Here is a 57,671-nt window from a genome sequence, read left to right on the forward strand (position 1 = left end):
TGGAAGCCATCCCCTACCGTCACCCCGCACAATTGTATGAATCGTTTTGCTATATTTTTGTGTTTTTAATTCTGTGGTTTGTTTACTTAAAAACCAAAAAAAGTGATCAAAGCGGATTTCTTTTTGGATTGTTTTTAATCTTGCTTTGGACGGTACGTTTTTTTGTTGAATTTGTTAAAGAGCCTCAAGGCGATGAATATATCAACTGGTTTGGTTTACAAACCGGCCAATGGCTAAGTATTCCTTTTATATTAATAGGTCTCTATTTTATGTTTGTCTATAAACCCAAAACTGCAAGCAAATAAAGCATGTCCATAAAACGATTTCTACTATATGTATGCTACCTTTTAATAGTTATATCTTGTAAGGATAACAAAAAAGTAATTAAGCAAACAGAAGTTACTTTTAAAAAGGAAGGAGAGTTGACCATTATCAAATCCGATTCAACCACAGTACACCTTAATATTGAAATTGCAGATACTGATTACGACACCCAAACAGGGTTAATGTACCGTAACAGTATGGCCGATACACAAGCGATGCTATTTGTTTTTGAAAATGAGCAACCACGCTCCTTTTACATGAAAAATACGCGTATTCCTCTAGATATTATTTTTATAGGCGAAAACAAAAAGATTGTTAGTTTTCAAAAAAACGCCCAACCTTTTGACGAAACTTCCCTTCCTTCGAATACCCCCGCTAAATACGTTTTAGAAGTCAATGCTGGTCTTGCAGACAAATGGCAATTAGAAGTTGGTGATACCATAATTTACACTAAATAAAACACTCATATGAAATGCCCACATAAGCAAATTTTCAGTGCATACCCCCAAGCATATAAGAGTAATTCTTCTGACCTTTGAAACACAATAAATATAAAAAGATGAAACAATTTTTTGTCTATTGCATTATTTTATCTTTAATAGTTAGTTGCTCACAAGAGAAAAAGCCTAATGTGTTATTCATCATTTCAGACGATTTAACTGCCACTACTGTTTCATCCTATGAAAATAAAGCTTGTTATACACCAAACATAGATCAATTAGCTTCAGAAGGGATTCGTTATACAAAAGCTTATACACAATACCCTGTTTGTGGGCCTTCAAGAGCTTCATTGATGTCTGGTTATTACCCTAATGCTACCAAAACCTATGGGTATGTGAGTGGACGCAAAAACATTGGTCCAAATCGAAAAACATGGCCACAGTTATTCAAGGACAACGGTTATTACACGGCTCGGGTTAGTAAAATTTTCCACATGGGCGTACCCATAGACATTGAAACCGGATCTAACGGAACAGATGATGAAGCGTCTTGGACAGAACGTTTTAACAGTCAAGGTCCGGAGTGGAAAGCAATTGGAGATGCCGAATTAGTTCAAAATAACCCCGATGGGACCATTGAACGCAAAGGGGGTAATGTCATGACTATTGTAAAAGCTGATGGTGATGATTTGGTACACTCTGATGGTAAGACAGCTGAAAAAGCGATTGAACTTATTAAAAAACACAAAAACGAACCATTTTTTTTGGCTGTAGGTTTTGTAAGGCCCCATGTACCTTTTGTTGCTCCAAAATCGTATTTTGAACCTTATCCATTTGAAGATATAACGATGCCAAAAAAAGTAGAAAACGATTGGGACGATATTCCAAAACGGGGCATTAATTATGTAACTAGTTTAAACGGTGAAATGTCTCTCGAACAAGAAAAGAAAGCTGTAGCAGCTTATTATGCTTCGGTATCATATATGGATGCACAAGTTGGGAAAGTATTGCAAACACTAAAAGATGAAAAGCTGGAAGATAATACTATTGTTATTTTCACTTCAGACCATGGGTTTCATTTAGGAGAACATGATTTTTGGATGAAAGTGAGCCTGCATGAAGAATCCGTTCGAGTTCCTTTAATTATAAAAGTTCCAGGAAAAATACCACAAGTCTGTCACTCATTTGTTGAATTATTGGACTTATATCCAACTGTTGCTGAACTGGCTGGATTAAAATACTCAAAACATATACAAGGCAAAAGCTTGGTCAAAACAATAGACCAGCCTAAACATAGTGTGAGGGATATGGCTTTTAGTGTTAGCCAAGGTGGTAAGTCTTTTTTATTGAGAAATCATAAATGGGCCTATATTCAATACAATGAAGATGCTTCAGAAGGTATAGAATTATTTGATATGGAGGATGACCCGAAACAATACACCAATCTAGCCAATAACCCAGAATATACTGAAACTGTGGCTTATTTTAAAGAACAACTCAAAAAGAAATTAAAACAATTACGAAGGAATGATTTGGGATTTGAATACCCTTAGTCATTGGAGTTTGCTTGTTCTTTAAAGAACTAAAAGCTGTTTTTTTTAATTGTTTGTCATGTCACAAGAGAACAAGGAGGAATCTTATAATGGTGATATTTCCTATTGTTCGTTTTTCAGGCTGTTGATCACAGTTTTTAGATGCCTTTTTAATAACTTTCAGAAAAATAACAGCCTTAAAATCTAAACTTACTTTTATAAAACGCACCAATAAAAAAGCCTATCAAACAAATGATAGGCTTATTGCAAAGAAAAAATGAGTTAGTTTTTTTTCTTCTTTTTATCTTCAAGTTTTTGTACCGTGTCGTACATGATAGGTGTCGCAATAAACAATGACGAGTAAGTACCCACAATTACACCCACAATTAATGCAAACATAAATCCTCTAATGGAATCGCCACCAAAAATAAATATGGATAATAATACGACTAGAGTTGTAAGTGAGGTGTTCAACGTTCTACTTAATGTGCTGCTCAAAGAAGTATCTACTACACGGTCGAACTTCCAGCTGGTATGCTCATTAAAAAACTCCCGTATCCTGTCGAATACCACCACCGTATCGTTAAGTGAGTAACCAATTACCGTTAGAATAGCCGCAATAAAAGCCTGGTCTATTTCCATACTAAATGGCATAAACCTATAGGTTAGTGAAAAAATCCCCAATACAATCAATACATCATGGAATACAGCCGCAACTGCACCCAAAGAGTATTGCCAACGCTTAAAACGCATTAAGATATAAAGGAACACCACAATAAGCGATCCTAAGATTGCCCAAAAAGAGGCCTGCTTAATATCGTCGGCTATGGTTGGACTCACTTTAAAAGACTCCAACAATCCTACCTGTTTGTTTACATCGTTCAAATCGATGAACTCTTCATAGGTCTGACCCGATAAATGGGGCTGTAATGTGTTATACAATAGTTGTCTTATTTCCTCATCAACTTCAGAACTTGCTTCATTGACCTTATATTTGGTGGTAATTTTTAACTGGTTGGCACTACCAAAAGTTTTTGCATCTGCACTACCAAAAGTATTGGCTAAAGTTGCAGAAATCTCAGTTGCATTAACATCGTTCTCAAAACGTACTTGATAGGTTCTACCTCCAACAAAATCGACGCCTTGGTTTAAACCTACAGTCACTAAAGAGCCTAAACTTAATACGATAAAAGCTCCAGAAATTATAAAAGCGACTTTACGTTTCTTTAGGAATTCAATATTTATATTCCTAAATAAGTTCTTAGTAATCGCTGTTGAGAAATCTAATTTACCTCCTTTGTTAATGTACCAGTCAACCAATAATCTGGTAATAAAAATGGCAGTAAACAAGGATGTAAAAATACCTATCAATAAGGTCGTTGCAAATCCTTTAATAGGCCCAGTACCAAAAACGAATAGTATTAAAGCCGTTAATCCAGTTGTGATATTGGCATCTAAAATCGAGGATAAAGCATTGCTAAACCCATCTTGAATGGATTCCTTTTGTCCTTTTCCCTTAGCTATCTCCTCACGGATGCGTTCAAAAATAAGTACGTTGGCATCAACCGACATACCAATGGTTAATACGATACCCGCAATACCAGGCAAAGTCAATACAGCCCCTAAACCAGATAATATACCAAATATTAATAAGATGTTTAAAACCATGGCGATGTCTGCAAAACCACCAGCCTTTCCATAATAAAGAATCATCCATACCAATACCAATACCAAAGCAATCATGAAGGACATGGTACCGCTATCAATAGCTTCCTGACCTAAGGATGGTCCTACTACCTCACTTGATATAATATCGGCCGATGCTGGCAATTTACCTGCCCGTAAAACGTTAGCTAAATCTTCTGCCTCATTTAATGTAAAACTTCCTGAAATTGAAGAATTACCTCCTGCTATTGGACCAGATGTCACACCAGGAGCTGAATATACCACATCGTCTAAAACAATGGCTATTTGACTTCCTTGAGAAAACGCCTTACCAGTCATTTCTTCCCATATCTTAGCACCTTTAGAGTTCATTTGCATGGAAACTTCTGGTTTATTTGCCACACTAAAATTCACACGGGCATCTGTAACTACCGCTCCACTTAATTGAGGTGTATTGTCTCTGTTTCCAACAAGAGCATATAGATCTACTAGTTCACTATTTTTTTCCGGTTTTCCAAAAACAAACTTCGCATAACGCTGCTCTACAGGCAATAAGGCTCTTACTTCTGGCTTGTTTAAATACTCTAGTACAGTCACTTTGTCCTTAACTTCGAATCTTGCTATTATTGGGCCGCCTTGATAACCAGGTCCTCTAATTAAATCCAATAATGGATTAACGGTTGCAACCGCAGTAGAATCTGTTTCAGCTTCACCCAACAAATCATCGATAGCTGCATCTTGTGCGTCTTCCTCATCCTGAGGTTCAGCTTCTGCAACTTCGGGTGTATCAACGGCAACCAAATCTTTTAAAGTCTCATTGGCTTGAGCTAAAAACCCAAAAAACTGTTCGCCTTTATAGGCATCCCAAAATTCCAATTGAGCGGTACTCTGTAATAAACTTGTAGCGCGTTCTACATCCTTAACACCTGGTAATTCTACCAAAATACGCCCTGAAGTTCCTAAACGTTGAATGTTTGGAGAAGTTACTCCAAACTCATCGATACGCTTACGTAATACTTCAAATGCAGAAACAATGGATTCGTCAATTTTAGTGCTGATAATCTTTTTAACTTCGTCATCGGTCATATTGCCTTCTATCTCACCATCTAAAGCCTTTGTATAGAATATATCTGGTGATGCCAACTTGGTATCGCCTTTAATAGCATCAAAAGCCACAAAGAAATCTTCTAAATAAGTATTTTGGCTATTCTTTTGAAGTTCTGTAGCGTCTTCCAAAGCTTTATTAAATACAGGATCTTTTGTATTATTTGCTAATCCTTTTAAGATATCTTTTACAGACACTTGAAGGATAACATTAATTCCTCCTTTTAAATCCAAGCCAAGATTCATGGCCTTTTGCTTCACTTCGTTATAAGTGAATTTTGCAATACCAATGTTAAACACGGTATCGGTAGCAATTGACTCTAAATAATTGGCTTCTTCCTGACTTCGCTTGGCACGGTAGTCCTCTTCAGTGTCTGCAATTTTACTAATTGCCAATTCCTGTGCTTCGTCTTCAATTTGGTTTGCCTTAAATGTAAACGACAATTGGTAAACACTTACCAATCCGAATAACAGTGCAAACAATTTAACTAATCCTTTATTTTGCATGTTTATATATTTTATAATCGCTATTTTAAAAAACGGACAAATATATTATTTACCGTTTATTCTGTAATATGTTTTTGTTTTTTTATTGATGAAAGTTGACTAAACCTTCAAGTCTCAGACTTTGGGTTTACTTAATCTAAGAATGTTATTTTAGCAGAAAGGTCCAGCTCTAACCTCTGGAGTAATGTGAAATGGTTCTTCTATCGACAAGACGATAGTATAATGTACTTTATAAGTAACTTTAATAGTGTTGGTTATATTATCATCTAGATAATTATTGAAACGATAAACATCTAAGACATTTAATCTTTCACTTTTATGATTTATGGTTAGAACGGGTATAGCTCCAAAACCTGACGATGACCCATTATTCTTTTGAATCTCATAAATATCTAGATTGCAACTAACCCTATTATCTTCTAAGGGAAATCTTGAACCTGTTTTTCCTTGACCATCAATAGGGTAATTAAAGACTAAAGTATTATCTTCAGAAAGTGCATTTTTTATATGATTAACGTCAACATCACTATGATAAGTAATTCTTAACCTACTATTAGCTTCTTCTGTAACTCGAATATTCTCTGCGCCTAAATCCTGTAATCGGTCTTTAACAACACTGACGGTACTTTGTGTTTCGGAAAGCGTTATTTTACTACCTGTAAACTCTAATACAAGAACTTGGTTAGGTACAGTGTCCTGTTGTTGGTTAACAACAGCAACAAAGGAAAGTATAAAAAGTAATGTACCTATGTACCATCTCATATTCATGCCCCAAATATAAAAAAATAAAGACTGTATTGCTACAGTCTTTACATAAATTGCCTCAGTGGCTTAAATTATTCTATAACTCCAATAAACCATTGGTTTTGGTAACACCTTCGGCACTGGATTTCAAATGATTTTTTTCAGCGTCGCTTAATGGCACGTCCACAATTTTTTCAATACCATCTTTACCCAAAATCACAGGAACTCCAATACAAATATCATTCAAACCATATTCGCCTTCTAAAAATGTTGAACAAGGAAACATTTTCTTTTGATCACATGCTATAGCTTGTACCAAGCCACTAACAGCAGCTCCTGGAGCATACCAAGCTGAGGTTCCCAATAGTTTGGTAAGTGTAGCACCTCCTACTTTAGTATCTTCTTTAACTTGATTTAAACGCTCTTCGCTTAAAAATTCAGAGACCCTAACACTGTTCCTTGTCGCGTGACTGGTTAACGGTACCATTCCTGTGTCACTATGTCCACCTATTACCATACCATCTATATCACTAATAGGCGCATTTAATGCCTCAGCTAATCTGTATTTAAAGCGTGCTGAATCTAAAGCGCCTCCCATACCAATAATTCTATTTTTGGGTAGGTTGGTAGATTTGTGCACCAAATAGGTCATGGTATCCATTGGGTTACTCACCACAATCATGATGGTATTTGGAGAATGCTCTATTAAATTATTGGCAACCGTTTTAACAATACCAGCATTAATACCAATTAATTCCTCACGGGTCATCCCTGGCTTGCGGGGTATTCCAGAGGTAATCACACAAATGTTGCTATTAGCTGTTTTACTATAATCGTTTGTAACCCCTGTAATTTTAGTATCGAACCCATTTAGAGAAGCACATTGCATCAAATCCATAGCCTTACCTTCGGCATAACCTTCTTTAATATCCAGCAACACTACTTCGGATGCAAAATTTTTAATCGCAATATATTCAGCACAACTGGCTCCAACGGCCCCTGCTCCAACTATGGTAACTTTCATATCTTTAATTTTAAATTATATATTAACAGTTTTTATTTTGGACAAATTTGAAAAATTATACTGGCCAAAAAAATGATTTTTGTTTGTTTTGGCCTGTATTTTTTTGCTTAACAAATGTATGAATAAAATATACTTAAATAAAAAAGCACAAGGATTAATTCTTGTGCTTTTACATTTCGAAAGGATTCATTTTTTTATCTAAACCCAAAGTTTAGACCTAATGAAAAGGCGTTAAATTCAGATAGATGATATTCTGCATTAAATCTAAAAAAACCGAGCTTTAATTTTGCACCTATGGTACCCCTTACGCTGGACACTTCACTCGATACCGAAAAAGGGTCTGTATATGTATTGGCAATGAAAGGTCCTCCTGTAACTGTATATGTTCCTAAAATATCAGATTTTGATTCTCCTTTAATGTATCCCAAACCACCATAAAAATTAATTACGGGTAATTTTGTTGAAGCTACCAACTGTAATAACCAAGTATTTGTGTTACTTTCAATACGCTGATTTTCACCGTCTATTTGAAATGTGTCTGTTAAGTTATAGGTTGCATCTAAATTAGTATAGGCGAGCAAACCAGATATGGCTACAGGCAATATCTTGTCTGCAGGCAACCATTTAGTAAATTCAATTTGCAAACCCGCACCATACATACTTATATCAACTTCGTCGGTTTTTACCTTTGGCACAAATCGTGCTTTAAGCTCAAATCCCTTACTCAACCCTATGGCTCCTTGTATAAACGCTGTAGGTAATAAATTAGCTGTAGCATCTCCAATTCCAGAAGGCAATGTAATACGTTCAGTTAAAAGAGGATTATTATTATCAGATATGTCTATTTGAATATTTGGATCATTTTCACCAAGCGCAGTGGCAACCATTCTAGTTCTTTCACTTGGATTATCAACAAATTCGACTGAGAAATCTTCAGTTTCGTATAAATCTAAATCCATTAAAAAAATCTTATGTTCATTATTAGATATAGAAGCATTTGCTACAATCGATATTTCAAATCCTCCTAAAGGTTTGACGTCAGCAGTGTTAAACCAGTTAGCATTCATACTATACATTAAACCATTGGTTCCTGGCATTAAATAATCATTAGCAAAACGTTCTGCATTCTCTACACCAGCAGCAAATAAGCCATCAATATCTTGGGCTTTTGAAATTGTAGTTACTATACCAAGTAACATAAGTAGGATGAATCTTTTCATAACATAAATAAATTTGAGTGTTACAAAAATATAAAATATTTCACACAAAAAGTATTTTAATCGTATATATTAATCGTTTAATCGATTATTTATTTAAATTTGGTGGAATATTAAACTAATACTTGTTTTAATATATAGTTAAAATAGACTTAATATTTGTGTAACTTTATTTTAAATTTATTGGCAATACCTAGAAATAATAATAAAATGCATAGCCCCATTTCTAAATTAAAACTATTATCCATTTTTTTTGTGTTCCTATTTGTTGGATCATGTACAAAAGATGACCCTTCAGACCCTAACGACACAAACAACATTAATGTTTTTAACAATAGGCAAGGCACGGGGAGTTCAGCAAACGATATATTATCTGATGACACATTTAAGAGTATGGTTATTGAACTTGTTTATGTAGAAGGCTATGAACCCACTCAAACAGCTATAAATAATTTTGTTTCGTTTCTAACAAATCGCATTTATAAACCATCAGGTATTACAGTTTTAAAACGTGCTATTGCTAAGCTTGGACAGGAAACCTATTCTATTGAAGATATTGCCGAAATAGAAAGAGAAGAACGTGAGATCTATAACACAAATAGTAAAATTGCAATATGGGCCTATTTTACAGATGGTAAATCCGATAAAGACACTGCTGAAAATGTAGTTCTTGGTACGGCTTACTGGAATACTTCCTTTGTGATTTATGAAGAAACCATTAGAGACCTAAGCAACAGTTCATTGGAACCTAGCCGAAGTCTTTTAGAATCAACTGTCATCAATCATGAATTTGGACATATTTTAGGATTGACCAATCTGGGAACGCCCATGCAAACCGAACATGAAGATACTGAACATGAACATCATTGTAACGTAGAAAGTTGTCTTATGTATTGGGCTACCGAATCTAAAGTAAGTTTAGGTAATATGAATACCGTACCTCAACTTGATGCCCAATGTTTAGCAGATTTGCAAGCGAATGGTGGTAAATAATTAAAAAATCTTTTACTTATTTTTTTTATAAAAAAACCGTGACAAAATATCACGGTTTTTAAAAAATTTATTTTGTATTTACCTAAGCATCAATATTAGCATAAACCGCATTTTTCTCGATAAATTCGCGACGTGGAGGCACTTCATCTCCCATGAGCATTGAGAAAATCCTATCGGCTTCGGTACCATTATCTATTTGCACCAATCGTAGCGTTCTAAACTCTGGGTTCATGGTGGTATCCCACAATTGTTCTGCATTCATTTCACCTAAACCTTTGTAACGTTGTATACTGGCACTGCCACCAAAACCTTCAACAATAGCATCACGTTCCTTATCGGTCCAAGCGTATTGTTTTTTATTTCCTTTTTTAACCAAGTATAATGGTGGTGTAGCTATATAAACATGCCCTTCTTCAATTAATTCTTTCATATAACGGAAAAAGAACGTTAGTATTAAAGTAGCGATATGGCTGCCATCAATATCGGCATCACACATAATAACAATTTTATGATAACGTAATTTTGAAAGGTTAAGTGCCTTGCTATCGTCTTCCGTACCAATAGTAACCCCTAATGCCGTAAATATGTTCTTAATCTCTTCGTTTTCAAAAACCTTATGCGTCATGGCTTTTTCAACGTTCAGGATTTTACCACGTAATGGAAGAATAGCTTGAAATGCCCTATCACGACCCTGTTTGGCCGTTCCACCTGCCGAGTCTCCCTCTACCAAGAACACTTCACATTTTGCAGGATCCTGTTCAGAACAATCGCTTAATTTACCAGGTAACCCACCAATACTCATTACCGTTTTACGCTGTACCATTTCACGAGCTTTTTGGGCCGCATGGCGAGCTTGAGCTGCCAAGATAACTTTCTGTACAATGGTTTTGGCATCATCTGGGTGTTCCTCTAAATAATCGGTAAGCATTTCTGAAACCGCCTGGCTCACAGAAGCAGAAACTTCCCTATTCCCTAACTTTGTTTTGGTTTGTCCTTCAAACTGAGGTTCAGCCACTTTAACCGAAACAATGGCGGTTAGCCCTTCACGAAAATCATCACCCGATATTTCGAATTTCAGTTTATCCAACATACCCGATTCGTCAGCATACTTTTTTAAGGTATGGGTCAACCCACGACGGAACCCGGTAAGGTGCGTTCCTCCCTCATGGGTATTTATATTGTTTACATAGGAATGCAAGTTTTCTGCATAGGATGTATTATAAACCATAGCTACTTCTACAGGGACGCCATTTTTTTCGCCTTCAAAAGCAATAACATCACGCATTAAAGGTTCTCTTGTGGCATCCAAATATTTAACAAACTCTGTTAAACCTTCTTCAGAGTAAAACGTTTCTCCTTCAAATTCACCGTCATCGGTTTTACTACGTCTATCTGTTAAAATAATGGTTATACCCTTGTTAAGATAAGCCAACTCCCTCATACGGCTTGCCAAAGTATCATAATTATACTCCAAGGTTTGGGCAAATATAACTGGATCTGGCCTAAAAGTTACAATAGTTCCCCTTTGATCAGTTTCTCCAACTTGTTTAACAGGATACAAGGTTTTCCCTCGTTCGTATTCTTGCTCCCATATTTTACCATCGCGGTGTACAGTAGCTTTTAAATGCTCTGAAAGGGCATTAACACAACTCACACCAACACCGTGCAAGCCTCCAGATACCTTATAGGAGTCTTTATCGAATTTACCTCCAGCACCTATTTTGGTCATCACCACTTCTAAGGCCGAAACACCTTCTTTTTTATGTAAATCTACCGGAATACCACGACCATTATCTTCGGTAGTAATGGAGTTATCTTCATTTATAGTAACCTTTATGGTATCACAATGTCCAGCCAATGCCTCATCTATTGAGTTATCAACCACCTCATACACCAAATGGTGCAGGCCCCTAACACCTACATCACCAATATACATTGAAGGGCGCATACGCACATGCTCCATCCCTTCCAATGCCTGAATACTATCTGCCGAATAATTATGTTTTTTAGCTTCTTCGCTCATATACTTTTGTTTAATTTTATTCTTTACTTTTTTATAAATCCGCTTCCACCCGAATTAATTTAATTAATTATTTTTCCTGAACTTTGTTTTGAAAAACAGCCTTTCATCAATATAAAAAAATGACGCAAAAGCATCATTCTCAACACTAACAAATATACGAAATATCAAAACCGCTAAAAAGCATTTCAGCGAGTTTATTCAATAATTATCAACAATTGTTAATTACTTAAAAGTTCTTTAAATCGCTTAAAAAGCACCTTAAAATAGATTTTAGCTATTTTTTTAGACTTCAAAATATCTGTTTGGAAATAAAATGGCTTAAAACCTATTTTTTCCATCCCATTCATCTTATTTTTTAAATGTAAAACACTATTTAACAACTAAAACCTTTATCTTTTCATCAAAAAAAGCACAATACATCACAAAATTTAAAAACACTATAAATATTTATTCCCTTTTTTAACAATTTAATAATACAGCTTAGTATATATAAAAAAATAGTGCTTGGTACAGGAATTCTGTATATATTTGATGCTGAAAAGCAATTTATGATATTTAATAATAACAATAATAATTTCAATAATCCTAAGTATTAGGATAGGAAGGTTATTGTTTAAAAATATGTAAAGCCTTCCAAGTTGGAAGGCTTTTTTTATACAAAACCATTTAAGACATGAGTAAAATAATGACAGTCGACATTCTGTCGAGTATTAAAGGAGCACAACCCAGTGAAGCTGTAAACAAGTTATTTGAGGTAATCAAGAATGCTAATCCAGCAAACACTAATACTTTTAAAAACAACCGTAATAATGGCGTGTCATTAAATGATTTAAGGGATGATGTAGTAATAGAAAGTTCTGAAATGGAAAAACAAATTATTTTAGAGAACTTCCCAAAACAAAAGAACGGTTATTTAGTTGTCTCTAAAGTCATTGAAGAATAGATATGGATTCCCAAATACATAAAATACACCAGCAATTGGTAAGTAAGGACATATCCTGTACAGCATTGATACAGGAAAAACTCGATTTATTAAAACCCAATACCCACCATACAGTAAACAGTTTATTAGATACATTAGCCCTAGACCTAGCATCTAAAGTGGATGCAAAAATTGCCAACGGTGAGTCCATAGGCCTATTGGAAGGCATTCCCTTTGGTATTAAGGACGTTTACATGGTACAGGGCACCTATACTACTGCAAGCTCCAATTTATTAAAGCATTACAAATCGGCCTATACCGCTACAGCTATCCAAAAATTACTGGATGCTGGTGCTATTCCTATTGTAAAGGAAAACTGTGATAGTTTTGGTCATGGCTCCTCTAGTGAGAATACAATTTTTGGAGCTGTTAAAAATGCCATTGATCCCAATCTAGTAGGTGGAGGTTCCAGTGGTGGCTCGGCCGTAAATGTAGCTAAAGACTACACTGTATTTTCTATTGGTGGCGACACCGGAGGATCTGTACGTCAGCCAGCTGGTTACAATAAGGTTTATGGATTAAAACCTACCTACGGACGTATTTCCAGATATGGCTTAATGGCCTATGCCTCGTCTACCGATTGTGTTGGCCCTATTGCCAAATCACTTGAGGACATCCGCATTGTATTAAATGTGATGAGTGGTAAGGACATTAAAGATCAAACTACCTATGACTCAAAACCCATTTTTGAATCCAATATTTCAAATATTGAAAACATTAAAACCATAGGGTATTTTAAAAACTTTATTGAAAGCAATGCTATTGATGGTCAAGTGAAAGCTGATTTTTTAACTGTTATCGAAAAAGTAAAGGCCAAAGGTATTCAAGTCAAAGTACTCGATTTTTTTGAATCGGAAACCTTGGTTTCAACATACTATACTTTGGCCATGGCTGAAACGGCCTCTAACCTGTCACGGTTGGATGGCTCCAACTACGGCAATCGTATTGAATCCGAAAACCTTAAGGAAACTTATGCAGTAACGCGTTCTGAAAATTTTTCAGAAGAAACCAAACGCAGAATTGTTGGTGGCAACCAAGTACTATCGCAAGGTTTTGCTGATGAGATTTATTTAAAGGCATTGGCGATTCGCGATCAAATTTCAGCAAATTTTGAAAATGATTTTAAAGAGGTTGATATTATTCTTTCTCCAGTAACTCCAAACACACCTCCTAAAATTGGGGATAGCTTAAAAGATCCGCTAGCCATGTACTTGTCCGATGCCTATACCGTAGGGTTTAGCTTAGGGCAACTGCCTACTTTAACCGTTCCGCAGGGTACGGTAACTGGCTTACAAATTACGGCTGCAAAAGATAGAGACGAACGCGTTTTACAATTTGCTAACTTTTTAAAAGACACGATATAATGGAGCTAGGAAAATTAAATGATCTATTAAAAGCTCACGAAATAGAGTTAGTTATCGGTTTAGAAACCCATATTCGATTAAATACCAAAACCAAATTGTTCTGTTCTTGTCCTAATGAAGAAACAGAACAACCCAATACCCACATCTGTTCGGTCTGTACGGGGCAAATGGGTGTGCTTCCAGCCGTAAACAAGGAAGCGATTAAGAAGGCCATTTACTTTGGTAAAGCAGTGAAATCAACTTTTGAAAACGATGTGATTTCATGGGACAGAAAGCATTACGAATACCCCGACAACCCTAAGAATATTCAAATCACACAATTTCACAATCCCATAATTCCAGATGGACAGGTGTCTTGTTTTAGGAATGATGGTTCAGAATTTACGGTTAATTTAACCCAAGTGCATATTGAGGAGGATGCCGCCAAATTAATGCATGAAAAAAATGTGTCTTTGGTGGATTTTAACAAGGCAGGGGTTCCTTTAATTGAAATTGTTACCGAACCCTGTATCCATCACATTGAAGACGCTTCAACATATGCACAGTACTTACAGCGTATTGTTCAGAACTTAAAAATTTCGGAAGCCAACTTAGAAAAAGGAGAATTTAAAAGTGATGTTTCAGTTTCCCTACGTAAAAAACGCAGTTATGTACTAAATCCACGTACCGAGATTAAAAACCTGAACTCCTTTAAGTTTATGACCGAAGCCTTAAAGGAAGAAGTTGAAAAACAACTGAACTATTACATAGAGCACAAGGCCTTTAGACCAGACCAAACTACCGTTCTTTTTGATGCCGATTTAAAACAAACCAAGACCATGCGCAAAAAGGAGTACGAAGCCGATTATCGCTTTATCTCCGAACCAGATCTTCCATTTGTCAATATTAAGGATGCCGTTGAGTCGATTGATGTCAATACCAGTTCCCTGCCCTATGCCGTAGAACGCATTTTAATAAAAGGCGGCGTGTTACCCCAAGATGCTAAGTTTTTTACAGGGGATTCCTTACGGTCTGAAACTTTTGTAGCTATTAACAATGTGATTAAGGAACCCTCTTTTGTTGCCAAAACCTTAACTAACAACATTAAGCCAGAAGACTATTCAAAAATTGAAAACGTTTCAGATTTCACAGCCATATTTTCATTGTTTAAGGATGAAAAAGTAACGCCCGTATTGGCCCAAAATGCGATAGCTTCCTTATTGGCCGATGCTACATTCGACTATCAATCCTATTTCGAGGCCAACACCATTTCCGAAGAAAAAATACAGGATGCCATTCAGCAGGTGATTACTGAAAATGAAGCTATTGCCAATGATATAAAAACTGGAAACCAAGGCAAATCCGGTATTTTGGTTGGAAAAGTTATCGCTATTATTGGGAAAGGAGCTTCAGGAAAATTTATTCGAGAAGGTATTTTAAAAGCCTGTGCTGCTGCAGATATTGTAGGCACGGAGACTGAATACCGAAGTGTGAGCACTCCTAAACAACAAACAACAAGCAACAAGCAACAAACCGTAAAAGTACAAGAAGAAGAAAAGCTACCTGAAATTCCCATTGTGATAAAGGATACCTACCGTACCCATAAGGCATCACAATTATCTGAAGGTTCCATTTCCCAAAAAGTGACTTTAGCAGGTTGGGTATCGAGTGTACGTGACCACGGCGAGCTTATCTTTATCGACTTGCGCGATTCCAGTCATGAAATTTTCCAAGTGCGTTTAAGCAGGGAATCGTTCCCTAACCTTGATGAATTGGTAAAATTAAAGCCAGAATCTGTAATTACCGTAACCGGTGTTGTGGTACAGCGCGATGCAGATGACTATAATCCTACGCTTAGAACGGGAACCATTGAACTGGAGACCTCGGAACTGGATATCCTAAACCTATCCAGAACCCTGCCCTTTGAAATAAAACGTGCCCATAAATCGAACGAAACAGTACGTTTTCAACATAAATATCTCGACCACAGAAACGATGATGTGCGTCGCGCTATAGTTAACCGACATAAGGTCATTAAACTGATGCGTGACATATTGGATAAACAGGAATTCTTGGAAGTAGAAACTCCTATCCTTACTGCAGGAACCGATGAAGGCGCTAGGGAATTTATAGTACCTACTCGTAAAAAAGCAGGGTCTTTCTATACCTTACCACAAGCACCGCAACAGTTTAAACAAATTTTAATGGTTAGTGGTTATGAAAAATATTTCCAGATAGCTCGTTGTTTTAGGGACGAAGATTCCCGTGGTGATCGGCAACCAGAGTTTACACAGTTGGATATTGAAATGGCCTACGCCAGTATGCAGGATATTATTGATTTAAACACCAATATGTTTAATGACATCGTAACCAAAATCTATGGAAATAAATGGATCTTACACCCATTTGAAGTCATTAGCTATAAGGACGCCATGGATAAATACGGTTGCGACCGGCCAGATTTACGTTTTGGATTACAACTTAAGGACATTACCGATATTGTTAAGGAAACAACATTTCAAGTGTTCAGTAAACCCATTGATGAAGGTGGTATTGTAAAATGCATTAAAGTTTCTGCGAAAGAACAAGGTAAAAAGCGCTTATCTAAAGGACAGATTGAGAAACTAACAGCCATTGCCCAAGACCATGGCTTGGGTGGACTGGCCTATATTATTGTAAACGAAAACGATTTGCAGTCGCCGATAATTAAATTTTTGGGTGAAGCTATTGCCGAAAACATCATCAAAACAACCAAAGCAGAGGTTGGTGACATTGTGTTCTTTTCGGCTGCCGATTACGAAACAGCCAATAAAGCCTTGGATGCCGTGAGACAAGAGTTAGGGAAGATGTTAAAGCTAATCAATCCTAAAGAATTACGACCAGCCTGGGTGGTCGACTTCCCTATGTTTGAAAAAACCGAAGATGGTCACTGGACCTTTACCCACAACCCCTTCTCCATGCCCTCCGTTAAGGATATTGAGAAGCACATTAATGGTAAGGAAGCAGAAATAGGAAGTATTATTGCCCAACAATACGATTTAATATTGAACGGCTATGAGATTGGGGGCGGCTCCATTAGGGCGCACAAACCAGAAATCTTGGAAGCCACTTATAGAAATATGGGATATAATAAAGACGAGATGCTAAAGAGTGTAGGAACCATGTATAAAGCCTTCCATTATGGCGCACCACCACACGGTGGTATTGCATGGGGTGTAGACCGGTTAATGATGATTTTAGAGAAAAAAGCGTCGATAAGGGAAGTCATGGCCTTCCCTAAAACAGGAACCAGCGAGGACTTATTATTTGGCTCACCCTCACCACTATCGGATAAAAAGGTTGAGGAAATGAACGTAAAAGTAATTAGGAAATAAATGGAAAAGACCGCTTGGGGTTTTACTTACCAAGGTGCTGTAAAAGCAAAATACGATAGGCTTTCCAAACTTTAACATTTTGAAGTAACTTTTACCAAAATGTTAACAGCTTTTCCATTAACTTTAACTTTTCAAACATTTAAAAATGGAATTATGAAAAAATCGACATTTCTTTCAACACTTGCTTTTGCCTTTATCATGTTGTTATCCAACCATGTGAATGCTCAAAAATTCGCTGGTTTAGACAAAAGCCCAATGGATGCAGCCCTATACAAAACCTCTAGAAGCGCACCAGCAATTGCCAAAGTTATTTACAGCAGGCCACAACTTAAAGGACGCTCTTTAGGTAGCTTGGCTCCTAATGGAAAAGTTTGGCGTACCGGAGCTAACGAAGCGGCTAACCTTACCGTTTATCAAGATGTTAAAATTGGAGGTAAGACTGTAAGTGCAGGTGAATACTCATTGTTTACCATTCCAGGAGAAAACGAATGGACAATCATTTTAAATAAAGACATTAATGTTTGGGGGGCTTACTCCTACAATGAAGCTAATGATGTTATAAGGGTTGATGTTCCTGTAACTACGGGTGATGAGCTTGAGGCGTTTTCAATTGCCTTTAGTGACGGCACCATGCATTTAGGTTGGGGAACCGTTAGGGTTAACGTGCCTTTTAGTATCTAAATTTACCTGAGCAATCTTTAAAAATCCCAACAATTTCTTGTCGGGATTTTTTTATGGAAAACATTGATTATATTTACATAATACAGCCAACCATGTTTAACATATCCCGATGTAATGATGGGATAAACGCTACAAAAGCAGCTATATAATTAAGTTGCCTACAATTTAAACCAAAATTGAGTGAATATTAAAAAAGAATCAAAATCTACCTTATTCTTACTAATTATCATCGTAATTTCTTTGATAATAATGTTCTTCTTATCGATGGGAATGGAACATTTAAACAACTCAAAAAATTATAGTTGGATATTTTACTTTTTAGGCTACGTTGTATCACTAATTCTGTTCAGCTGGTTACATAAAAAGTTTCCGAATAAGATACTTGAGTATTTGAATATCGGAATTTCTTTTCCTTTAGCATTAGCTTTGTTTTTATTCCAGTTTGCGATACCGACAATGGGATTGATATTACATATTTTTCTATTTGGACTTTTTACCATTGCATTACCTTTATTACTAATCAGAACAAATGAATATTTTGATTATGTAAACTTAACAGAACAAACAAACCTCTTTATAATATTGACTTTTGCGACTTGTGTTTCAGTAGCTTTTTACAAACAGATTTTAAATTTCATATATCAGTTCGGACCATTTAGAGTAAAAAACTCTGAAAAAATGAAAAAATTCAAATTGGACGAATTAACAGAATATGTGCTTAATAAAGAAAATATTCGATTTATAATTTATTCTTCTTTCTTCATTTATCTAATTGTTTTTTCTTTCCAATTTCTTCAAAATTCGAGTGTTTTTGAAATTGCAGAAAAAGATAGAGCTGTTTATCAATCGTTTCTTTGTTTCCTTGCATTTGACCGATTATTATTAAATTCTAAAAGATTCATATTAATGCCATCGGAACTTTTGAAAAGAATGATTAATTCAATAACGCAAAATGAAAAGGAATAAAAAAACTGTAGACAACACGGTGTATAAAACATAGCTAATAAGTGCTTAACCGAAAGGTGTGTATATTTAGAAAGTCCGCCAAATTTTTAAATTTGGCTGTTAAAATTGATAAGTTAAAAACAAAATATAAAAATTCGGCTCTGTGCTAATCTGAAAAAATAGTGTCTTTTTGCACGCTACGTTTCATACACAAGTCCGTTAGAGCCAATATGAACCAACATATGAAAACAAAAATTATAATATTAATTTCAGCACTCAATTTTATTTGGTCTTGTAAGCCATCAATTGAAGAAAGTGTTGATTTAACTACTCAAAATTGGATTCATGGTTCTGAAAACTGTGAAGATAATACTGATCCACCAATTCAGATAGTTAAGTACAATAGTGATACATGGATTTTACGTCAAAACAAATGCACAAATTACGAAGCGCCTTTCATGTTTCTATTTTTTGGTAAGAACAAGGCTTTGTTAATGGATACTGGAGCAACAGAAGAATCTAATATTTTCCCTCTTTATGAAACTGTAAAAAAAATAATTAGCGATTGGTCTGAAAAGAATGGAGACGTCGAATTAATCGTTGCTCATACTCATAAACATGGAGACCACTATGCTGGTGACGGACAATTTAAAGGAAAACCGAAAACTACTGTAATCGGACTTGAAGTTGAAGATGTCCAAGAATCCTTTAAGATAAAGAACTGGCCTGAAGAAATTGTAGATTATGATTTAGGAAATCGTATGATGAAAATAATACCAATACCTGGCCATGAGACTTCTTCAATTGCAGTTTATGATACTTCTACCAAAATTCTCTTGACTGGAGACACCTTTTATCCTGGTAGACTATATGTGAAAGATTGGAGTGCTTTTAAAACGAGTATTGAACGACTTGTAAAATTTACTGATAATAATGAAGTTTCAACTATTCTTGGCAACCATATTGAAATGACTCAAACACCTGGAATTGATTACCCAGTGAGAACAATTTATCAACCAAATGAAAGTGAACTTCCTCTAAATGTAATTGAATTAAAAGAACTTTCAAACGCCCTAAAAAAATTAGGAGATATACCAACAAGGGAAGTTCATGACAAGTTTATAATTTACCCTGTTGATTAAAAATTACTGCATCTAACACCGCGTATAGCTCATTGCAGCCGAATTCCTAATCGGAATTCATTGCAATTTGCTATCTTTCGGTTATGGCGGAAAATCATAGCGGATTTTCACGCAACGAAACCATAGCCAAACCGTTGCCAATAATTATGACCAACTTAGCGAATGAAAGAAATCTACGAACCTAAATTTGTTGAACAACTATTTGACAAAATGAGCAGTTCGTATTCGAAAATGAATTACATAACCTCATTTGGATTTAGTGAAAGATGGAGACGACAATGCGTTGAGGAAATCGGAATTGAAAAAGGAAAAACCGTTGTTGACTTAATGACAGGAATGGGAGAATGTTGGAAACATATCCTTAAAAAATCGGACAAAAACTCAATACTAATCGGACTTGACTTTTCAACTGAAATGGCTAATCGTGCGGAAAAGAATAAACTGAATTTTAAAGATTCAAAAATAGAAATCCTTAAAGAAAATGTCTTTGAGAATTCTATTGACAAACAAAGTGCAGACTTTGTTATTTCTGGTTTCGGATTAAAAACTTTTAATGAGCAACAACTTGGAGAGTTAGCAACTGAAATTAACCGTATTTTAAAACCAAACGGAAAATTTTCATTGATTGATGTTTCTGTTCCGAAAAGTAAATTTTTAAAACCTTTTTATATGTTTTACCTAAAAAAAATTATCCCTATTTTAGGAAAACTATTTTTAGGTAGTCCGGAAACTTATAAAATGTTAGGAGTTTATACAGAAGAGTTTGGGAACTCAAGAAATGTATATCAAATTTTTAATCGACCTGAATTTAAAGTGGAATATGTGGAATATTTTTATGGTTGTGCAACTGGAATTAAAGGAATAAAAATAAAATAACTATTGGCAACAAAGAACTGAGTTAAAAAACGATAGTATCCAAAAAATAGTACTTTAAGGAATATTTAAATACTTATGGGTTTGTAAGGACACTTTCCACTTAGGGTGTTTCATAACGTAATCCACAATTTCCGGAATCACCTTATCACGCTTACTCCATTCGGGTTGTAAATACAGGATACAGTTGTCATTAACCTTGGCCGCTTGTTCTTCAGCAAAGCGAAAATCATCCTTGTTATAAACAATAACCTTAAGTTCATTGGCTTTTTCATAAACTTCCTGGGTTGGTGGTTTTAGCTTTTTTGGCGATAAACATATCCAATCCCAAGTCCCCGTCAATTTATAAGCGCCAGAAGTTTCTATATGGACCTGCAATCCTGCAGTTTTAAGCTGGGACGTTAAAGGTTCCATATCCCACATTAAGGGTTCCCCTCCAGTAACAACAATAGTATCGCTATAGGTTTTCGCATTTTCAACAATCCTTACGGTTTCTGTTGGCGGATGCAAATCGGCATTCCAGCTTTCTTTTACATCGCACCAATGACAGCCCACATCACAGCCTCCAACACGTATAAAGTATGCAGCCGTACCTTTATGGTAACCTTCCCCTTGAATGGTGTAAAACGCCTCCATTAAAGGCAGCATTTTACCTTGATCTACCAATTGCTGTATTTCTTTTTCCATAAGGCTGCAAAGATAGCAGTTTGCGGTTTAATTGTTCATAGTTTTGCATATCTTGTTAACAGCATTTAACTCAGAATAGTTATTTTTATCAAAATTTAGTACTTATGGACAAGAAGGAAGCCTTTTACAATCACATTACAAGCGGTAATGCAACTAAAGGTGATTTTATTCCCATAGGAGCCGCCATGCTAGATAGCGAAACCATTACAGGTGCCCATGTAAAAATTCCTTTAAAAACCATGAATCGCCATGGCTTAATTGCCGGTGCAACAGGAACAGGAAAAACAAAATCGCTACAGGTTTTGGCAGAGAATTTAAGCGATAAGGGAATTCCTGTCTTGCTAATGGATATTAAAGGGGACTTGAGTGGCTTAGCGCAACCCAGTCCGGGCCACCCTAAAATTGACGAACGTCATGAAAAAATAGGTTTACCTTTTGAAGCTAAAAGCTTTCCTGTTGAAATTTTAACCCTTTCGGAACAAGATGGTGTACGGTTAAGGGCTACCGTTAGTGAATTTGGCCCTGTATTGCTTTCAAGGATTCTGGATTTATCGGATACACAATCTGGTGTTGTTGCCGTGCTGTTTCAATATTGTGACGACAACAAATTGCCCGTATTGGATTTAAAGGATTTTAAAAAAATATTGCATTATGCCACCAACGAAGGCAAGGAAGAATTCACTAAGGCCTATGGTAGAATTTCCCCAGCTTCTACGGGTGCTATTCTAAGAAAAATTATAGAATTGGAGCAACAAGGTGCCGATTTGTTTTTTGGTGAAACGTCGTTTGAAGTTGACGACCTATTACGGATTGATGAAGACGGCAGAGGCTACATCAATATCATTAGGCTTACTGATATTCAGGACCGCCCCAAACTATTTTCAACCTTCATGTTAAGTTTATTGGCAGAAATCTATTCCACGTTCCCAGAACAAGGTGATAGTGACAGGCCGGAGCTTATTATGTTTATTGATGAAGCGCATTTAATATTCGATGAGGCCTCGAAACCTTTGTTAAATCAAATTGAAAGTATTGTAAAATTAATACGCAGTAAAGGCGTTGGACTTTATTTTGTGACCCAAAACCCAACCGATGTTCCCGAAGCTGTTTTGGGACAGTTGGGATTGAAAATTCAGCATGCACTTCGTGCCTTTACGGCCAATGATAGAAAAGCCATAAAGCTTACGGCACAAAACTATCCTGATTCTGAATACTACGATACCACCGAAGTACTAACCTCACTTGGTATTGGCGAGGCTTTAGTATCTGCCTTAAATGAAAAAGGGCGCCCCACACCCCTTGCAGCTACCATGATGCGTGCGCCTATGAGTAGAATGGATGTGTTGACCAAAACTGAGTTAAGTAGCTTGCTTTCTAAATCTAAACTGGCTAAAAAATATAATGAAACCATAGACCGGGAAAGTGCTTACGAACTTTTAAATGCAAAAATAGAACATGCGGAAGCAGAACAGGCCAAAGAAAAAGCAAAACAAGAGCGTGAAGCCCTTAAAAAAGCAGAAACCAAAAAACGCACATCAGCTACAAGACCTCGAAGTACTAAAATGAACCCAATAGTTAAAGTACTTACCAGTGCTACTTTTATAAGAAGCGTGTTTGGTATTTTAACCAAATTGATAAAAAATTAATTATCATAAACCTGTTTATAACACTAAAATTAATGAACAAACTATTTTTTTTAAGCCTTGCTGTTCTAGCTATTTGCCTTAGCAGTTGCAAACAAGAACAAAATCCATTTGAAATTGGCAAACAACATGTAGGCCTATTAAACGATTCCACACAAGTAAAAGATTTAAAAGTTATTTTTTCTAACGACTCGATATCAAAATTTGAAAGCGGCAAAGCCTTTTCAGGAAACATCAATACCATTGATGTGCATGATAAAACTGGTAAAAAGCTTCTCGTACTTTCACCAAGAAAACTTAGGGATTCTACCTCGGTGATTAGTAGTGTTCAAATTATGGATGCCCGTTATAAGACCAATAAGAACATATCTATTTTAAGCACCTTTAAGGATATTAATAACGCCTACAAAATAAGCCGAATCAATAACCTAATAAATTCTGTTGTAGTAGCTGTAAATGAAATTAACGCATCATTTACCATTGATAAAAAAGAACTTCCTGCAAACCTTCGTTTTGACAGGGACTTAACCATTGAAGCCATACATATTCCGGACGGGGCAAAAATTAAATACTTTTTTATTAACTGGAACAACAACTAAAACCTAATGAACCCTCTTCTTTCCAAATTACTAATAGACATTGCTAGAAAAAAACTAGAGCACAAACACCCTAACCAACCTGTTAGAAAAAGGGAAATTGTACCATTGGTAAGAAATCTACAGGTAGAATTATCGCATACCATAAAAAAATATATATTTATAGCAATTGGTGTCTTTTCTGCAGGCTTTGGCCTTAAAGGATTTTTACTACCAAACCGCTTTATAGATGGTGGAGCAACAGGTATTTCTTTATTACTAGAAAATATTACTACTCTTAATTTAGAAACCTTACTTGTACTCATTAACCTGCCTTTTATATTCCTAGCCTCTAAAACCATCAACCTAAAATTTGCTGTTCGCAGTATCGTTGCTATCATTCTTTTGGCCTTGGTAGTTCATTATATTGATTATCCAACAGTTACAGAAGACAAACTACTTATAGCAGTTTTTGGAGGCTTTTTTTTGGGTCTAGGTATAGGTATGTCAATGCGGGGTGGAAGCGTTATTGATGGCACTGAGGTTTTAGCCATTTACTTAAGTAGAAAGCTGTCCCTTACCGTTGGCGATGTGCTTTTGCTTATTAATATCATTATTTTTTCCTTTGGCGCTTATATTTTGTCAATTGAAGTTGCATTGTATGCCATTCTTACCTATTTAGCTGCTGCAAAAACCGTGGATTTTGTAGTAGATGGTGTTGAAGAGTATGTTGGTATTACCATTATTTCTGAAAAACATGAACAACTTAGAATGATGGTTACCGAAAAATTGCAAAGGGCTTGTACTATTTATTCAGGTAAAGGTGGTTTTGGAAAAAATGGAGCATCAAAAGAAAAAAACATAATATACACTGTTGTTACACGCCTTGAAATACCTAAACTAAAAACCGAAATCGACAAAATAGATAAACATGCTTTTTTAGTGATGGGTATTGTAAAAGATATTAAAGGGGGTATGATAAAGCGTAAACCTTTAAAAGATTAAAATGAAAAGATATAAAATTCAAGATAGCCCCTTTATTGTGCCCACAAATGACGGCAAGACCATAAAGGAGCATTTCGGCCTGGCTAGTGACAGTAATACGCAAATAAGTATTGCACACATGACCGTTCCTGCTGGATGGAGCGAACCATTTCAAATTCCAGAATTTGACGAGTATACTTTTGTAATAAAGGGTAAAAAACAATTCATAATAGAAAAAGATACAGTTGTATTAAAAGCTGGTCAATCTATTAAAATTGAAAAAAACACACGCGTTCAATATTCAAATCCTTTTGAAGAAGAATGTGAATATCTTGCCATTTGTCTTCCAGCCTTTTCCATGGATTTGGTTAATAGGGAAGTTGAATAAAATGCTGAGCTTAAATTAAGCATACAGTGAAATGAGGATTTAGATGTTCCATGCCTATAATACTAAGATTAATTGAAGCATAACCATATAAGCATAATAGATATCAATACACGAAACGAACATTAACAAATTTAAACATGTGAAAATAGTTTTAGCCAAACTCATCGGTTTTTTTATAAATATTATAGCTCATATTAGCCCAACATATGCTGTACAGATAGCCATTAAATTATTTTCTACACCACTAAAGGGAAAACACCTTCCTGAAGGAAAAGATTTTTTAAATACAGCTTTTCAAGAAGAAGTGATTTATAAAGATTTCGCTATAATGACCTATAGATGGCTTGGTAAAAAGGATACTATTCTATTGGTTCATGGCTGGGAAAGTAATGCCTTTAGATGGAAAGACCTAATTGAAAAACTGAAACAAAAAAGTTTTAACATTGTTGCTATCGATGCACCAGCACATGGCAAATCGGGTGGAAAGTACTTTAACACCTTAGACTATTCAGAATGTATACATCTCGTAGCAAAAAAGTTTAAGGTAAAAACTATTATTGGACATTCTGTTGGAGGTATGGCAACAATTTTTTTTCAACACAAATATCAATTCCCCCATTTGGAACGTATCGTATTACTTGGTGCACCATCTAATTTCAAGGATATATTTGAACGCTATGTAAACATGATGGGATACCATAATATTCTGGTAAAACACATTGATGAGTTCATTTTAAAAAAACATGGGCATTGTTCTGCTTATTTCGAAGCTTCAAAATTTTCAAAGGACATTACATCCAAAGGTTTAATTATTCATGATGACAAGGATAATATCATTCCATATAAAGATGCCTTAGACTACCAAGCCGGCTACACAAATGCAAAACTTATTACAACAAACAACCTAGACCATAGTTTAAAATCTGAAAATGTTGACAATCATATTTTAGAGTTTATCTCCAATTAGTTATTGTATTTTTGTGGTATGCAAAAAGAAATAAAACGTATTAATAAGTTTTTAAGTGAAATAGGCTATTGCTCCCGTCGTGAAGCCGATAAGCTTATTGAAGCTGGCCGCGTAACAGTAAATGGAAACATTCCTGAAAAAGGAACAAAATTAACATTAGAGGATATTGTTGCTGTTGATGGCATTGAAGTTGGAAACACTAAAAAAGAATTCGTGTATCTCGCATTTAACAAACCTGTTGGCATTGTATGCACTACAGATACAAGAGTGGAAAAAGATAATATTATTGATTTTATAAACTACCACAAGCGTATCTTTCCTATTGGTAGATTGGACAAACCCAGTGAAGGTTTAATTTTATTGACCGATGACGGAGATATTGTAAATAAAATTCTTAGAGCCAGTAACAACCATGAAAAAGAATATATTGTTACGGTCGATAAACCCATATCCCAAACCTTCATTGAACATATGTCCAGAGGTATTTACTTAAAGGATTTGGAGCAAACCACAAAACCTTGTAAGGTTAAAAAAATGGACAAATTCACCTTTAAAATAATACTTACACAGGGGTTAAACAGACAAATCCGTCGTATGTGTGAATACTTAAGTTATGAGGTACAAACCTTAAAACGAGTACGTATCATGAATATCAAATTAGATATACCCTTGGGAAAATATAGGGAGTTAACAAAAGAGGAATTTACCGAATTAAATAAACTATTGGCTAAATCGACCAAAACCAATAAAGCTAAACCTTCCATAAGAAATCACCATGGCAAATAATATCAATCCGTTTCATTTGGCCATTCCAGTTCACAACTTAGAAACCTGTCGAATTTTTTATCGGGAAACTCTTGGATGTGTTGAAGGCAGAAGCAGTGATTTATGGGTTGACTTTAATTTTTTTGGGCACCAATTGGTCATTCATCAAAAACCAAAAGATGACGATTCCAGTTTGCATACCAATCCTGTAGATGGAAAAGAAGTTCCTGTACCTCATTTTGGAGTTGTTCTATCTTGGAAAACCTTTCATGCTTTAGCTAAAGATTTAAAACAAAAAAACATTGAATTTGTTATTGAACCTTATACAAGGTTTAAAGGTCTAGTAGGAGAACAAGCAACTATGTTTTTTTATGATCCTTCAGGAAATGCATTAGAATTTAAGGCATTTAAGGACATCAATCAACTATTCGCCAAATAATGCCTGTTCCCTTTTCTTTTTATTTGCTAAATAAAATGGCAAGTAAATAAGAAAAAAATAAGGGATCAATATAATTTGAACCACTATGATATAATAAGGCCAATCACCAAAATAATCTAATAACGAAGCTGCTTGTGGCTTTTCAATCAAATAAAAATAATTTGATTTTAATGCATAATTAATAAGAATCATAACAAATACATATGCCTGTAAGGCAAAATACGATTTAAAGACACTAGACAATTTAGGTCGCATTTGAAAAACAAAAATGGCATAAAAAATAACAATTAAAACGCCTAAATGCACTGCCCAAAATCTAAAATAATCAAAGGATGGAAATCCTATTGCTATATCTGGTGTTATAACACCTTGTAAGGTTCCTCCAATAACCCAAAATAACAAAATTTCGAACATCCAATATTTTCTGTAATAAGTAAAAAATGGAATGAAAAAGGCCATTAAACTACATAAATACAAAGGTAAATCGGTAACAATACTGTAATCCCCAAACAAGAAGTAGTATAAATGAAATACAAAAACCGTTAAACTTATAGAGCAAGCCAAATAATGAATGTATTTAATTTGCTGGGATTCGTTCAACTTATGTTTTGCATACCGAATAAAAAAAACAGTAAAAAGGGCAACCAAAACCACTGGAATAATATGCTGCAAACTACCAATGGTAACCCTGGCCTGTAATTCTATAAAGATAAATAGGTTAAAATGCATATTGCAATTTAATCTATTTTGGATTAATTACAAACGTCTTGTACGTGCCAACAACGTATTTTTAAGCAACATAGCAATTGTCATGGGACCTACACCTCCAGGTACAGGTGTGATATAACTGGCTTTATTACTAACACTTTCAAAATGTACATCTCCTGCAAGCCTAAACCCATTTTTCTTAGAAGCATCTGGCACTCTAGTGATACCAACATCTATAATCACAACACCTTCTTTAACCATATCTCCTGTCAAAAACTCTGAAATACCTATAGCAGCAACTATAATATCAGCTTTACTAGTGATTTCAGATAAATTTTTTGTTCGACTGTGAACTAGGGTGACAGTAGCATCTCCAGCACTTCGCTTTTGACTCATTAATATACTCATTGGACGACCTACAATATGGCTTCTTCCCATTACAACTACATTTTTACCAGAAGTCTCAATACCATAACGTTCAATAAGCTCTAAAATACCAAAAGGAGTTGCTGGCAAAAAACAAGGTAAATCTAATGCCATTCTACCTACATTTACGGGATGAAAACCATCGACATCTTTTTCAGGGTCAATAGTCATCAATACTTTTTGTTCGTCAATATGCTTGGGCAAAGGCAACTGTACTATAAAACCATCAATATCATCATTAGTATTTAGCTCATGTATTTTGCTAAGCAATACCTCTTCTGAAGTTTCTTCAGGCAAATCGATTAAAGTAGATTGAAAACCAACACGTTCACAAGCTTTTACCTTGGCACCCACATAAGTCATACTAGCACCATCGGTTCCTACGAGCACTGCAGCTAAGTGAGGTGCTTTTTCCCCTTTTGATTTGATTAAACTAACTTCCTTAGCTATTTCATCTTTAATGTCGTTACTAATTTTTTTACCGTCTAGAATGATCATTTAATATTGGTTATTAGTGAATTTAATTACAAATGGCAGCTAATCATTAGCTTAAAACCTAGCGCATATTCTGCATCATTTGCATCATTTTTTTACCGCCTCCACCTTGCATCATCTTCATCATTTTGCTCATTTGGTTGAATTGCTTTAATAACTGGTTAACTTCTTGAACCGAAGTTCCAGATCCCTTCCCAATACGTTTCTTTCTACTAGCGTTTAAAATTGATGGATTGGCACGCTCTTTTGGAGTCATGGAGTAAATAATTGCCTCAATACCTTTAAAAGCATCATCATCTATATCGATATCCTTCATCATTTTTCCTGCACCGGGTATCATGCCAATAAGGTCCTTCATGTTACCCATCTTCTTAATTTGCTGAATCTGCTTTAAGAAATCGTCAAAGCCAAACTGATTTTTAGCAATTTTCTTTTGAAGCTTTCTTGCTTCTTGCTCATCGAACTGTTCTTGGGCCCGTTCTACCAACGAAACAACATCTCCCATTCCCAAAATACGGTCTGCCATACGTGACGGATGGAACACATCAATAGCTTCCATTTTTTCACCTGTACCAATAAACTTAATTGGTTTATTAACCACAGACTTTATGGATATTGCCGCTCCACCTCTAGTATCACCATCTAATTTGGTTAAGATAACCCCATTAAAATTCAATATATCATTGAATGCTTTGGCCGTATTAACCGCATCCTGACCAGTCATTGAATCTACTACAAAAAGGGTTTCTTGTGGTTGAATGGCTTTGTGGATATTCGATATTTCATTCATCATCACCTCATCTACCGCCAAACGACCAGCAGTATCTATAATGACTACATTAAATCCATTTGCTTTTGCATGGGCAATACCTGCTTTTGCTATAGCCACAGGATCATTATTGCCTTTATCACTATAAACTTCTACATTAATTTGATCACCTACTACATGTAATTGATCAATCGCTGCTGGACGATAAACATCACAAGCCACCAATAAAGGTTTCTTTGTTTTTTTATTTTTAAGATAATTGGCTAGCTTACCAGAAAAAGTCGTTTTACCAGATCCTTGCAAACCTGACATTAGAATAACACTTGGAACTCCTGAAAGATTAAGCCCTTCAGCATAACCACCCATGAGTTCGGTTAATTCGTCCTTGACAATTTTCACCATTAATTGTCCAGGCTGAAGCGTTGTCAACACATTTTGACCAAGTGCTTTCTCTTTAACCTTATTGGTGAACTCTTTAGCTATTTTAAAGTTAACATCGGCATCTAACAAGGCACGCCTTACTTCCTTTAAAGTTTCCGCTACATTAACTTCCGTAATACTTCCATGGCCTTTAAGAACGTGTAGGGCTTTATCTAGTTTATCACTTAAATTATTAAACATAATGTTACTTAAATTTTAAGAAGTGCAAAGTTAATAATTTGTAACCTATTATTGAAACGCTATTGTATAAATAAAAAAGGCTGTCAATTTTACAATTTGACAGCCTCAAAAAGGATTACTTAGCTAACTAACCTATAAAATCGATATGACAAGTTTTCCTTTTTTTAACCAAAACATAATTCTCTTTTTCAATTATATTTTCTTTTCTAGAACTAGAATACGTTCTATATTTCCATTAGAGTCCAGATCTTTTAATTCTATCCTAGTTTCCTTAATCTCTACAATTTTCCATCTGTGGTTTAAGACACTAAACGGTTCATTATCTCCAAAATATAAACCAAGTCTTAATCCTTCTTTTCTATAGGACAACCAAGAGCCTGCAAAAGTACCATTATTAGGGTCAGTAACTTTTACTCTACCAGTCTCAAAAAAACTTAGTGTGTACATAAAAAACGCATCGTCTTTTTCCAATTCACCTTCAGCAATAAAGTACCTAGTTACTTCCCAATCGCTACTAATCAATACGTCATCAACATAATTAAGATCGTCGTCTGTATTTGGACAATGTCTTTCCAACACCATTTTATTATCTAAATTACCAAGACTTTCCAGTTTAATTAAACCAGGCTCCAGAAAGGTTATTAACCACTCCAGCTGTAAGTTTGGCCTGCCTTCCAATTGAATTTGAAGTACGAATCCAGCATTAAAAGCTAATACATCATAAGTCCCTTGAACAAACTCACCATTCACACGTATTTTAACCACATTATCTGGGAAGAATTTTAAAGGCGTACCTATATAATCCTTTTCATTATCCACCCCATCAACACTTAAACGTGTTACTCTCCATAAACATTCCTGCAAGTAATTTAGTATACGCTCTTTGGTAACATCGAAAGCAATTTCGCAATTCTTCTTTAAAATGATCCTATTGCCTCCAACTTGGTACAATTTAATCCTTCCGTATTCTAAGTCATAAACAATCCATTCTAAGGTAAAGTCTACTAAGGTGTCGAACTCCAATTTAATTAATGCACCGTGGTCTCCAATTCGGGTTGTCCAAGTTCCTGTTAATACATCTCCATTTCTAGCACGTACTTTTACGACATTATCTTCCTTGAAAACAACCACGTACTCACGATATTTGTCATCTAAATTCTCTTCATTTCTATCAAAATCATGAACTACCCATGGGCAAGTCATTAATAAATTATCCAAACGTTCTTTAGTGAAATCGTCGTCACCGTAATCGTTATCATCGTCCTCATCACACGTATCCTTAGCATCTTCAATTGCTGTTTCCAATTCAAAATTGTTATTAACGATTATTTCTGAACCGTCGGCCAATATCATAGTAACTGGAAAATTTAAACTAGCTAAAACTTCTTTATCTATTACACGTTTAATAAAACGATGCAATTGAAAATCATTTTCAACCGTAACAACATCTATAACCTGAAAGTTAGCATTGTATAAAGAAAATGAAATTGGGTATTTGAAATCAATACACTCAATATCATCATCATCTTCATTTTCACCATTACATTTAGCCACTAGCTCTTCTAGGTGGGTTTTATTTTCAATAACAATCTCCTCATGATCTTCGGTAATGATGGTTATTGGAAATATAATTTCCAATCGATCATCGTCGTCTTCAAATTTGTCAAAAATGGCTTCAATGGTTTTGAAGTCTTCTTCAGAATCAACAATAATTTCCAAATTGTTCACTACCACGGTTACAGGAAGTTCTACAGACAAACAACTGGCTCTATCAATAATATTGTCTTTAGAACCATCCCGTTTTGAGGTGGCACTAACCATAGCAGTTAAATTTGAATTGGCGACTAAGGCCTCTGCTTCATTGGGGGGTGTAATGTCTACGATTTCATCCTGACAAGATGTAAATAGTAAGAGGGCAAAAAAAGGTAGTAGGATTAAGGTTTTTAATTTCGCTTTCATGATTTTTAATTTAGGGTTCAACATAGCGTTTTGATGATAAAACAGGATAACTATAAAAACTCCTACCCTCTACCCCTAAAAAAATTTAAAAATTGTAAAAGCTAAATTCCAAAAAGCATTATTTTAGAGGCACCAACTACCAAACCCAATGACAAAACAGCTACATGACAATATTTGTAAGGAACATCTTTTTTCTTCCATATTTAATAAATATTCTAAAGACCTACATGATTTTCTATATTACAAGTTTGGTGACCGATTAAATCCAAAGGACAAAGTACAGGAAGCTTTTGTGAAGCTTTGGCAAAACTGTGCAAAAGTAAGGCCAGATAAAGCCAAAAGTTTTGTTTTTACAACGGCCAACAATTTAATGCTCAATGAAGTAGCACATCAAAAAGTAGTTTTAAAACATCAACAGACCAAACCTAAAATGTATACCAATGAAAACCCTGAGTTTTTAATGCAGGAACAAGAATACAATGACAAACTGCAACGTGCGCTATCTAATTTAACCGAACCTCAACGGGTGGCTTTTTTAATGAACCGAGTAGAAGGCAAACGTTTTAAGGAAATAGCAGAACTATTGGATATTTCTACCAAAGCAGTTGAGAAACGAATTTATGGCGCATTGGATAAATTAAGAAAGGAGATTAAGGAGTTGTAGTTTTTGACTTTAATTTTACCTTAATAAACCAAACCTAAATATTGAAACTTGAAACATAGAGCCTGATTTTTTTTCAAAACAGGGTAGGAGAAAATAAAAACTAATTGTTATATAGTTGAATACAGAAATGATGGACAGAGAAAAACTCATATTAAAATGGTTAAATAACGACCTAAACGATCAAGAACTTCAAGCCTTTAAAACCCTTGAAGATTATGACGATTTAGAAAGGTTAAACAACAACCTACAAAGCTTTAAGGCTGATGATTATGATTCTAGTAGCGAGTTAGAAAAGGTATTATCTTCCATTAAAACTAAAAAAACACAGATAACGAGGCATTGGATAAAACCTTTTATGCGTGTAGCTGCAATTCTTGCCATTTGTTTAAGTGTCTATTATTATAGTACTATGGTAGACACAACATATATTACCGATGTTGCCCAAAAAACGATTATACAACTACCAGATGCGTCAAGTGTGTCGCTTAATGCAAAATCAACATTGGTATTTAATAAAAAAGATTGGAAAAAAGAGCGTGATGTAACACTGGAGGGTGAGGCTTTTTTTAAAGTATCTAAAGGATCTACATTTAATGTAATTACAGAGTCTGGAACCGTAACCGTATATGGTACAGAATTTAATGTAAAGCAACGCGACAATTATTTCGAGGTTATTTGCTACGAAGGTTTAGTTGGGGTTACCCATAATGATCATGAAACTAAATTAAAACCTGGAGACAGCTTTTTAATTATAGATGGGAAACTAATTGCTAAAGAAAAAGAAAACCGCTCAACACCTTCGTGGCTAAATAACGAAAGTCAATTTAAAAGTATACCTTTTAAAGCTGTCGTTTCTGAATTCGAAAGGCAATATGGTGTCAATTTTACACTCATGGGAATAGATAGCACACAGTTGTTTACCGGTAGCTTTTCGCACGATAACATAGATATTGCTTTACAGTCAATTACCTTACCTTTACACTTAACGTACAGTAAAGAAAATAATACTATTATTTTAAAACGTGAGTAAAAAAGGTTTACTTAATGTTATTATTGTCTTATTTTTTTTGAACACTTTTTGTATTACTGCTCAAAACGTTCAAAAAGAAAAGCTTAGCCTTGCTTCCGTTTTGAAGGCATTGGAAATCCTTTACAACGTAAGTTTTTCTTATGCTGATGAAACCATAGAAGATATTACATTAGAACTACCTGAAAATATTATAACCCTTACCGATGCCATAAATTTTATAAGCATTGAAACCGATTTGAATTTCAAATTGCTAGACAATCGTTTTATTGTAATTACTAAGAAAAAGACCCTTAGCAGTCATGATTTTAGTACTCAACAACTAGAAGAGGTCGTTGTTGTAAATTACCTAACTTCTGGTTTAACCAAACTAAATGATGGTAGTATCACCTTAAAACCTGAATCTTTTGGTATGCTTCCTGGATTGATAGAACCCGATGTGCTACAGAGCATTCAGGCACTCCCTGGAGTTTTGAGTGTGGATGAAACCGTATCGAACATCAATGTAAGGGGTGGTACCCACGACCAAAACCTAATACTCTGGGACGGCATAAAAATGTATCAATCGGGACATTTCTTTGGTTTGATTTCAGCTTTTAATCCCTATACTACTAAATCTGTTAAGGTTTCCAAAAATGGCACACCAGCAAAATATGGCGATGGGATTTCAAGTATTATCGATATGCATTTATCCAATACTATCGACAATACTTTTAATGCTGGATTAGGCTTTAACTTAATTAATGCAGATGGCTTTGCTAAAATACCGTTATCGCACAATACCGAACTACAGCTATCCACCCGAAGGTCGATAACCGATATGATTAACACGGCAACATTCGAACAATATTCCAAACGTATATTTCAGGATTCAGATTTTAATAAGGCTAAGGAAAATGATGATTTTATATCACAAAATGAATCGTTTTATTTCTATGATATCACAGCTAAGTTCCTTTACGATATTACTAAAAATGATAAAGTAAGATTTCATTTTTTCAATGTGTTCAATGATTTAAACTACGACGAGCAATTAACCACAAATGACCGTAATGAAGTCTTGAATAGCCAACTCACACAACGCAACTCAGCCATTGGACTAACTTACACAAGAGACTGGAACGACGATTTATCAACAAGCATCCAAATATATGTTTCCAATTATGATTTAGATGCCACTAATTTTGATCTTATTAACAACCAACGGTTAATACAGGAAAATGAAGTTTATGATGGTTCAATAAAATTGGATTTAAATTACAGGCATAATCAAAATTTTAAATATAATACTGGCTATCAATTCACAGAAGTTGGCATAAGTAATTTGGAAGACGTCAATAACCCCGATTTTAAAAGTTATATAAAAGAAGTTAATAGAACCCATTCCTTATATGGTGAAGGAGCATTTTTATCCAATAATGCCAAAACCAATTTAAAATTGGGAACAAGGTTAAATTACTTAGACAAATTTAACACTCTTTTAATAGAGCCCCGCTTAAGTTTCAGTCAACGGTTTTTAGATTATTTTAGACTTGAAATTTTGGGTGAACTAAAAAGTCAGACCACTTCCCAAATCATCGATTTGCAAAACGATTTTTTAGGTATAGAAAAAAGGCGTTGGGTATTGTCCAATAATAATACTGAGGTTACTAGCATTAATGGAGTAAACCTCTTTCCTGTTCCCATTATAAAAAGCAAACAAGCCTCTGTAGGATTACATTATAATAAAAATAAACTATTAATTAGTACTGAAGCTTATATTAAAAAAGTAGATGGTATAACGAGTAGAAGTCAAGGTTTTCAAAATCAATATCAGTTTGTTTACGATACCGGTAGCTATAAAATTAAGGGCTTAGACCTATTAATTAACAAACAATTTAATACTATTTTTAGTACGTGGTTAAGTTACACCTATAGTAAAAACAACTACCTGTTTTCAACTTTAAATGATGGCGAAGCCTTCCCTAACAATGCTGATATTAGGCATGCTTTGACCTTTGGAGGTGTTTATACCTATAACGACCTTAAACTAGCTTTAGGAATTAATTGGCATACAGGCAAACCAATAACAAACCCAATAGATGTGACCGATAGTTCAACCTCGAGGGAAATTAATTACGAAGCACCTAACAACAGTAACTTAAACGATTATTTACGGACCGATTTTTCTGTTTCCTATGCATTTGAAATTTCAGAAAATACCAAAGCTAATATTGGTGCTTCAATATGGAACGTTCTCAATAAAAGAAATGTTATAAACGCTTATTATGCTCTAAATGACGATAACACTTACAGGATGGTTGAAAATCAATCGCTGGGCATTACACCTAATATTAGTTTTCGTGTTAATTTTTAAATTTAAATGACAACATCCTATTTATTAAAACACTCTAAATTTATACAAGCTTGACTTTTCTTAATAATTTAAATAAATTGTTGACTTATAAAAAACATTGATTATGAAAAACAAACTCCCTTTTGCGTTAATAATTATTGTGTTGACTTTTATAACAACCGGCTGTCGTAATAAAGCAAAAGAAGCTGAAACTAAAAAAGCTGAAACAGTTAATTTAGCAAAAGATTCTTCAAATAAATTTATTATGTCCATAGACGAATCTACTATTATCTGGTCTGGCTATAAACCTACAGGCTCACATACAGGTACTATAAATTTAAGTCATGGTGAATTGACCATAAACGATGGTAAAATTGAAAGTGGAACCTTTAATGTTGATATGGCCTCGCTCAAAGATTCTGAAGCTAATGCCCGATTGGAAAAACATTTAAAAAGTGTCGATTTTTTTGATGTTCAAAAATATCCCTTTGCTTCTTTTAAAATAACCGGTTTTGAAAACGTTAATGATAAAACACTACTCTCTGGAAATTTAACCCTAAAGGACACAACTAACAATGTAACTTTTCCTGTGTCGGTATTTCATACAAACGATTCGGTTAAAGTAGAAAGTGAAACATTTACTATAGATCGCTCTAAGTGGAATGTAAGATACGGTTCAAGATCTTTTTTTGATAATTTAGGCGAAAAGTATATCAACGATGATATAGAATTAACGATTGTTGTTAAAGGGAAAAAAGAATAAAACTTGTATTAAATTAGTAATAACCAAAGACAAAACCTATACTAACTAGTTTGAACTTGTTATAGTCTATATTTCATCTTTTACGTTACAGTTTTATCTTCAATAACAAATTAGGGTCTGGACAATTAGATTTAAAAAAGTTTAAATCCTTGATATTACATACTCCCGGATAATCTCCAACCCAACCCTGAAGGTTCTTTATGATTTGAAAATGCAAATGTGGCGGATAATCACCATTTATATCTTTACTTCCCAAAGTGCCTATTTGATCTGCTGCCTTAAATATTTGCCCTACTTTTAGATGTTTTATAGAAGACAAACTTAAATGACCGTACAAAGTATAGAATTCAAATTCGAAAAGGGTATGTTTCAAAATAATGGTTGGTCCATAATCGCCATAATTGCTATTATTACAAAAACTGTGCACTGTTCCTTTCAATGGAGTATAAACAGCTGTATTCGCAGGACACCAAAAATCGATTCCTAGATGGATATTACGTTCTGAGTTATCTAGATTTAATGTTTTAAAATGTGCGCTACGTTTATAAATAGTTCGTTTTTCCAAATAACCACCATAAGCGGCAAAAGCCTTATGCTTTTTTATAAAAGTCTCTATATAATTTCCTAATTTTTCAGAAGAGGAAAAATCAAATGAACTGAATTGGGTATTATTTTCCGATAAATCTAATGGGATATATTTTGAATAGGGTTTAGAAGGATCTAAAACATGGAGTGGTATTGTATTAATGTTATAAAGGCATTTTAAAAAACGACTTGGGTCCATAAAGCATATTTTCCCAAAACTAAGAAATCTATCGCATAGTTACGTTACTGTACTTAGCATTAACAAGAATACTTTTGTCCGAGCTTAAATCTCCCGTTGAAAAAGAAGAGGTATTATCCTTTGCCATTTTACTGGGATGAGTAAACCGGGTACGATTTCCTTTAAATTGAAGGTTATGGGCTGCTTTAGGTAGTACAATAACCGCCTCTGTATTATGTAAGTTGACATTTAAATTGGTAAAGGCATCATCTATCTTTAAAATTCTTAAATCTCCAATACTTTCATTTATTATAGCATTTCCAAGCAAATTATCAATTTTAATATTGGAGGAATTTGCCGTAAGCACCAACTGCCCAACCTGTTCCAGATTAGCTTTCTCTACATAATTTAGGGTAAGTTCCCCCACATTCCATTGGACAACATGAACAGGTGAATGTGTAGCATTAATGGAAGTAGAACTTCCATTAATGCTTTGTGCTACAAACTTAGTATAGGCTAAATCAGCTTTTAAATTATTAGTACTCGCTGCCAACTTTAATTCACCATGCTTTACATTAAGCTTTAGTTTAGCACCTTTTGGCATTTTTATCTTTATAGTTTTCTTTACCTTAGAGTGAGCTTCGCGGTTAACCAAACGCTCCACGATTACACGTCTTTTATCAGCTAGTTTTTCACGCTTTTCACTTAACTTTTCGCGTTCCATCTTATACTTTTCACGAGCTCTTTCACGCTCTTCACTCATTTTATCTTTACGTTCTGCCATGGCTTCCATACGTTCGGCTCGTCGTTCCATATGGGCTGCAAAACGCTCTCCCCAAGCTTCCATTTGTTTTCCATATCGCTCCTCAAATTTTTTACTCCAATCCGCCATTTGTTTAGCATATTTTTCCTCCCATTCCTTTCCAAATTTTTCACCCCAGGTTTCCATCTCTTTTGCAAATTTCTTCCCAAATTTAGACTCAAATTCCTTAGTATATTCTTCTAAATACTTGTCTCCATCTTTTTTATAGGCATTGTAATCGAATTTAATACTTTTAACGCCTTCTGGAAGCTCTGGCAATTCTGGAAACTCCGGTATTTCTGGTATTTCTGGTGCCAAAGGCATTTGAGGTATTTCATGAAACACAAAGTCAAAATCCAGCTCTGGCAAATCTGCCAATTCAAACTTCAACTCTTCCAGAACAACATCTAAACCATCTATATCTCTAAGATCCAAGTTATGCACCCAAGCTACCGGTGCATGCCCCCTTGTGTTTACAGTTATCAGAGATGTAGAAGCATCAACATCTACCTCCCAATTTTTTAAAGCTTCTTCTAATTCTTCCTTGCTTAAGCCATCACCTTCTATATAAGCTTCTATTTCAACGGTATTTTTATTCCAGGTATCAAATTCGATATTACAATAGCTCGTATTTAAATCGATGGTAACATCTTTATCTACTTTTACAGATTGCGATATCTTAGTTAGTTTTTCTTGTGCTGTTAGTGTTGCGAAAACAAAACAACTTAGTATAAATAATTTTAATTTTATAATTGACTGTTTCATTGTTTGATTGATGTTTTAAGCTGTTTGTGATTGTAATTCAGCTTGTGTTAATTCCTTTAATTGTTCTTTTAATCGATACAATAGGTTTAAACGAAGTTTTAAATTATCTATTAAGGCATTAATGGTTAGCTCGGTGGGACCTGCTTTAGTCAACTCTAAAGACAAACGCTCATACTCCTTATTGAGTTCGTCGAGTTGGGTAATGTAACCATCGAAAACCTCTTTGGTTTCTGGGGTGTATTTAATTTTTGAAAGTTCTAAATTGATACTAGCCAAATAGTAATCCTCTACCTTCTTTAACCCTGGCGACACATCACCAAGTGTCTTGGTTTTAGCAACCATAGTCTCTGTTCCATTGGATTCATCATTAATATTTAGATAATTAAATGCACCATAGCTTAAACCTAAAAGCACTACAACACTAGCTGCAATATTGTACCATCTAAACGATTGACGCTTAGCTTGCGGCAATGCTTCATCTAATTTTTTAAGAAACCGTTCCTGATGGTTTTCTGGCATTTTTTCGATCGAAAACTTTTCATTCTTAAATAATTCTCTAATATCCTGTGCCATTTTCATTTAGTGTTAACAATTCTTTTAATTTAGATTTTCCTCTAGATAATTGAGTTCGCGATGACACCTCAGAAATATTTAGTATTTCTGAAATCTCTTGATGATCGTACCCTTCAATTAAATATAGCATAACAACATACCTATATTTATCTGGCAACTTACCAATTGCCACTTTTACTTCATCTAGTGTAATTGCATCGTCTACTAACCATTTGTCATCATCAACAGTATCGACAACCTTTAAGTGCACTTCTTCCAGTTCAACTAAACGTTGTTTTTTGGATTTCAGGAAATCAATACTCTTATTAACGACAATACGTTTTAACCAAGCTCCAAAAGTAACCTCTGCTTTATACTGGTTCAGTTTTGTAAAAGCCTTAATAAAAGCTTCTTGAACAACATCTTCAGCATCATTTGTATTTTTCAAAAAACGCATGGCAACAATATACATACCATCGCAGTACTGGTTGTATAACTGCAGTTGTGCCTTACGATTGTTTTGTTTACATTTTTCAATAATGTCAACTTGAAACATACTTTGGTCTACATTTTGGTTTAAGCTAGTTCATATTAAAGGACGATAAAAAAATAAATATGTTGCAAATACACCATATTTTTTTTTATTTATAAGTGTAACAAATCTAAATAAATATGCGTTAGCATTTTATAGATTGCACCTAATTAAAGTATCTTTACATCCCAAAAATTGCTATATATTATGAATACTTTTTTAAAACAGTTAATGGCAATACTACTTATTGTTGCCCTTGGAGTTTTTGTTTATTCTTATCTCAATGATGGCTTTCAAAAGCCAAAGAGTCCAAAAAAAACAGTGAGCTTTAAAGTTGATGATTTAAAACTTGAAGTATTTTATAACAGACCTTCAAAACGTGGTCGAGAAATTTTTGGGGCCCTTGTTCCTTACAATGAAGTTTGGCGTACTGGGGCCAATGAAGCTACCACTTTTGAGACTAATAAAGCCTTAAAAATTGTTAACGATTCACTTGAGGCTGGTAAATATACCTTGTGGACTATCCCTAACGATACAGCATGGCAGGTTATTTTTAATGCCAAACAATATGAATGGGGCGTAGACCATACCACACTAAAACCCCTTAGAGAACCGAATTTTGATGTAGTTAAGGTTTTGGTTCCAGTGAAAAAAATAGATCATGTGGTTGAACAATTTACAATAGCTTTTGATAATTCAACTGACAATCTTTTTTTAACCATGGCTTGGGATAATGTAAAAATCGAAGTCCCGCTAAAATAAGTTGGCTATTTGCAGTAGTAGTCTTTAGAAAAACCATTTTATAAATCACTTGTTCATTATAATAGTTCACTTAAAGTTACAATAGTCAAAAGACTACTAAACATTTGTGCTTTTTTGTACATATAAAACTAAAAATTGTAAATTAGTGAATCAATCGTTTAGTAAGTGACTAAGAAAAAACCAAAGACTTTAAAAGAAAACAAAGGTATTCCTGAAACAGGAATAACCAATACAGCTTCTATTGTCTCCTTTAAAAATAAACGTAAATACATTTTAGACACAGATACTTTAGTCAATGGTATTTTAAATAAAAACATATCTTCTTTAAGCAGGGGCATCACTCTTATTGAAAGTAAAAATCCGAATCATTCAGAGCAAGCTAGACTAATTATAAAAACATGTTTACCTCATGCAAACAAATCCATTAGGATTGGAATTACTGGAGTGCCGGGTGTAGGTAAAAGTACTTTTATTGAGGCTTTAGGAAAACACCTAACATCCCAGGGCAAAAGAGTTGCTGTTTTGGCAGTAGACCCCTCTAGTGCCATATCCAAAGGTAGTATATTAGGCGATAAAACCCGAATGGAAACCTTGGTGAAAGACAAAAATGCTTATGTACGACCATCAGCCTCTGGTGATACCTTAGGTGGTGTAGCCAGAAAAACAAGAGAATCTATTATACTTTGTGAAGCAGCTGGCTTTAACGTCATAATTATTGAAACCGTTGGTGTTGGACAAAGTGAAACAGTCGTACACAGTATGGTTGATTTTTTTCTATTGTTAAAACTTGCAGGTGCGGGTGACGAATTACAAGGTTTAAAACGCGGTATTATTGAAATGGCTGATGCCATTGCCATTAATAAATCGGATGGTGATAACTTAAAACGTGCAAAACTAGCTCAGGTTGAATTTAATAGAGCGCTTCATTTATATCCTGAAAAAACTTCAGGTTGGCAACCTAAGGTAACGACTTGTAGTGCTTTACAAAATGAAGGCATTGATACGATTTGGAAACTTATTCTAGAATATAAACAAATCACAACAAATAATAACTTCTTCGATAAAAAACGATACCAACAAAATAAGTTTTGGCTGATCCAGACCATTGAATCCGAGTTAAAGTATAATTTCTTTAATTCAGATAAAATAAAAAAAGAGCTCGAAAAACAATTAGTTCTAGTCGAACAGAATAAAACCACTCCTTTTGCTGCTGCAGATTATTTATTATCTCTTTAGAACGCTTGATTTATACCATTCAATCTGATGTTTTACAGCCTCCATCAATGTTGTTTTCGGGTTATAATCCAATAATTTTCTAGCTTTTTCTATAACAGCCTTAGTACGAAATTGATCACCCGGGCGCTTTGGTATCACATTTAGGTGAATAGGTTTACCCAAAATACTCTTTACTGCTTCAATGCCTTGCTTAGTGGTATATTCTTTATCTGTTCCCAAATTAATGATTTCCCCATCCATAACAGATGTTTTATCTATAACACCAACTATACCTTCAACAATATCACCCACATAGGTAAAGCTCCTTAAATGTTTATCACTGCCTTCAAATAAAGGAAAGGAAGTGCCTTTTATTCCCGAGTCAATTAACTTGGTAAACATTTTTTCAGGGCGTTCCCGAGGGCCTATTACCGAATATAACCTCAGCGAACAGGTTCTTAGCTTTTTTTCTCTACTTTGCTGAAGCACTAATTGCTCAGCTGCTAATTTTGTTACTCCATAAAAAGATGCAGGTTTAGGTATTGCATCTTCATCAAATGTGGCTTCCAGACCATAAACAGAGGAAGTTCCTATATTAACCAGTAGCTTTAAATTTGGCAAACCAAGAGCATAGTCTATTAAATGTTTTGTCGCCAGCACATTATTCTGCAAATAATCCTGAAATGTAGAATGAGTAGAAATTCCAGGTTGGGCTGCAAAGTGAAAAATATAATCAATCTCTTTGGGTAAAGTTTCAACTAAATCTTCATCATTTAAATTTTTATTGATGACCGAAATACCAACTGAATTTAAGCTCCTTTCATTCAATTTCTTTAAACCCACATCATAATGAGACGAAAAATTATCTACTCCAACAACCTCATGTCCCAAAGCTTTTAAAGCTTCAGCTGTATGTGATCCTATAAAACCTGCTGCCCCAGTAACTAAAATATTCATACTGGTTCTGGTTTATAAAGTTGAAAGCGTTTCAACAAATATTTTGCCAATTTATGGAACAGGTATCCAGATATAGCTCCAAATATTAACCCACAGACAATATCCAACGGATAATGTACGCCTACATAAATTCTACTATAAGCAACAATAAAACTAATACCCACTAGCACATATATAATCCATTTATAAAATGGCTTTAGTAATAACCCACCAAATACAGCTACCGCCATAGAATTAGAGGCATGCCCAGAGAAAAAACCATATAAACCGCAACGCACCGCTATAAACCTCATATGTTCCATCACGCCTTCTGTTCTACAGGGACGAGTACGTTCAAAAACACGCTTAAACAAATTAGTAGATTGGTCTGTAAAGGTTATCATTAAGGCAAGTACAAATACTAAAAAAACCACAGACTTAAACCCAAATTTTTTATATAAAAAATAAAAAAGTATTAGCCCTAATACAGGCCCAAAAAACAACTTGTTTGTTATGGTCAGCCATAAAACATCCCATGGTTCCGATCCTAAAGTATTTAAATATAAAAAGAGTTCGTTATCGTATTGCAGAATTTTGTCCAACATTTTTGATAGATTATTCTTCGTATTTCGCTATTTCTCGGTCATAAAATTGAGTCGCCAACCGGATAGCATTTTCTGTTTCTATTTCTAGCTCCTTTTGGTCTTCGGCATCAAAATCCTCGAACCATTCCACATCATCATCTTCAAGATTAATTATGAACCTTGGAAACTCTGTATGAATCACATAAATAGCATTGGGATATTCTGAATTATCACCTAATATGAATTTTGGTAAGATCATAATCTATTCTTATTTAGTTGTTTGACAAAATTAACTTTTTAGTCAAATAATTAAACCTAATATACAATAAAATAGCTGCCGTAGTTAAGCCTGCAAGTAAGCCCAACCATATACCAAAACTACCATAAGTCTCTTCTTTTCCAAAAAACCAACTTACTGGAAACCCTACCAACCAATACGATATAAAAGTGATTATAGTTGGTATTTTTACATCTTGCAGTCCCCGTAAAGCACCTAAAACAATAACTTGGATACTATCACTTATTTGAAAAATTGAAGCAGCAATTAATAATTTTGAGGCTATAGCGATTACTTCTGTATTATCATTTAGATTCTTAATATCATCAAAATCGACATAAAGTTTTGGTAATTGATTATGGAATGCAAAGAAAATAATAGCGAAGCACACAGCAAATAAGGTTCCCATTAAGAAAAGGGAAAATGCAATTCGTCTTAATTCATAAAATGCTTGTAGTCCTTTTTGGTTACCAACACGAATCATGGATGCTACACTTAGTCCCATAGCCACCATGAAAGTCATCGATGATAGATTTAATGCAATTTGGTTTGCTGCTTGAGGATTCTTTCCCAATAAACCACTTAGCCAAATAGCAGCAGTAAAAATAGCTACCTCAAAAAACATTTGCATAGAGCTAGGGGCTCCAAGGTTAATTATTTTTTGCAGCATCCTTTTACTTAAAACAAAAAACTTAATATTGGTAACAAATGCTTTGGATTTATCCTTTCCTTTTAACAAGTACCAAAGGTGCCCCACCATAATAAACCTTGAAGCCAAAGTACCATAAGCCGCTCCAACAATACCCAATGCAGGAAAACCTAACTTTCCGAATATTAAAATATAATTTAACAAAACATTCACCACATTGGCTAAAATAGTGGCATACATGGGATATTTGGTCATTGACAAACCATCTCCAAACTGTTTAAACGCCTGAAAAACAACTAATGGTATAAGTGAAAATGCCACTAAATCTAAATATGGCATTGCCAATATAACCACTTCATCAGGCTGTTTCATTAAATACATCAATGGTTTTGCAAAAAACACCAATAAAAAAAGTAACACACCCAAAACAGTACACAAAAATAAGCCATGTTTAAAGGCTGATTTTCCTTTTACAAAATCCTGGGCTGAATCTGCTTCGGCTATTAAAGGCGTGATGGCAGTACTAAAACCAATCCCTAAAGACATAGCAATAAACATAAAACTATTGCCCAAAGACACAGCTGCCAATTCTGCTGTACCTAATTGCCCTACCATAATGTTGTCAATAAAACTAACAAAAGTATGTCCCAACATACCTAACATAACTGGGGCTGCCAATTGCCAATTGTATTTAAATTCTTTGGTATAGTTTTTTATCAGCATCATGCAAAAATAAACTTTAGCATTGTGAATATTATCGTTTAGCCAAAAGATTTGACCAAATCTTGGTGAAAATTGTTAATAAATTACAGCAACACTCTTAATATCAAATGGTTATTTTTTGTAAGTTTGGAATGCTATTATCCAAAATCCATTTAATCGAACAATTTTTAGAAAATATATATAGAAACATTTGGCTTTTATTTTATTAGGGATTAAAAATATTTTGGCTTACTCGTTTCGATATTCAAGAGGGGAAATTTTTCCCCTTTTTTATTATATTTAATTAACATTTATTTTAAACAATACAAATGCTTCTTTAGCTACCTTTGACTGTATACCAAATTAAAGTCTATGAAGTTCTTCCATACATTTTTCTTAATTATAATATCCTCTATTGGTTTTTCTCAACAACACGTTGTCGAACCTTTTTTACCAAATATTGTTAAACAATTTCCTAATGTTAGGGATGTAACCATATCTCCTAATGGTGATGAGATTATGCTTACTGCACAAAGTGTTAATGGTAACCTCTCAGCCATTATTCATTTAAAAAAAGAAAGTAATAGTTGGGGGAACCCTCAAATAGCCTCTTTTTCTGGTAAGTATTTCGATTTAGAGCCTTGTTTTTCACCTGATGGCCTAAAACTTTATTTTGTGTCTACCCGATCATTGACTTCTGACTCCAACAAACCTAAGGATTTTGACATTTGGTATGTTGAACGTCAATCTTTAAATGCTAATTGGTCTGAACCAAAAAATATGGGAAGCCCTATAAATACCGAACACGGTGAATTTTACCCATCTATTGCCCTAAACGGAAACTTTTATTTTACTAGAGACGACACAAACATAAAAAGAAAGGATGACATCTATTTTAGTAAATATAATAATGGCCAATATGCTGAACCCAAAGCATTATCGGCTAGTATTAACTCTGAAGGTTACGAGTATAATGCCTTTATAGCTCCAGATGAATCCTATTTAATTTTTGGTAGTTACAATAGAACAGATAGTTATGGCAGTGGTGATCTTTATATTAGTTACAAAACAAAAACCCTTTGGAGTAAAGCTGAAAATATGGGTGATATTATCAATTCTAGTAAAATGGATTATTGCCCATTTGTTGACACCAAAACCAATACTTTATATTTTACAAGTAAACGCGATAACACCAAAATCCTATTAGATGACCCTTTAAACATAGAGGAGTTAATTGCTGAATTGAACAGATACAATAATGGCTCAAGCAGACTGTATAGAATATCCTTCGAAAAGTTATAAATTATAATATATTATTCAACATGCTTAGCATCATTCCAGTCATCTGTTCTAAATGAAGATGCAGGCAAGAGATTAGTATCAAATAAACTTCCTTTAACCCAATTGCGCCAAGCATATCGTACTGCAACAGGAGTTTTTACATGACCACTTGTTACAAATACACGGTTACCGTTTATAATCTTTGCATCGGCTGGATAGAAAACTTTATCCTCACCAGCTATCTCAAATCCAGTTAAATTGGTAAATGTATAAAGTCCCTTTTCGGCATTTTGAAATTGTAACATTAATCCACCCTCATGAGCAATCATGGAATTGTATATTGGTCCCGAAAAATCAATAGTTTTATAACCATAGGATTTATGTAATGCAATAAATAATAGTCTATTGGCCACCTCTTTCTTTTTCGCCGGATGAATACAATTGGCCTCACCGATATCCATTGTAATTGCTATTCCAGAATTTGGTATAAGATCAACACATTTGAGTTGGGTTTCACGTATATAAGCTGAGTTATTAGAAACCTCAAAGGCATTATTGTCGCCATATAAAAAAGGGGCAATTTGCACATAATAGAATGGAAAGTCTCCAATATTCCAACGGGATCGCCAATCTTTAACCATAGCTGGAAAACGCTCTTTGTATTCAGAAGGTTTATCTCGATTGCTCTCACCTTGGTACCATAAGGTGCCTTTTATTGTATATGGAATTAATGGATTTATCATAGCATTGAATAAGGCTGTAGGAATATGATTGGTTTGTTTATTAATATCCACACTATCTAGATCAACAGTTTGGTAAGTATTCATATATTCCTTACTTATCCAAGCTTCTACTTTACTACCTCCCCATGAGGTATGAATAAGACCCACAGGAACATCTAAAATTTTCTGCAATTGCTCACCAAAAAAATAGGCAACGGCACTAAACTCCATCACATTAATAGAACTCGCTTCTTCCCATCCATCGTAACTATCAATATTGTTCAAAGGTAGTTTTGCACCCTTTCGATGTACAGTAAACAACCTTAAATTAGGGTTATTTGCATTAGCTACTGCATGTAATGCACCAAATGTAGGTTGGCCGTTATAGCCAGAAAGTGGCTGTTGCATATTAGATTGACCTGAGCACAACCAAACTTCACCAAATAATATATTCTTTAAAAGAATATTGGATGTTCTACTAAAAATTTTAATTATTTGTGCCTCTTTGCTATTGGTAGTCATTACTTTAACCTTCCAATTCCCTTCCTTATCGGCTAAAATATTTATACTCTCATGCAACCAAGATGCTTCAATGGAAATATCCTCAAAAGGATCTGCCCAGCCCCACAGAGTAACATCAGTATCACGTTGTAATACCATATTTGAAGATACAATAGCTGGAAGCTTAATTTCGGCTTGTAAAAATTGAACCCACAGGAATCCTACGAGCATCAATAGTTGAAGACACTTTTTTGTGTTCATGTATTTAATATTTATAGAATTATACTTTTAAAAAATCATTGATTATTAACCTAACAAAGCTTTGTCTTAAATATAAAAAGAAAATAAATGTAATTCACAAAGGCCTCTAAATACAAATACTAATATGATTGATAGCAATCTTTTTAAAATTTAATTGCTATAAATCAATAGCCTGTTTTTTAGCTTCTTCAAACTCTTTTACAATATCCTTAACAATTGTAGTCACGGGCTTAATATCGTGGATTAATCCAGAAATCTGCCCTATTTCCAACTCCCCTTCTTCTAAATCACCTTCAAACATGCCCTTTTTTGCACGTGCTCGTCCAAGAAGTTCCTTAAGTTGCTCTATTGTTGGTCCTGTTTTGTATAGTTCTTGAACTTGATTGTAAAATTTATTCTTGATTAGCCGTACTGGAGCTAATTCTTTCAAGGTCAATTGGGTATCTCCCTCTTTAGCATTAACAATAGCCTGTTTAAATAATTGATGTGCAGAACTTTCTTCACTTGCAGCAAACCTGCTCCCTATCTGTACACCATCTGCTCCCAAAACCATGGTAGCCAACATAGCTCTTCCCGTAGCTATACCTCCTGCAGCTATTAATGGTATATTTATTTGTTCCTTAACCATAAGGATTAAGGTCAATGTAGTGGTCTCTTCCCTGCCATTATGTCCTCCAGCCTCAAAGCCCTCAGCAACTATAGCATCGACACCTGCTTCTTGTGCCTTCAAGGCAAACTTCACACTACTTACTACATGCACTACAGTAATACCCTTGTCTTTCAACCAAGAAGTCCATGTTTTTGGATTTCCAGCCGAAGTAAAGACAACCTTCACCCCTTCATCTACAATAATTTCCATAATTTCTTGAATATTGGGATATAACATGGGTACATTAACACCAAATGGTTTATTGGTTGCCTTTTTACACTTTTGGATGTGTTCCCTAAGCACATCAGGGTACATGGATCCTGCTCCTATCATTCCCAAAACCCCAGCATTACTAGCAGCCGATGCCAAACGCCAACCACTATTCCACACCATGCCCGCTTGTACGATAGGATATTTAATATGGAATAGTTGTGTTATTCTATTGGTCATAAAGAAATGTTTCTAAAATGGAAAATTATGAATTATATCCCTAAAGTGAAAGTTAAGATGAAATTTAAGAAATGATATTTCCCATTCGTCACACTGCTTCCATTTCGAAATGAGACTAAAAAGCTTAAGCGATAATCCCTGAACCCACAAGTTCATCATCGAGATACCAAGCTACAAACTGACCTTCTGTAATAGCAGATTGGTAATTTTCGAACTCCACATATAAACCACTTTGAACTTTATACAAAATTGCCTTTTCCAAAGCTTGCCGGTATCGGATTCTTGCCAAAACTAACATACTTTCGCCTTCCTTTAACATTAAGTCTTCCCGAATCCAATGTAATTCATCATTAGTCACAAACAAAGCCTTTTTTAACAATCCCGGGTGTTCTTTACCTTGCCCTGTGTAGATGACGTTTTCCTCTACATCTGTATCAATTACGAACAAAGGTTCTGGAGTACCTCCTACTGCCAATCCTTTTCGTTGTCCTTTGGTGAAATAATGAGCCCCTTGATGTTTACCCACTACTTTACCATCTAAAAGTTTGTAATCAATCTTACGCGATAAGTATCTTAATTTCTCTTCAAGGGTATTAAACATTGGTTGAGCCTCTTGAAATATATTCTGTTCTTTAGAAACCTCAACAATGACACCTTCTTTAGGCTTTAATTGTTGTTGCAAAAAATCAGGTAGCTTGACTTTCCCTATAAAACACAAACCTTGGGAATCTTTCTTTTCAGCTGTCACCAAACCCAACCTCATGGCGATTTCACGCACTTGTGGTTTGGTTAACTCCCCTATTGGGAATAGGGATTTTGCCAATTGGGCTTGGGATAATTGACACAAAAAATACGATTGGTCTTTATTCCCATCAACTCCAGCCAAAAGACGATAAATGGTTTGTCCGTTTTTTTCAACACTGCCCTTTCTACAATAATGACCTGTAGCAACATAATCGGCTCCAAGTTCTAACGCAATGTTCATAAAGACATCAAACTTTATCTCTCTATTACAAAGTACATCGGGGTTTGGTGTTCGACCTCTTTCATACTCATTAAACATATAGTCTACAATACGTTCCTTGTATTGTTGGCTTAAGTCGACCGTTTGAAATGGAATTCCCAATTTTTCAGCAACCATCATAGCATCGTTACTATCATCCAGCCATGGACATTCATTGGAAATAGTCACAGAATCATCATGCCAGTTCTTCATAAACAAACCAATCACCTCAAAGCCTTGCTGTTTTAACAAATAAGCAGCAACACTTGAATCTACTCCTCCTGAAAGTCCAATTACTACACGTTTCATCAAAAAAAAATTGGTTACAAAGATACGATATAAAAGAGAATACCCCTTATTAATTTAAGACTTTGAGTAACGTACAAATAATATTTTGTTTATTTTTTTTAAAATTTTATTAAACAATATTTTGTTTTTTGTTTAATTATTATGTACTTTTGTTAAACAAAATAAAAACAAAATGAAAATGAAAACATTAACAGCAATTAAAAAGTTAGTTTTAGTAACTATGGTATTAACTTTCGCATCTTCTTGTCTAAGCGATGATGATCCTATTGTAGTTGAACAGCCAGAAACTATTGCCGAAATAGCAGTAGTTACTCCACAATTAAGCAGTTTAGTAGCGGCCTTAAATCGTGCAGATCTTGTAGAAACTTTAGACGGTAGTGGTCAATTTACTGTATTTGCACCTACCAACGCAGCATTCGCTTCGTTTTTAGCTGCTAACGGATTTGCATCATTGGAAGAAGTTCCTGCAGATGCATTAGAGCAGATTCTATTAAATCATGTCATTTCTACAGAACTTAAATCCACAGATCTGTCAACAGGATATGAAAAAACTTTAGCTACCGAAGCAAGCTCAAATGCCAACTTGAGTTTATACATAAACACATCATCGGGAGTTCAGTTAAATGGTAACGCTTCTGTTACAAATGCTGATATTGATGCAACAAATGGGGTTATTCACATTGTTGATGCTGTAATTGGATTGCCAACTATAGTTGACTTTGCTTTGGCAGATGATACCTTTTCAACTTTGGTTTCTGCTCTAACCAGAAGTGACTTAACTTTTGATTACGTAACAACATTATCTACCCCAAACGGAACAAGCCCTGCTCCGTTTACAGTCTTTGCTCCTACTAACGACGCTTTTGCTAGCTTATTGAACGAGCTTGAGTTATCATCTCTTAGTGAAATTGATGAACCTACACTTAAAGCCGCTCTAGATTCGCATGCTATAGCTGGAGCTAATGTGATATCATCAGATTTAATAGATAATATGACTGTAACGACATTAGGTGGAGATATTACCGCTAATGTCTCGGGTGGACCAACACTAACCGATTCAAACGGAAGAATGAGCAACATAGTAGTTACCGATGTACAAGCTGCCAATGGTGTTATTCATGTAATCGACAAAGTTGTATTGCCCAAACTACCAGATAATATTGTAAGCAAAGCATTAAGTACTCCAGACCTAAGTAATTTAGTTGCTGCTCTACAGGCTGCAGACGGAGACCTTGTAAATATCTTATCAGGGAGTGGTCCGTTTACAGTTTTAGCACCTACCAATGCCGCTTTTGACACCTTTTTGACTAATAATGGTTTTACTGCTTTAGGGGATGTACCAACTGATGTTCTAGCACAAATCTTGCTTAATCATGTAATTTCAGGAAAATTCATGTCCAGTGATTTGACAGCTTTTGGAAATGGGTATATTTCAACTGAAGCTATTGGAACAGCTAACAATAAAATGAGTATGTTTTTTAACGCATCCAATGGTGTTACGTTTAATGGTATTTCATCTGTAACAAGTGCAGATATTGAAGTTACGAATGGAGTAATTCATATAGTAGACCATGTTATTGGTTTGCCCACTGTTGTTGACCATGCCACTGCTAATCCTGGCTTTAGTAGTCTTGTAGCTGCTCTAGGTGCTGCTGATGGGGACTTAGTTAACGTGCTAAGCGGAACCGGACCATTTACCGTTCTTGCTCCAGATGATACTGCTTTCACAACATTTTTAAACGGTACGCCTTTGGCGAATGTTCCAACTGATGCCCTAGCCAATATTCTGTTAAACCATGTTTTAAGTGGCGTTACCACATCATCTGATTTGACCTCAGCTGGCGCGGGCTATACCAATACCAGTGCATCTGGTCCAGACATGAGCAATTTGAGTCTGTATTTTAACGCGTCAAGTAACGTTATGTTCAATGGCGTTTCAACAGTTACCCAAGCCGATGTTATTGCAAGTAATGGAATAATACATGCTATTGATGCTGTGATTGATATTCCAACTGTAGTTACATTTGCATTAGCAGATCCTAATTTTTCAACTTTATTAAGTGCATTAACGGAATTAACTCCTGCTACCGATTTTGCTTCTATACTTTCTAGGACTGAAGGCATGAATGGAGACGGAATCAATCCTAATTTTACGGTTTTTGCTCCTACAAATGCTGCTTTTGATATGTTATCGAGCATTCCCGAAGAAGCCACGCTTACTAATATACTACTACATCATGTAGTAGCCGAGGCTAATGTAAGATCTGGTGATTTAACACCAAATGGCGATACAACCGCTACAAGTTTGGAAGGCGACAATATTACAATTACCTTACCGGGATCTGGAACTAATACTGCAGATATAACAGATGGTGCTGGAAATACAGATATTGGTGTTATTGCAGTAGATGTTCAGGCTGGAAATGGCGTTATACATGTAGTAAATAAAGTTTTACTACCCAGCAATTAAATAAATATAAACAGCGAAAAATGGTGTACTAAAGCAACTTTATTTGATAGGTATAATTTAAAAATGTTTCCGCTGTTGATGTTAAATTGTACAAAAAACTAGCAATTAAAGTTGCAGCACACCAAAAGAAACTTATTTGTGAATACATTTTTTGAATTGGTTTTTGGTTTGATTTTAGACAATTAATAGTCGTTCTCTCATAAAAATTGTCTAAGAAAAGAGGCTCTCCATTATTGGGGAGCTTTTTTATATTTACCATCTACTTTAATATACTTTGGCTTATAGGTATAGTCTTTTTCTTCTATTAACTTATTTCCTTCGTAGTACTTCCAAATCCCAGTTTTCTTTCCATTTTTATAGTGTCCCTCGGTGACGAGCTCTCCTTTAAAATTGTAATATTTGGCTGGTCCATGAAGTTCACCATTAGCATATACAAACATTTTTAAAACTACCCCACTTTCTGAATACCATATCGTTTCACCATCCAATTTGCCTTTGATGTAATACTGTTGTTCTGCTACTTGTCCATTTTCATAATAGGTTAAACGCTCACCTTCCAAATCACCATTATCATTATAATGTTCTATATTTAAAAGATTGCCGATTTTATTGTGGTAATACTTCCAAGTCCCAACATAGGTTTTACCCTTCATGGTGCCTTCACTGATAACTTTACCTTGAGGGTTAAAAAATTTTACTTGCGCTGTATCTCCTGTTTTACTGAAGGTTCTTGTTGCCGATAGAACCTGTTTACCATTATCATTTTTATAAAACCGAAATTCCCCTACCTCTTTACCATGAAAAAATTCGCCTTCGTATCGTAATACCTTAGTTCCTTTATAATGCTTTCTCCAAATACCATGATGCTTGCCATTTTCATCAAATTGATTGATGTCTTGGGCAGACATAAAAAAGCCATTCAGTATGGTTAAGACGTAAATGATATTATAAAACTTCATATCGATTGTTTTTTTGAAAAACGCTAAAAATTATTACAAATTGTATTGTCAAAAAAAGCTGCCAATATTAATGATCAATAAATCATCACAATTGACAGCTTCTACTTTTAACCCTTCTGTCTTTCAATTTTTATTATAAAATTGAAATCCACTCTCCCTTTTCAAGGAAAATATGATCTGTTAACTATTATTTCTTTTTTCTTTGTTGGGCCTGTTTTTGTTGCTCAGCCTGTTCCATCATTTCCTTCATCTTTCTTTGGAAACGATTTTCTTTTTTAGGTTTCTTTTTATTCTCCTGTATTCTGGCATGTATCTTATCCTCATCAATTATATAATTTTTAATCACCAACATAATACCAATGGTAATTAGGTTGGATATAAAGTAATATAAACTCAAACCTGATGCATAATTATTAAAGAAGACCAACATCATTAAAGGTGAGAAGTAAATCATGTACTTCATCATTTTGCCCATATCGGGCATCCCTTCTTGACTGGGTTGTGCCGCCACTTGCTGCCCTGTGGTCATACGCATATAAAAGAATATAGCTAATGACGCCAATATGGGGAACAAACTCACGTGGTCACCGTAAAATGGAATATTAAAAGGCAATTCTACAATGGTATCGTAAGACGACAAGTCTTCAGCCCAAAGGAAACTTTTTTGCCTTAAATCGAACGCCGATGGGAAAAACTGGAATAAGGCATAAAACACAGGCAATTGCATTAACGCGGGCAAACATCCAGCCATGGGGCTAGCTCCTGCCTTGCTGTATAAGGCCATGGTTTCCTGTTGCCTTTTCATGGGGTTGTCTTTATACTTATTGGAAATCTCTGTAATCTCTGGTTTTAAGACCTTCATCTTGGCTTGGGACACATACGATTTATAAGTTACAGGTGACATCGCTATCCTTACTAAGATGGTCATCACGATAATGGCTATGCCATAAGGCAAGAAACTACCCAAGAAACCAAACAATGGCATGAAAACGTAACGGTTTATCCATCCAAAAATACCCCATCCAAAGGGTATCAATTCATCAAGGTTTCTATCATAGGCCGTAACTACTTTGTAATCGTTAGGACCATAAAACAAGTCCATTGTATTGTTGAACTCACCACCTTGTAATTCCAATGGCAAGCTAGTCGAAAAGTTTTTAGTGTAAACCGTATCTATAGCTTCGTCTTGCACTAAATTTTCAGCTTTAACCACAGCCTTTTTAAACGGTGATTTCGTTAATAATACCGATGAGAAAAAATGTTGTTTGTAACCAATCCACGTAACATCTTCAATGGTTTCTTCTGAATCCCGCATACCAGTATAATCATCCTTACCATTTTCGTATTCGTAATGAATATCGGTATATCTGTTTTCATACGAAATACTTTTGGCATGACGGTACCCTTTAAGATTCCAATCTAATTTAATGTCCTGAGAACTATTAACAATATCATTCAGACCTTGTGACCGAACGGTAAAACCAATCATATAATCGTTTGGCTTAATCTCATAACGGTATTCTAAGAATTTTGTCTCTGAAACTTTTAGTTTCATGGAAACGATAGTATTCTCTCCATTTTTAGTCACAGTTGGTATAAATGGCAGATCTTTAGTGTTTAGTATTCTGCTATCGGTCGTTCCAAAATTTATATTAAATCCAGCATTCTTATCTTTAATAAGATATATGGGTTGGTCTTTAAAATCGACAAAGGCTTTTAATTTCACTTCTGAGAGATAGCCTCCCTTGTGACTGAATTTCAACTCCAGCACTTCATTTTCTACAACAGTCTCTCCTTCTATTGCCTTTAATGCAGAATAGGCAAAAGCCCCTAGCTTATTTTGCAGCTTAACCACTTGTAAAGAATCAGAACTTTCCGCTAATTCCATATCCTCTACAACAGCTGTATTGTTTTGTTGCTTTTCTTCTACCTTTTTTTGTGCTTCAACTTGTTCTTGCTTGGCTTTTTCCTGAGCTTCAAGCTCTTCTGGCGTAGGTTGGTTTTGCCAAAACATATATATTAAAATTCCAAAAATGAGTATAAACCCAATTATAGAATTAATATCTAATTTTCTTTCTTCCATATTCTTTTAAATCAATTAAAAAAGATTCCTGCATCTGCAGGAATTATTTGCAATAATCAATAAGTTATCCAAAATTTAATTTTGTGCCATACTGACATCCTTGCCTTTCATTTTATACTTTAAAGCAGCTTTAACAAAACCAACAAATAACGGGTGTGGTTTGGCTACAGTACTTTTATATTCTGGATGATACTGAACTCCCACAAACCAAGGGTGTTCTGGTATCTCAACTATTTCCACCAAACCCGTATCTTTATTCAATCCAGTAGCAATCATTCCTGCAGCTTCAATTTGCTCCTTGTACTTACCATTGAACTCATAACGGTGCCTATGTCGCTCCATTATGGTGTCTTCTTTATAAATATTATAAACCTTGCTTCCCTTTTGCAGATCACAAGACCAAGCTCCCAATCGCATAGTTCCTCCCTTATCCGTAATGGTTTTTTGCTCTTCCATTAAGTCTATAACAGGATTTGCAGTATTTGGATTCATTTCGGTTGAATCCGCATCTGAAATTCCTAAGACATTACGTGAAAATTCTATTACCGCCATCTGCATTCCTAGACATATTCCAAAAAACGGAATATTATTTTCACGAACATATTTAACTGCATCTATTTTTCCTTCTATACCTCGTTCTCCAAATCCAGGTGCAACTAAAATCCCATCGAGATGTGACAGTTTCAATTTGATATTATCTTCACTTAAATACTCTGAGTGAATGGACTCCACATTGACTTTAACTTCGTTTTCTGCTCCCGCATGGATAAAAGCCTCCAAAATAGATTTGTAAGAATCCTGAAGTTCTACATACTTACCAATTAATCCAATATTTACTTCCGTCTTTGGATTTTTATGTCGCTTCAGGAATTGGTTCCAACGTTGAATGTCTGGTTTTCTGGATTCTAAGCCTAACTTTTTAAGAACCACTTTATCCAAACCTTCCATCAACATTAAATTAGGAACATCATATATTGTTGAAGCATCAATGGACTGTATAACGGCCTCTTCTTGAACGTTACAGAACAACGCCAACTTACGGCGAAGCTCTTTGGGCAAATCGTGCTCTGTACGACAAACCAAAACATCGGCCTGTACCCCACTCTCCATTAACGTTTTTACACTGTGTTGTGTGGGCTTGGTCTTTAATTCTCCTGCAGCCGACAAATAAGGTATCAATGTTAAATGAACCACAATGCCATTTTTGTCGCCTAAATCCCAACGCAATTGTCTAACGGCTTCAATGTATGGCAAAGATTCAATATCACCCACGGTACCACCTATTTCGGTAATAACAATATCGTAGTCTCCTGAGT

General features: G+C 34.9%; 50 protein-coding genes (2 of these 50 cut by a window edge). 26 read left to right on the forward strand and 24 right to left on the reverse strand.

The features are described 5' to 3' along the window. The 3 genes from lgt to MR053_RS11930 form a co-directional block, all read left to right on the forward strand. Window positions 1–305, forward strand: the final stretch of a protein-coding gene (lgt, locus tag MR053_RS11920) for a prolipoprotein diacylglyceryl transferase (RefSeq protein ID WP_242132655.1). It extends 634 nt beyond the left edge of the window; 305 of the gene's 939 nt are visible here — the last part of the coding sequence; the start codon falls outside the window, past its left edge; the stop codon is at window positions 303–305. 3 nt (window positions 306–308) lie between these two features. Continuing rightward, on the forward strand, window positions 309–782 hold the full coding sequence (locus MR053_RS11925) for a DUF192 domain-containing protein (RefSeq protein ID WP_242132656.1): 474 nt from the start codon (window positions 309–311) through the stop codon (window positions 780–782). A 101-nt stretch (window positions 783–883) separates the two neighbouring features. After that, window positions 884–2,317, forward strand: a complete 1,434-nt coding sequence (locus tag MR053_RS11930) for a sulfatase (RefSeq protein ID WP_242132657.1) — start codon at window positions 884–886, stop codon at window positions 2,315–2,317. Between the two features lie 261 nt (window positions 2,318–2,578). On the opposite strand, the gene secDF is transcribed toward MR053_RS11930, so the two are convergent. The 4 genes from secDF to MR053_RS11950 form a co-directional block, all read right to left on the reverse strand. Beyond that, entirely contained in the window at window positions 2,579–5,572 is a 2,994-nt protein-coding gene (gene secDF, locus MR053_RS11935; RefSeq protein ID WP_242132658.1) for a protein translocase subunit SecDF, read from the reverse strand. 150 nt (window positions 5,573–5,722) lie between these two features. Beyond that, complete coding sequence (locus MR053_RS11940) at window positions 5,723–6,334, reverse strand: hypothetical protein (protein ID WP_242132659.1); 612 nt, start codon at window positions 6,332–6,334, stop codon at window positions 5,723–5,725. 79 nt (window positions 6,335–6,413) lie between these two features. Then, complete coding sequence (gene mdh, locus MR053_RS11945; protein ID WP_242132660.1) at window positions 6,414–7,340, reverse strand: malate dehydrogenase; 927 nt, start codon at window positions 7,338–7,340, stop codon at window positions 6,414–6,416. A gap of 194 nt (window positions 7,341–7,534) precedes the next feature. Beyond that, window positions 7,535–8,560 (reverse strand): DUF6588 family protein, encoded by a 1,026-nt coding sequence (locus tag MR053_RS11950; RefSeq protein WP_242132661.1) that lies wholly within the window; start codon window positions 8,558–8,560, stop codon window positions 7,535–7,537. A 180-nt stretch (window positions 8,561–8,740) separates the two neighbouring features. Here MR053_RS11950 and MR053_RS11955 point away from each other — a divergent pair, with 180 nt between their 5' ends. Next, on the forward strand, window positions 8,741–9,550 hold the full coding sequence (locus tag MR053_RS11955) for a membrane metalloprotease (RefSeq protein ID WP_242132662.1): 810 nt from the start codon (window positions 8,741–8,743) through the stop codon (window positions 9,548–9,550). An 82-nt stretch (window positions 9,551–9,632) separates the two neighbouring features. On the opposite strand, the gene gyrB is transcribed toward MR053_RS11955, so the two are convergent. After that, window positions 9,633–11,573, reverse strand: a complete 1,941-nt coding sequence (gene gyrB, locus MR053_RS11960; RefSeq protein ID WP_242132663.1) for a DNA topoisomerase (ATP-hydrolyzing) subunit B — start codon at window positions 11,571–11,573, stop codon at window positions 9,633–9,635. Between the two features lie 673 nt (window positions 11,574–12,246). On the opposite strand from gyrB, the gene MR053_RS11965 reads away from it, so the two are divergent. The 7 genes from MR053_RS11965 (at window position 12,247) to MR053_RS11995 (ending at window position 20,916) form a co-directional block, all read left to right on the forward strand. Next, on the forward strand, window positions 12,247–12,516 hold the full coding sequence (locus MR053_RS11965; protein WP_223551670.1) for an Asp-tRNA(Asn)/Glu-tRNA(Gln) amidotransferase subunit GatC: 270 nt from the start codon (window positions 12,247–12,249) through the stop codon (window positions 12,514–12,516). Window positions 12,517–12,518: 2 nt separating this feature from the next. Beyond that, a complete protein-coding gene (locus MR053_RS11970) occupies window positions 12,519–13,919 on the forward strand; it encodes an amidase family protein (protein WP_242132664.1) in 1,401 nt (466 codons plus the stop codon). After that, entirely contained in the window at window positions 13,919–17,272 is a 3,354-nt protein-coding gene (gene gatB/aspS, locus MR053_RS11975) for a bifunctional amidotransferase subunit GatB/aspartate--tRNA ligase AspS (protein ID WP_242132665.1), read from the forward strand. The genes MR053_RS11970 and gatB/aspS overlap by 1 nt, the downstream gene beginning before the upstream one ends. A gap of 153 nt (window positions 17,273–17,425) precedes the next feature. Further along, complete coding sequence (locus tag MR053_RS11980) at window positions 17,426–17,953, forward strand: DUF2911 domain-containing protein (RefSeq protein WP_242132666.1); 528 nt, start codon at window positions 17,426–17,428, stop codon at window positions 17,951–17,953. A 180-nt stretch (window positions 17,954–18,133) separates the two neighbouring features. After that, entirely contained in the window at window positions 18,134–18,919 is a 786-nt protein-coding gene (locus MR053_RS11985; RefSeq protein WP_242132667.1) for a hypothetical protein, read from the forward strand. Window positions 18,920–19,140: 221 nt separating this feature from the next. Continuing rightward, window positions 19,141–20,040 (forward strand): MBL fold metallo-hydrolase, encoded by a 900-nt coding sequence (locus MR053_RS11990; RefSeq protein WP_242132668.1) that lies wholly within the window; start codon window positions 19,141–19,143, stop codon window positions 20,038–20,040. A 162-nt stretch (window positions 20,041–20,202) separates the two neighbouring features. Continuing rightward, the gene (locus MR053_RS11995) at window positions 20,203–20,916 is read left to right on the forward strand and encodes a class I SAM-dependent methyltransferase (protein ID WP_242132669.1); all 714 of its coding nucleotides are present in this window, start codon (window positions 20,203–20,205) and stop codon (window positions 20,914–20,916) included. A gap of 54 nt (window positions 20,917–20,970) precedes the next feature. Here MR053_RS11995 and MR053_RS12000 read toward each other — a convergent pair whose 3' ends face one another. Continuing rightward, on the reverse strand, window positions 20,971–21,600 hold the full coding sequence (locus MR053_RS12000) for a 7-carboxy-7-deazaguanine synthase QueE (protein ID WP_242132670.1): 630 nt from the start codon (window positions 21,598–21,600) through the stop codon (window positions 20,971–20,973). Window positions 21,601–21,704: 104 nt separating this feature from the next. Here MR053_RS12000 and MR053_RS12005 point away from each other — a divergent pair, with 104 nt between their 5' ends. From MR053_RS12005 to MR053_RS12035, 7 genes are all read left to right on the forward strand, one after another. After that, window positions 21,705–23,246 (forward strand): helicase HerA-like domain-containing protein, encoded by a 1,542-nt coding sequence (locus MR053_RS12005; RefSeq protein ID WP_242132671.1) that lies wholly within the window; start codon window positions 21,705–21,707, stop codon window positions 23,244–23,246. A gap of 32 nt (window positions 23,247–23,278) precedes the next feature. Beyond that, on the forward strand, window positions 23,279–23,842 hold the full coding sequence (locus MR053_RS12010; protein WP_242132672.1) for a hypothetical protein: 564 nt from the start codon (window positions 23,279–23,281) through the stop codon (window positions 23,840–23,842). 6 nt (window positions 23,843–23,848) lie between these two features. Further along, complete coding sequence (locus tag MR053_RS12015; RefSeq protein WP_242132673.1) at window positions 23,849–24,823, forward strand: YitT family protein; 975 nt, start codon at window positions 23,849–23,851, stop codon at window positions 24,821–24,823. 1 nt (window position 24,824) lies between these two features. Then, window positions 24,825–25,190, forward strand: coding sequence for a cupin domain-containing protein (locus MR053_RS12020; RefSeq protein ID WP_242132674.1), 366 nt, complete (start codon window positions 24,825–24,827; stop codon window positions 25,188–25,190). 139 nt (window positions 25,191–25,329) lie between these two features. Further along, entirely contained in the window at window positions 25,330–26,157 is an 828-nt protein-coding gene (locus MR053_RS12025) for an alpha/beta hydrolase (RefSeq protein WP_242132675.1), read from the forward strand. A gap of 18 nt (window positions 26,158–26,175) precedes the next feature. Further along, on the forward strand, window positions 26,176–26,943 hold the full coding sequence (locus MR053_RS12030; protein ID WP_242132676.1) for a pseudouridine synthase: 768 nt from the start codon (window positions 26,176–26,178) through the stop codon (window positions 26,941–26,943). Continuing rightward, window positions 26,933–27,361 carry a VOC family protein gene (locus MR053_RS12035; protein ID WP_242132677.1) on the forward strand — a complete coding sequence of 143 codons (429 nt, stop codon included), beginning with the start codon at window positions 26,933–26,935 and terminating at the stop codon, window positions 27,359–27,361. Before MR053_RS12030 ends, MR053_RS12035 begins: the two co-directional genes overlap by 11 nt. Here the strand turns inward: MR053_RS12035 and MR053_RS12040 are convergent. The 4 genes from MR053_RS12040 to MR053_RS12055 all read right to left on the reverse strand — a co-directional run bounded on the left by MR053_RS12040 (window position 27,347) and on the right by MR053_RS12055 (window position 32,339). Next, entirely contained in the window at window positions 27,347–28,090 is a 744-nt protein-coding gene (locus MR053_RS12040) for a YwaF family protein (protein ID WP_242132678.1), read from the reverse strand. The two genes, MR053_RS12035 and MR053_RS12040, sit on opposite strands and share 15 nt — an antisense overlap. 27 nt (window positions 28,091–28,117) lie before the next feature. After that, on the reverse strand, window positions 28,118–28,993 hold the full coding sequence (locus MR053_RS12045) for a bifunctional 5,10-methylenetetrahydrofolate dehydrogenase/5,10-methenyltetrahydrofolate cyclohydrolase (RefSeq protein ID WP_242132679.1): 876 nt from the start codon (window positions 28,991–28,993) through the stop codon (window positions 28,118–28,120). Between the two features lie 58 nt (window positions 28,994–29,051). Further along, entirely contained in the window at window positions 29,052–30,380 is a 1,329-nt protein-coding gene (gene ffh, locus MR053_RS12050) for a signal recognition particle protein (RefSeq protein WP_242132680.1), read from the reverse strand. 192 nt (window positions 30,381–30,572) lie between these two features. After that, complete coding sequence (locus tag MR053_RS12055) at window positions 30,573–32,339, reverse strand: hypothetical protein (RefSeq protein WP_242132681.1); 1,767 nt, start codon at window positions 32,337–32,339, stop codon at window positions 30,573–30,575. A gap of 148 nt (window positions 32,340–32,487) precedes the next feature. Here MR053_RS12055 and MR053_RS12060 point away from each other — a divergent pair, with 148 nt between their 5' ends. The 4 genes from MR053_RS12060 to MR053_RS12075 all read left to right on the forward strand — a co-directional run bounded on the left by MR053_RS12060 (window position 32,488) and on the right by MR053_RS12075 (window position 37,128). Beyond that, window positions 32,488–33,003, forward strand: coding sequence for an RNA polymerase sigma factor (locus tag MR053_RS12060; protein WP_242132682.1), 516 nt, complete (start codon window positions 32,488–32,490; stop codon window positions 33,001–33,003). A 115-nt stretch (window positions 33,004–33,118) separates the two neighbouring features. Next, window positions 33,119–34,033, forward strand: a complete 915-nt coding sequence (locus MR053_RS12065) for a FecR family protein (protein ID WP_242132683.1) — start codon at window positions 33,119–33,121, stop codon at window positions 34,031–34,033. Continuing rightward, window positions 34,026–36,386, forward strand: coding sequence for a TonB-dependent receptor plug domain-containing protein (locus MR053_RS12070; protein WP_242132684.1), 2,361 nt, complete (start codon window positions 34,026–34,028; stop codon window positions 36,384–36,386). The genes MR053_RS12065 and MR053_RS12070 overlap by 8 nt, the downstream gene beginning before the upstream one ends. A 103-nt stretch (window positions 36,387–36,489) precedes the next feature. After that, the gene (locus MR053_RS12075; protein ID WP_242132685.1) at window positions 36,490–37,128 is read left to right on the forward strand and encodes a YceI family protein; all 639 of its coding nucleotides are present in this window, start codon (window positions 36,490–36,492) and stop codon (window positions 37,126–37,128) included. Between the two features lie 85 nt (window positions 37,129–37,213). Here MR053_RS12075 and MR053_RS12080 read toward each other — a convergent pair whose 3' ends face one another. From MR053_RS12080 to MR053_RS12095, 4 genes are read right to left on the reverse strand one after another with little or no spacing between them, the layout of a single operon-like run. After that, window positions 37,214–37,912, reverse strand: a complete 699-nt coding sequence (locus MR053_RS12080) for a peptidoglycan DD-metalloendopeptidase family protein (protein ID WP_242132686.1) — start codon at window positions 37,910–37,912, stop codon at window positions 37,214–37,216. A gap of 28 nt (window positions 37,913–37,940) precedes the next feature. Continuing rightward, on the reverse strand, window positions 37,941–39,458 hold the full coding sequence (locus tag MR053_RS12085) for a hypothetical protein (RefSeq protein WP_242132687.1): 1,518 nt from the start codon (window positions 39,456–39,458) through the stop codon (window positions 37,941–37,943). 15 nt (window positions 39,459–39,473) lie between these two features. Next, window positions 39,474–40,031, reverse strand: a complete 558-nt coding sequence (locus MR053_RS12090; protein ID WP_242132688.1) for a hypothetical protein — start codon at window positions 40,029–40,031, stop codon at window positions 39,474–39,476. Beyond that, window positions 40,015–40,566, reverse strand: a complete 552-nt coding sequence (locus MR053_RS12095) for an RNA polymerase sigma factor (RefSeq protein WP_223551972.1) — start codon at window positions 40,564–40,566, stop codon at window positions 40,015–40,017. Before MR053_RS12095 ends, MR053_RS12090 begins: the two co-directional genes overlap by 17 nt. Window positions 40,567–40,773: 207 nt before the next feature. On the opposite strand from MR053_RS12095, the gene MR053_RS12100 reads away from it, so the two are divergent. Then, window positions 40,774–41,304: a DUF2911 domain-containing protein gene (locus tag MR053_RS12100; protein WP_242132689.1), complete on the forward strand. Its 531-nt coding sequence runs from the start codon at window positions 40,774–40,776 to the stop codon at window positions 41,302–41,304. Between the two features lie 165 nt (window positions 41,305–41,469). Continuing rightward, window positions 41,470–42,540, forward strand: coding sequence for a methylmalonyl Co-A mutase-associated GTPase MeaB (gene meaB / locus MR053_RS12105; protein ID WP_242132690.1), 1,071 nt, complete (start codon window positions 41,470–41,472; stop codon window positions 42,538–42,540). Here the strand turns inward: meaB and MR053_RS12110 are convergent. Genes MR053_RS12110 through MR053_RS12125 form a run of 4 tightly spaced genes read right to left on the reverse strand, consistent with a single transcriptional unit; the run spans window position 42,529 to window position 45,688 of the window. Further along, the gene (locus tag MR053_RS12110) at window positions 42,529–43,476 is read right to left on the reverse strand and encodes an NAD-dependent epimerase/dehydratase family protein (RefSeq protein ID WP_242132691.1); all 948 of its coding nucleotides are present in this window, start codon (window positions 43,474–43,476) and stop codon (window positions 42,529–42,531) included. The genes meaB and MR053_RS12110 overlap by 12 nt on opposite strands. Further along, complete coding sequence (locus MR053_RS12115; protein WP_242132692.1) at window positions 43,473–44,060, reverse strand: phosphatase PAP2 family protein; 588 nt, start codon at window positions 44,058–44,060, stop codon at window positions 43,473–43,475. Before MR053_RS12115 ends, MR053_RS12110 begins: the two co-directional genes overlap by 4 nt. A 10-nt stretch (window positions 44,061–44,070) precedes the next feature. Then, complete coding sequence (locus tag MR053_RS12120; protein WP_223551967.1) at window positions 44,071–44,298, reverse strand: hypothetical protein; 228 nt, start codon at window positions 44,296–44,298, stop codon at window positions 44,071–44,073. Between the two features lie 13 nt (window positions 44,299–44,311). Continuing rightward, the gene (locus MR053_RS12125; RefSeq protein WP_242132743.1) at window positions 44,312–45,688 is read right to left on the reverse strand and encodes an MATE family efflux transporter; all 1,377 of its coding nucleotides are present in this window, start codon (window positions 45,686–45,688) and stop codon (window positions 44,312–44,314) included. Between the two features lie 351 nt (window positions 45,689–46,039). On the opposite strand from MR053_RS12125, the gene MR053_RS12130 reads away from it, so the two are divergent. Beyond that, window positions 46,040–46,969, forward strand: a complete 930-nt coding sequence (locus MR053_RS12130; RefSeq protein WP_242132693.1) for a TolB family protein — start codon at window positions 46,040–46,042, stop codon at window positions 46,967–46,969. An 11-nt stretch (window positions 46,970–46,980) separates the two neighbouring features. On the opposite strand, the gene MR053_RS12135 is transcribed toward MR053_RS12130, so the two are convergent. The 3 genes from MR053_RS12135 to mnmA form a co-directional block, all read right to left on the reverse strand. Beyond that, the gene (locus tag MR053_RS12135) at window positions 46,981–48,432 is read right to left on the reverse strand and encodes a sialate O-acetylesterase (RefSeq protein WP_242132694.1); all 1,452 of its coding nucleotides are present in this window, start codon (window positions 48,430–48,432) and stop codon (window positions 46,981–46,983) included. 157 nt (window positions 48,433–48,589) lie between these two features. Next, window positions 48,590–49,531 (reverse strand): NAD(P)H-dependent flavin oxidoreductase, encoded by a 942-nt coding sequence (locus tag MR053_RS12140; RefSeq protein WP_242132695.1) that lies wholly within the window; start codon window positions 49,529–49,531, stop codon window positions 48,590–48,592. A 124-nt stretch (window positions 49,532–49,655) separates the two neighbouring features. Then, complete coding sequence (gene mnmA / locus MR053_RS12145) at window positions 49,656–50,843, reverse strand: tRNA 2-thiouridine(34) synthase MnmA (protein ID WP_242132696.1); 1,188 nt, start codon at window positions 50,841–50,843, stop codon at window positions 49,656–49,658. A 178-nt stretch (window positions 50,844–51,021) separates the two neighbouring features. Between mnmA and MR053_RS12150 the strand changes: the two genes are divergently transcribed. Further along, on the forward strand, window positions 51,022–53,313 hold the full coding sequence (locus tag MR053_RS12150; protein ID WP_242132697.1) for a fasciclin domain-containing protein: 2,292 nt from the start codon (window positions 51,022–51,024) through the stop codon (window positions 53,311–53,313). A 230-nt stretch (window positions 53,314–53,543) separates the two neighbouring features. Here MR053_RS12150 and MR053_RS12155 read toward each other — a convergent pair whose 3' ends face one another. From MR053_RS12155 to MR053_RS12165, 3 genes are all read right to left on the reverse strand, one after another. Continuing rightward, entirely contained in the window at window positions 53,544–54,272 is a 729-nt protein-coding gene (locus MR053_RS12155) for a toxin-antitoxin system YwqK family antitoxin (protein ID WP_242132698.1), read from the reverse strand. A 187-nt stretch (window positions 54,273–54,459) separates the two neighbouring features. Next, window positions 54,460–56,355, reverse strand: coding sequence for a membrane protein insertase YidC (yidC, locus tag MR053_RS12160; protein ID WP_242132699.1), 1,896 nt, complete (start codon window positions 56,353–56,355; stop codon window positions 54,460–54,462). Window positions 56,356–56,430: 75 nt separating this feature from the next. Beyond that, window positions 56,431–57,671, reverse strand: the 3' portion of a protein-coding gene (locus MR053_RS12165) for a CTP synthase (RefSeq protein WP_242132700.1). 400 nt of this gene lie beyond the right edge of the window; the window shows 1,241 of its 1,641 coding nt (coding positions 401–1,641); its start codon lies beyond the right edge, outside the window — the gene reads right to left on this strand; its stop codon occupies window positions 56,431–56,433.

The organism is Aestuariivivens marinum (genome assembly GCF_022662175.1).
In the GTDB taxonomy this organism is placed as follows: domain Bacteria; phylum Bacteroidota; class Bacteroidia; order Flavobacteriales; family Flavobacteriaceae; genus Aestuariivivens; species Aestuariivivens marinum.

What these genes read in the sequence shown, in the direction of transcription:
- MR053_RS11925 (WP_242132656.1), top strand. Translation starts at nt 309, where the DNA reads ATGTCCATAAAACGATTTCTACTATATGTATGCTACCTTTTAATAGTT.
- MR053_RS11930 (WP_242132657.1), top strand. Translation starts at nt 884, where the DNA reads ATGAAACAATTTTTTGTCTATTGCATTATTTTATCTTTAATAGTTAGT.
- secDF (WP_242132658.1), bottom strand. Translation starts at nt 5,572, where the DNA reads ATGCAAAATAAAGGATTAGTTAAATTGTTTGCACTGTTATTCGGATTG.
- MR053_RS11940 (WP_242132659.1), bottom strand. Translation starts at nt 6,334, where the DNA reads ATGAGATGGTACATAGGTACATTACTTTTTATACTTTCCTTTGTTGCT.
- mdh (WP_242132660.1), bottom strand. Translation starts at nt 7,340, where the DNA reads ATGAAAGTTACCATAGTTGGAGCAGGGGCCGTTGGAGCCAGTTGTGCT.
- MR053_RS11950 (WP_242132661.1), bottom strand. Translation starts at nt 8,560, where the DNA reads ATGAAAAGATTCATCCTACTTATGTTACTTGGTATAGTAACTACAATT.
- gyrB (WP_242132663.1), bottom strand. Translation starts at nt 11,573, where the DNA reads ATGAGCGAAGAAGCTAAAAAACATAATTATTCGGCAGATAGTATTCAG.
- MR053_RS11965 (WP_223551670.1), top strand. Translation starts at nt 12,247, where the DNA reads ATGAGTAAAATAATGACAGTCGACATTCTGTCGAGTATTAAAGGAGCA.
- MR053_RS11970 (WP_242132664.1), top strand. Translation starts at nt 12,519, where the DNA reads ATGGATTCCCAAATACATAAAATACACCAGCAATTGGTAAGTAAGGAC.
- gatB/aspS (WP_242132665.1), top strand. Translation starts at nt 13,919, where the DNA reads ATGGAGCTAGGAAAATTAAATGATCTATTAAAAGCTCACGAAATAGAG.
- MR053_RS11980 (WP_242132666.1), top strand. Translation starts at nt 17,426, where the DNA reads ATGAAAAAATCGACATTTCTTTCAACACTTGCTTTTGCCTTTATCATG.
- MR053_RS11990 (WP_242132668.1), top strand. Translation starts at nt 19,141, where the DNA reads ATGAAAACAAAAATTATAATATTAATTTCAGCACTCAATTTTATTTGG.
- MR053_RS11995 (WP_242132669.1), top strand. Translation starts at nt 20,203, where the DNA reads ATGAAAGAAATCTACGAACCTAAATTTGTTGAACAACTATTTGACAAA.
- MR053_RS12000 (WP_242132670.1), bottom strand. Translation starts at nt 21,600, where the DNA reads ATGGAAAAAGAAATACAGCAATTGGTAGATCAAGGTAAAATGCTGCCT.
- MR053_RS12005 (WP_242132671.1), top strand. Translation starts at nt 21,705, where the DNA reads ATGGACAAGAAGGAAGCCTTTTACAATCACATTACAAGCGGTAATGCA.
- MR053_RS12010 (WP_242132672.1), top strand. Translation starts at nt 23,279, where the DNA reads ATGAACAAACTATTTTTTTTAAGCCTTGCTGTTCTAGCTATTTGCCTT.
- MR053_RS12015 (WP_242132673.1), top strand. Translation starts at nt 23,849, where the DNA reads ATGAACCCTCTTCTTTCCAAATTACTAATAGACATTGCTAGAAAAAAA.
- MR053_RS12020 (WP_242132674.1), top strand. Translation starts at nt 24,825, where the DNA reads ATGAAAAGATATAAAATTCAAGATAGCCCCTTTATTGTGCCCACAAAT.
- MR053_RS12030 (WP_242132676.1), top strand. Translation starts at nt 26,176, where the DNA reads ATGCAAAAAGAAATAAAACGTATTAATAAGTTTTTAAGTGAAATAGGC.
- MR053_RS12035 (WP_242132677.1), top strand. Translation starts at nt 26,933, where the DNA reads ATGGCAAATAATATCAATCCGTTTCATTTGGCCATTCCAGTTCACAAC.
- MR053_RS12040 (WP_242132678.1), bottom strand. Translation starts at nt 28,090, where the DNA reads ATGCATTTTAACCTATTTATCTTTATAGAATTACAGGCCAGGGTTACC.
- MR053_RS12045 (WP_242132679.1), bottom strand. Translation starts at nt 28,993, where the DNA reads ATGATCATTCTAGACGGTAAAAAAATTAGTAACGACATTAAAGATGAA.
- ffh (WP_242132680.1), bottom strand. Translation starts at nt 30,380, where the DNA reads ATGTTTAATAATTTAAGTGATAAACTAGATAAAGCCCTACACGTTCTT.
- MR053_RS12055 (WP_242132681.1), bottom strand. Translation starts at nt 32,339, where the DNA reads ATGAAAGCGAAATTAAAAACCTTAATCCTACTACCTTTTTTTGCCCTC.
- MR053_RS12060 (WP_242132682.1), top strand. Translation starts at nt 32,488, where the DNA reads ATGACAAAACAGCTACATGACAATATTTGTAAGGAACATCTTTTTTCT.
- MR053_RS12075 (WP_242132685.1), top strand. Translation starts at nt 36,490, where the DNA reads ATGAAAAACAAACTCCCTTTTGCGTTAATAATTATTGTGTTGACTTTT.
- MR053_RS12080 (WP_242132686.1), bottom strand. Translation starts at nt 37,912, where the DNA reads ATGGACCCAAGTCGTTTTTTAAAATGCCTTTATAACATTAATACAATA.
- MR053_RS12085 (WP_242132687.1), bottom strand. Translation starts at nt 39,458, where the DNA reads ATGAAACAGTCAATTATAAAATTAAAATTATTTATACTAAGTTGTTTT.
- MR053_RS12090 (WP_242132688.1), bottom strand. Translation starts at nt 40,031, where the DNA reads ATGGCACAGGATATTAGAGAATTATTTAAGAATGAAAAGTTTTCGATC.
- MR053_RS12095 (WP_223551972.1), bottom strand. Translation starts at nt 40,566, where the DNA reads ATGTTTCAAGTTGACATTATTGAAAAATGTAAACAAAACAATCGTAAG.
- MR053_RS12100 (WP_242132689.1), top strand. Translation starts at nt 40,774, where the DNA reads ATGGCAATACTACTTATTGTTGCCCTTGGAGTTTTTGTTTATTCTTAT.
- MR053_RS12110 (WP_242132691.1), bottom strand. Translation starts at nt 43,476, where the DNA reads ATGAATATTTTAGTTACTGGGGCAGCAGGTTTTATAGGATCACATACA.
- MR053_RS12115 (WP_242132692.1), bottom strand. Translation starts at nt 44,060, where the DNA reads ATGTTGGACAAAATTCTGCAATACGATAACGAACTCTTTTTATATTTA.
- MR053_RS12120 (WP_223551967.1), bottom strand. Translation starts at nt 44,298, where the DNA reads ATGATCTTACCAAAATTCATATTAGGTGATAATTCAGAATATCCCAAT.
- MR053_RS12125 (WP_242132743.1), bottom strand. Translation starts at nt 45,688, where the DNA reads ATGCTGATAAAAAACTATACCAAAGAATTTAAATACAATTGGCAATTG.
- MR053_RS12130 (WP_242132693.1), top strand. Translation starts at nt 46,040, where the DNA reads ATGAAGTTCTTCCATACATTTTTCTTAATTATAATATCCTCTATTGGT.
- MR053_RS12135 (WP_242132694.1), bottom strand. Translation starts at nt 48,432, where the DNA reads ATGAACACAAAAAAGTGTCTTCAACTATTGATGCTCGTAGGATTCCTG.
- MR053_RS12140 (WP_242132695.1), bottom strand. Translation starts at nt 49,531, where the DNA reads ATGACCAATAGAATAACACAACTATTCCATATTAAATATCCTATCGTA.
- mnmA (WP_242132696.1), bottom strand. Translation starts at nt 50,843, where the DNA reads ATGAAACGTGTAGTAATTGGACTTTCAGGAGGAGTAGATTCAAGTGTT.
- MR053_RS12150 (WP_242132697.1), top strand. Translation starts at nt 51,022, where the DNA reads ATGAAAACATTAACAGCAATTAAAAAGTTAGTTTTAGTAACTATGGTA.
- MR053_RS12155 (WP_242132698.1), bottom strand. Translation starts at nt 54,272, where the DNA reads ATGAAGTTTTATAATATCATTTACGTCTTAACCATACTGAATGGCTTT.
- yidC (WP_242132699.1), bottom strand. Translation starts at nt 56,355, where the DNA reads ATGGAAGAAAGAAAATTAGATATTAATTCTATAATTGGGTTTATACTC.